The following is a 56,929-nucleotide window of genomic DNA, read 5'->3' as shown; positions in this document are numbered from 1 at the left end:
CTGATCGCGGTGGCGCCGACCAGGTCGGAGGCGGCCCGCGCGCTGGCGGGCGGGCTGGCGCGGGCCGAGCTGCACGGGGTGGCGACCAACCGCGATCTGCTGGTTCGGGTGCTGCGCAGCCCGGAGTTCGCGGCCGGCGAGATCGACACCGGATTCCTGGACCGGCACCCGGAGGTCTTCGCGCCGCTGCTCCCCGCCGACCGACTCCCGGTCGCCGCGCTCGCGGCGGCGCTGGCCGGTGCCGCGCAGCGTCGGACGGACGCGCCCGTCCTCGCCGGACTTCCCTCGGGCTGGCGCAACGTGCCCGCGGTCCCCCAGACCACCCGCTTCGTCGGGTCGAACGGCGACAAGATCGAGATCCGCTACCGCCTGGACCGGACCGGCGCGCTCGCCGACTGGTCCAGCACATTGCCAGCCGATGACTCCGCCGAGCGGCCGAAGGTCAGCGACGCCTCCGGATCGGCGAACGCGCCGACCGTGGCGCTGGTCGAGGCGACCCCCGACCGGGTGGTGCTCGACGTCGACGGGGTTCGGCAGGCGTACCGCGTACACCGGGTGGGGTCGGAGGTCTTCGTGGACGGCCCGGACGGGGCGGCGAGCCTCGTCGAGCTGCCGCGTCTCCCGCTGCCCACGGCGGCGGTGGCGGCCGGGTCGCTGCTCGCGCCGCTGCCCGGCGCGGTGACCCGGGTGCACGTCCAGGTCGGCCAGCGGGTCACGGCCGGCGATCCACTGCTCACGCTGGAAGCGATGAAGCTGGAACATCCCGTGCTGGCCCCGACCGACGGCGTGGTCACCGAGCTGCCGGTGCCGGCCGGCGGTCAGGTGCGCACCGGCACCGTCCTGGCCGTCATCGACGGCTCCCCCGCAAGCGGCGACCTGGAGCCGTCGAACCCCGAGGAGGACCCCCGATGACCTTCGACCTCACCCCCGAGCAGGACCAGCTGCGCGACGCCGTGCGGGCGCTGGGCCGCCGGTACGGCCACGGCTACTTCGTCGAGAAGGCGAAGGCCGGTGAGCACACCACCGAGTTGTGGGCCGAGGCCGGACGGCTCGGCTATCTGGGAGTCAACATCCCCACCGAGTACGGCGGCGGGGGCGGCGGCATCACCGAGCTGGCCATCGTCTGCGAGGAGCTGGCGGCGGCCGGCTGCCCGCTGCTGCTGCTCGTGGTCTCCCCCGCCATCGCGGCCACCGTCATCAACCGGCACGGCACCGAGGAGCAGCGCAAGCGGCACCTACCCGGCCTCGCCGACGGCTCGCAGAAGATCGTCTTCGCGATCACCGAGCCGGAGGCCGGCTCCAACTTCCACCGGCTCGGCACGGTGGCCCGCCGCGACGGCGACGACTGGCTGCTCAACGGCCGCAAGTGCTACATCTCCGGGGTCGACGAGGCCGGGCACGTCCTGGTGGTGGCCCGGACCGAGGATTCCTCCACCGGCAAGTTGAAGCCCGCGCTGTTCCTGGTGCCGACCGACGCGGCCGGGCTGACCCGGTCCAAGCTGGACATGGAGATCGTCTCTCCGGAGAACCAGTTCCTGCTCTACCTCGACGACGTGCGGGTGCCCGCCGACGCGCTGGTCGGCGAATCCCTGGACGCCGGCCTGCCCGCGCTCTTCGCCGGGCTCAACCCGGAGCGGATCACGGTCGCCGCGATGGGCGCCGGCACCGGCCGGTACGCCATCGAGCGGGCCAGCGAGTACACCGCCACCCGCAAGGTGTGGGGTGGCCGGAGCATCGGCTCGCACCAGGGGGTGTCGCATCCGCTCGCCCACGCGGCGGTGCAGGTGGAGCTGGCCCGGCTGATGATCCAGAAGGCCGCCACCCTGTACGACGCCGGCCGTGACCTGGAGGCCGGGGTGTCCGGCAACATGGCCAAGTACGCGGCCGGGGAGGCCGCCGCGCTCGCCGTGGACACCGCCGTGCAGGCCCTCGGCGGGGCGGGCATGACCACCGAGTACGGGGTGGCCACCCTGCTCGGCGCGGTCCGGGCCGGCCGGATCGCCCCGGTCAGCCGGGAGATGATCCTGAACTTCGTCGCCCAACACGTCCTCGGTCAGGAGAAGTCCTACTGAGCAGCGGTCAGCCGGGGGCGCGGCAGGCGGCGTCGATGCGGTGCACCGGGCGGACGCGGCGGCCCATCCCCTCCAGCAGCGAATCCTCGATGTGGAAGTCGTGGATCCGCAGCCGGTGCCGGGGCAGCTCCTCCTCGCTCGGGCAGAGCACCTGCGCGCGGACGAGGCCCACCGGCACGTACCGGACTCCACCCCGTTCCTGCAGGATCACCATGTTGACGTCGTCGGTGGTCACCACGTGCCCCCGTACGTCTTCGGTCGGGCCGTTCTCGGCGCCCACAGTGGTGACGGTGAGCGGGAGCACCGGTGTGCTGATCACCGGCAGCGCGGCCCAGACCAGCATGGCCAGCACTGCCACCTCGGTCAGCGACGCCAGCGGTCGGATCACCACGCCGGGTAGCGGCCCGGCGATGAAGAGCGCCAACACCGGCGGCACCACGAGAAGTGCCAGCACCAGCAGCTCACCCTGCCCGCCCGCGTCCCGCAGCGTCGGCAGCAGCAGCCAGCCGTACCCGGCGAAGAGCGCGACGATCGCCGACAACCGGGGTACGACCCAGTCGTGCAGCCGGTCCGGACGGAGCTGGAACGCGGCGGCGAACGCCGGCAGCAGCAGCGGCAGGTAGAGCAGCGGCCAGGTGAGCAGGGCGAGCAGGAAGCTCGCCAGCACCACCCAGGCCGGGGTGAGGTCCGCCCAGCGCGCGAAGAGCGGGCGGCGACGGGTGCCGGGCGGCAGTCGTTCCACGCTCACGGCCAGCACCGCGCCGAGCGCGAAGACGGCGACCAGCCCGGTGGAGAGCAGCCGGGCCGCGGTGGTCAGGAACCCGGCGAGCAGGTTGACCGGACCGACGTTGGCGACCAGCAGCAGCGTGGTCTGCAGTTCCCCACCCGCCTCCACACCGAGCCGGAGCACCGAGAAGATCGCCGGCACGCCCACGACCGCCGTCCAGAACGACTGGCTGGCCCGCGCCCGCCGCTCCGCCGGTTCCCACCGCACCGGCACCTGCTCGACGTCGGCGACCGGCACGGCGGGTTCGGCCCGCGGCACCCCGGTCGGCCACCCAACGGCGTCCACCTCGACGTGGTCGGTCGGCACGGAAGGCCGGGGCGGCGGCACCCCGCCGCCGGCGCTCGCGTCACCGGTGGCGGTCGGCACCGTGCTCACCGCCGGGGCGCCTTGTCGTCGAAGTCGACCAGCTTCGGAACCTCAAGTGGTTGCGGCTGAGTCTTCTCGACGCGCAGCCACGGGCCCAGGGTCCGGTTGTACGCCGTCAGCCACGGGCTGGCCTGCCCGTTGCGGCCCTGCTGGTAGCTCTTCTGCAGGAAGAAGGCGACCAGGTCACGCAGCGCCGGATCGCCGATCGGCACGCCGATGCCCAACAGCTCGCTCGTGCCGAAGGGCAGGTCGACGATCTCGAACTCCTTCGGGTACGTGGCCAGGAAGCCCGCGAGGATCGTCTCGTCCGAGCTGACCACGTCGTACCGGCCGGCGCGGATGCCTGTCACGCAATCCCAGACGTCCTTCACCACCAGCGCCTTGACCTGGCGCTTCTCCAGCTCGCCCTCCGTGGTGGAACCGCCGGTGGTGCAGACCTTGTAGGCCGGGTCGCGCAGGTCCTCAATGGTGCGGATCTTGTCCTTCAGCCGGACCGGCACCAGCACCTCCTGGGTGGTGACGAAGTACGGCCCGGCGAAGCTGACCAGCTTCTTGCGCTCCTCGGTCATCGAGAAGCTGGACACCACCAGGTCGACGGTGCCGCCCTGCAGATACGGGATCCGGTCCTCGGTGGCCGCCGACACGAACTCCAACTGCTGGTCGCCCTCGTAACCGAGGGAGGCGGCGATGTACCTACCGATCTCGACGTCGAAGCCGACGTGCTGGCCGTTGCGGAGGTCGCCCATCAACGGCTCGTTGGTGGCGACACCGATGCGCAGCTTCGACTGCCCGTAGATGTGCGACTCGCGCAGCTTCTCCTGCACCGATGGCAGGTCCGGCTCCTTGCGGCTGTCGCAGCCGGCGGCGGCGGAGAGGGTGAGGGTCAGGGCAACCGCCAGCGTCGTCGCGACCGAGCGGAGCCGGGACTGGGAACTGTGGACGTTCATGGGCGACCTCGCTGACGGAGCAGCCTGCGGAACACCGAGAGTAGCGAGCTGGGTCCACTGCGTGTGCACGCCGACCGGTCGGGTCGGCTGGTCCGTTCGATCAACGCCGATCGGCGCGGCGGATCGCGTCTCCGGTTGACAGCGGGCCCGGTCAGGACATGCTGGAGGGGTGAATCGACTGTCCAGGATCGATGCGCGGATGGTGGCGGCGGTCGCGGCGCCCGGTGCCGTCGCGCTGCTGGCCCTGCTGGTCGTTCTGCGCCGGCAGGACCTTCTCGGTGTCGTTCTCGCACTGCTCTGCGTGCTGCTGGCCATGGTCACCGCGGTCGCCGTGTCCGCCGCCCGCCAGCGCGCCGAACCAGAGCCGGCGGACCAACCGCACGCCACCGCGCCGCCGGAGTTGATGCCGTACGGGATCGACGCGGACACGCTCGACGCCCTGGACAGCCGGGACGCGTTGCGTGCGGTGCGTGACCGGGGACGGGCGCGCGGCGGGTTCAGCGACCGGTGAGCGTGGGCGCGGTGAGCGCGTCGACGCCCCGCCCCGCCAGGCACCGGTAGATCCGGTCGACGTTGCCGTCCACCGGCGGCAACACCTCCAGGTGCCAGCCGACCGGCTCGGCGATCTTCGTGGTCAGTCGGAACGTCGTGGCGCTGCACACCTGCCGTACCGGCTCGGCGGCGATCACCTCGTCGTAGGCCGCGCCGACGAGCGGCACCGGCAGGATGCCCTCGGCGTACGTCTCCCAGGTGTGCCGGCCGTCGCAGGGGACCCGGGCCGCCTCGGCGCGGGCGCCGCGGATGCGCACCGGGCCGAAGCACTCCAGCTCGGGGAGGCAGCGGGCACCGCTGGGCAGCGCGGTCGGTGCCCCGGCGCCGGACGCGCAGCCGGGCAGCGGCCCGGTCGCCGGTGCCGCGACCTGGGTCACCGACGGTGACGGGTCGGGCGGCGAACCACTGCTCGCCAGCCAGGCCCCGGTGGTGGCCGAGGCGGCGAGCGCCAGCACTCCGGCGCCGCCGAGGAACCAGCGCCGCCGCCAGCGCCGGCCGCCGGGGACGCTGGGGCGGGAGTCCTCGACCGGGGGGCGCGGCACTGGCTGACCGGTGCCGTACAGGCCGGACCGGCTCGGGCCACCACTGACCGGAGAGCCACTGACCGGGGCACCGCTGACCGGGGAGCCGCTGGTCGGGACGCCGCTCACCGGGGCGGCCGGCGAGCCGAACGGCAGGTTGGCGAGCAGGTCGTGCAGTTCGAGGGCGGACGGTCGCTCGGCCGGGTCGTTGGCCATGCCGAGGCGCAGCACGTCGATGAGCTCGTCCGGTACGCCCGGGAGGCCGGGTAGTGGCTGGTTGAACATCTCCAGCACGGTCACCAGGCTGGGGTTGTGCTCGGACTGCCAGCGGGGCGGCCGGCCGTGCATCACCGCGTAGAGGGTGGCGCAGAGCGCGTACACGTCGACGGCCGGCGACGGCGGGCTGTGGCTGAACATCTCCGGCGGCGCGTACGCCGGGGTGAGCACCTCCAGGGTGACCGAGGCGTCGCGCGCCTCGGCCAGCACGGCCAGCCCGAAGTCGGCCAGCACCGCCGAGTTGAAGTGCGAGTAGAGGATGTTCGCGGGCTTCACGTCCCGGTGCAGCACCCCGGCCCCGTGCGAGTGCGCCAACGCATCCGCGATCTTGATGCCGAGATCGCGGGCCTCCACCGGGCCGAGCGGCGAGCTGCGCATCCGCTCGGCGTACGACCCGTCACAGAGTTCCATGATCAGGTATGGGTGCTGGTCGACGGTGACGCCGACGTCGAAGAGGTCCACCACGTGCGGGTGCGACGACATCCGCCCGGCGGCCCGCGCCTCGCGCAGGAAACGGGCCTGGTCGCGCTCGCTGTCCAGCGTGCGGTTCTCGACCTTGACGGCGACCTCTCGGCCGACCGAGATCTGGGTGGCCTGGTAGACAGTGGCGTAGCCGCCTCGGGCAAAGACCCGCAAATCAGTCAGACCGGGCACGATCGGCACCGGCAAGCCACCGGTCGGGGTGTCGGTCACCGCTCGAAAATACCCAACCCGGCCGGCGGCTCAGCGCGCCGCGTCCGCCGGAGCGGCACCGGCCGCGCCCGGCGCCTCTCCGGCGCCTCCCGGCACGTCGACATCGGCCGACGTGGAGGCGGCGGGAGCGGCAGGGGCGGGAGACACGGCAGCGGTGTCGGCAGCGGTGTCGGCGGCGGCCGGCGTGCCCCGGCGAGCGTCCATCCGCAATCCGACCGCGGTGGCCGCCGCGCCCAACCCCTCCCAGGCGGCCACGCCGAAGAACCGGTCCGGGGCGATGTCGGCCAGCACGGCGATGCTGAACACGGTGAAGGTGACCAGCCGGAAGACCACCGTGAACCGGTAGAACGCCCGCCACTCGGTGACCGTCGCGAGCAGGTAGTAGACGCCCATGTTGAACGACGCCATCGAGGACGCCAGCAGGAACGTGCCGGTGTAGTCGCCGGCGCCACGCGTCGCCGGCACCTCGAACCCGAGCAGGCGCAGCTGCGCCTCCGGCCAGAGCAACCCGACCGCGCCCATCACCAGCGCCAGTACGCCGAAGACCGCGATGGTCCACCCCGCGACGGAACGCGGCAGCTTCATGAGGGCCTCCCCAGGCACGGCGACGGTCGCCACTGTGGACCACCGCACGGTGGTGACACGCTAGCCCCTCACCCCGACCACCACATCCCCAGAACCGCCAAAACCGCCCCACCCCACCCCCACCCCACCCGCCACCCACCGCGGCGATCATGAAGTTATTGCCACCGATATCGGCGTGTCGGCGCAATAACTTCGTGATCAACGGGCGGGAGACCCCGGGCGGGGGAGGGGTTAGGGGAGGGTCAGGCGGGTTTGGAGGGCTTTGGCTGCTGCTCGTTCGCTGCGTTGTTCGGTGGTGTACGCGAGGCGGACCGCCTCGTCGGCGCAGGACCGCGCCTCCGCCGCGTGGCCGCAGGCCGCCAGCGCCTCGGCGAGCACGCTCGCCGCGATCACCTGACTGCGCACGTCCTCGGCGGGCGCGGTGACCGCCCGTCGGGCCCAGTCCAGCGCCTGCTCCCGCTGACCGTGGGCGAGCAGCGCCGACGCGTACCGGGCCATGGTCTGGCGGCGGGAGAAGAGCAGGGAGGGCGCGTTGGCGGCAGCCGTCGCCACCGGGGCGAGCAGCCCGACCGCCGTCGCCGGGTCACCGGCGGCCAGTCGGGCGGTGGCCAGCAGCACCCGGGGCGCGACCTGCGCCGGCGCCTGCGGGTTGTGCGGTTCGACGGCCGTCAGCACCGCTCGGGCGGCCTGCTCGGCGGTCTCGTGGTCGCCCATGTCCAGCGCCACGAAGCCGCGCAGCGTGCCGGCCATTCCGGTGAGCAGCGGGTGTGAGGTCTGGTCGGCGTACGCCAGGGCGTCGGTGAGCAGGTCGGCCGCGTGCTCCGGCTCGCCCAGCCCACGGGCCACGACGGCCCGGACGACCAGCGCGAACCCGCGCCCCCAGTCGTCGGACGCGGCGGCGAACTCGCGGTACGCCCGGCGGGCCTCCCGGTCCGCCTCGGCCAGCTCGCCCAACTCGGCGGTGGCGAACGCCGCGACCGCGCGCAGCGTGCCCACCGCCCACGCCTCGCCGACCCGCTCGCCGAAGGGCAGGAAGACCTGCGCCATCCGGCACGCCTCCCGCAGCCGACCGGCGAGCAGCCGGGCGAACGCGGTGGTGCCCCGCAGCCAGGCCCGCCCGTACGGGTCCTTCAGTTCGGCGAAGAGCCGGGCGGCCCGGCCGAGGACGGCATCGGTGCCGGCGAAGTCACCCCGGGTCGTGGTCACCCAGGCCAGGTTCTGCAGCGACCAGGCCTGCCCACGCCGATCCTGTGCGCTGAGGCTGACCTGGTAGGCGGCAGCCAACCGGCTGCTCGCCTGGCTGAGCCGACCGGCCACGAAGTCGCCCATGCCGAGCCGACGCATGGCGGACGCGCGCAGCGTGGGCAGCCCGCCGGCCGTGGCCACCTGCAACGCCTCCTGCCAGGCGGCCTCCGCCCGACCCTGGTCGCCGAGGGTCTGCTGGGCCTGCCCGGCGAGCAGCAGGGCGCTGGCACGGGTGGCTTCGTCCCCCGCGTTGGCGGCGATCTTCTCGGCGAAGGCGAGCGCGTCGGCGACCCGGCCGATCTGCAGCAGCGCACGGGCGTGCACCACCCGGTCGGTCGCCGGTATCCCGTCGCGGGCCAGCTCGCTGGCGCGTTCGGCGTACTCGACGGCGAGCGCGGGCTCCCCGGCGGACAGCGACCGGCGGGCGGCCCGGCCGAGCGCGGCGACCCCGAGCGGGACCACGGCGCGGGCCGGCGCGTCCGGTCGCAGTTTCACCGCGTCGGCGAGCGTGGCGGCCCGCTGGACGTGCATGGCGACGAAGTCGTCGCGTGCCTCCTCGGTGAAGCCGCCCACCCCGCCGGTCGTGACCCCGTCGACGGGCGCCGCCCAGCGGGCCAGCGCGGCGTGCCGCTCGGCCAGTTCCGCCTTGCTCACCCCGGCGTACGCGGCCTCTCGCATGAGCGGGGTGGCGAACGCGTAGCCGGCGCGGGTGCGGTGCAGCATGCGGCGTTGCAGCAGCTCCTCGACGGCCCGGTCGAACTCCACGGCGACCACCGCCGAGGGCCTCCCGTCGCGGCCGGCTCGCTGCTCGCGCAGCGCCTCCAGCGCGCCGGTCGGCACGGTGTCACCGACCACCGCCGCGTCCCGCAGGACGGAACGGGCGTCCGGTGGCAGCGCGTCGATCCGGGCGGCCAGGACGGCCGCGAGGTCCCGGGAGAGCAGCCGGCTGCCCAGGGAACCGGGTACGAGGCGCCAGCCGGCCGGCGTGCTCGGGTCACGGTCACCGGACGCGGGCCGCTCGGCGGTCAGCGCGCCGCGTTCGATCAGCAGGGTGACCAGCTCCGCGAGGTAGAACGGGTTGCCCTGGGCGGTGGCGAGCAGTCGGTCCGCGTCGGCCGGTGGCAGCTTCCCGCCGCCGAGGTAGCTGGTGAGCAGCCGGGCGGCGTCGGCGCCCCGCAGCGGCGGCAGGGAGTGCACCTCGGCGTCCGCGACGCGGGTCAGCGCACCGGCGGTGCGGACCAGCTCGGGGCGGCCGAGCAGCAGCACGAGCACCGGGCCGGTGAGTCGGGAGAGGGTCCCCCCGAGAGCGCGGATGGTCTCGGGGGTGGCGTCGTGCAGGTCGTCCACCACGATCACCAGGGGCGCCTCCGAGGCGAGCCCGCTGAGCAGGTCGGCGACGGCGTTCGGCACCGCCTCGGCATCGGCGGGCGAGGCGGTCGTGCTGCCCCACTCGCCGTTGTCGGTGCCGCCGTGCACGGGCAGTTCGGCGTACCCGAGCAGGGTGAGCAGTTGGTCGGTGGCGATCGCGGGCGTCTCGCCGGCGGAGCGGGCGAGCCGCTGACCGAGCCGCCGCAGCCGCTCCTCCACGGCCGGCCGGGTCAGCGCGGTTGCCGCGTCACCGGGCAGACCGACCGCGGCACGGACCAGGTCGGCCAACGGCGCGAGCCTGCGCCGCTCACCGAAGGCGGCGCACCGCACCGAGAGCACCCGGGCGCCGGTGTGCGCGGCGTACCGGCCGGCGCCCACGTCGTACCCGGCGGCGAGGCGCTCGACCTCGGCGGCGAACCGGGACTTGCCGATGCCCGCCTCGGCGGTCATCAGCAGCACCCGCGGGTCACCCTGGTCGATCACCTCGGCGAGTCGGCCGGCGACCCGGCCGATCTCGGTCTCCCGGCCCACGTAGGGCGCCTCGTCGCCGAGACCCGACCGGGTGCCCGGCGCGTCCAGCAGGCCCAGCAGCTCGTACGCCTCGACCGGCTCGCGCTTGCCCTTGAGCCGCAGCGGGCGCAGCGCCCGCCAGGAGGCGACGTGCCGGGTCGCGGCGGCGGTCCGTCCGCCGGCGTAGACCGCGCCGACCGCGGCGGCGTCGGCCAGCCGGGCTGCGGTGTTCACCGTGTCGCCGATGACCGTGTATTCGATGGCCGCCTGGATGCCGGCGATGACGTCGCCGGTGTTCAGGCCGACCCGGAGGCCGAGCGGCGCACCGCCGCCGCGCTCGTCGTCGAGCACCCGGCGCACGGCCCGCTGCATGGACAGGGCGGCCCGGACGGCCCGTTCGGCGTCGTCCTCGTGTGCCACCGGCGCTCCGAAGACCGCCATGATCCCGTCGCCGGTCAGCTTGTCGACGTGCCCGCCGAACGTCTTCACCGCCCCGGCGAGGGAGGCGAGCACCCGGTCGGTGACCGCTCCGACCCGCTCCGGGTCGAGGTCCTCCGACCAGGAGGTGAATTCGGAGAGGTCACCGAAGAGCACTGTGACGACCCGACGCTCGGCCGCCGGCAACGTGGCGGCGGCCGGCAGCGCGGCACCGCAGTTGTGGCAGAACCGTGCGCCGGGGACAGCGACAGTTCCGCACACCGGGCAGGTCACATGTGCTCCAACCCACTGACCCCCGGCGTGGATTCCCCGGTGTCGACGCCCAGATACTCCAACTGGGCACGGACCGACCATTCCGCGGCCCACCAGAGCGAGCGGTCCACGTCGGCGTAGACCGCCGCGACCACGTCCGCCGGTGTCCGCGCGCCGGCGGCGACCGCCGCCCGGACCTGGTCGAGGCGGGCCCGGCGGTGGGCAAGGTAGAAGGTGGCGGCGGCGGCGCAGTCGGCCAGCGCCGGGCCGTGCCCGGGCAGCGCCGGAATTCCGGTGTACGCGGACAGCAGCTCCAGGCTGCTCAGGTAGTCGCCGAGGTGCCCGTCGGGGTGGGCCACCACGGTGGTGCCGCGGCCGAGGATGGTGTCACCGGTGAGCACCGCCCGCTCGTCGCCGTGCTCGACGACGAAGCAGACCGAGTCGGCGGTGTGCCCCGGGGTGTCCAGCAGTCGGATGCCCAGGCCGAAGCCGCCCAGGTGCGCATCGGTCAGGGGCGTACCGCCGATGGTGTGCGCCGGGTCGACGGCGAGGACGTGCACCCCGCCGAGCAGTTCGCTGAGCCGGGCGGCGCCCTCGGTGTGGTCGGGGTGGCCATGCGTGATCAGGATCAGCGCGATCGGGCCGTGCGCGGCGATCGCCGCCAGGTGCCCCTCGTCGGCCGGCCCGGGGTCGACGACCACCGCCGGTTCACCCGGTGCCGCGCGCAGCAGCCAGGTGTTGGTGCCGTCGAGGGTCATCGGGCCGGGGTTCGGCGCGCGCAGCAGTGTCACCCAGCTCGGCAGCCTGTCGGCCAGCGCCGCAGTCGCCCCCGTCACGTGCCCGCTCATGGCTGCGATCGTACGACCCCGCCCGCCACGGCCCGCGATCATGCAGGTCCAGCCCCTGATTCATCCCTGTTCAGGGCTTTCCTCCGGGCGCGACGGCGCACGATCGCGGGACGGTGGCGGTGCGGTCAGGCGACCTCGACGATCAGTTCGATCTCCACCGGGGCGTCCAGGGGCAGCTCGGCGACCCCGACGGCGCTGCGGGCGTGGCGGCCGGCCTCGCCGAAGACGGTGCCGAACAGGTCGGAGGCGCCGTTGATCACGGCGGGCTGGCCGATGAAGCCGGGGGCCGAAGCCACGAACCCGGTCAGCTTGACCACCTTGACCACGTTCTCCAGGCCGACCAGCGAGTCGACGGCCGCCAGCGCGTTGAGCGCACACCGCTGGGCCAGGTCCTTGGCCTGCTCGGCGGAGATGCCGGCGCCGACCTTGCCGGTCGCCAGCAGCTTGCCCTCGGCGATCGGCAGCTGGCCGGAGACGTAGACGTGCTGCCCGGACTGCACGGCCGGCACGTAGCTGGCCACCGGCGGCACCACGTCGGGCAGTTCGAGGCCCAGCTCGGCGAGCTTCGCGTGGGGGCCGTTGCTCATGCCTTGGGCCGCTTCAGGTACGCCACCAGCTGGTCGGGGTTGGGGCCGGGGACCACGGCGACGAGTTCCCACCCGTCCTCACCCCAGTTGTCGAGGATCTGCTTGGTCGCGTGGACCAGCAGAGGGACCGTGGAGTATTCCCACTTCTGCATCGCTGGAGGGCTCCCTCGTGGTGCGGACTTCGTCGGGCACAGCCTACGGTCCGCTGGCCGGACGAGGCGCGGGACGCTGCTCCGGCGTGGCCGGCAGCTCTCCACAGGGCCCCTGGTGCTCGTACCCCTGGGGGCAGCGCGACCGGTCGGGCAGCAGCAGGTCGCAGAAGACCCGGTGGCGGTTGTTCTGGTCGTCGGCGTTGGACACGGTGGTCTCGCCGGCGTCCAGCTCCGGTAGGAAGCCCAGCGACTCGGCGACTCGACCGGCCAGCAGGGTCGCCGAGGCCAGGTCGGGCACCCGGATCGGCAGGTGGATGACGAACCCGGGCTCGTCGTCGTCCCGCAGCCGCTCGCCGGGCCGGCTCGACCCCCGGATCACCTCCGGGGGCTCCGGAACCCGACGGTACGACCGCTCGTTGATGGGCAGGCTGCCGAACGGCCCGCCGGCCACCTCTCCCACGGACCCGGGCCGGCGTTGCCGCTCGTTCGTCGGGAACTGGGTGCGAGGGATGTTGTCCGCATCGCGCATGAACTGCCTCCGGTCGTACCTCTCGGACCACGCTTCCGGCCCGGACCATTCATCCGTTCCGGCCCCCGCACCGGACGAAGGTAGGTCCACGGCGACAGTCCCGCCAACAGGACGCGCACGATCAGTCACCGGCAGTCACATATGCGACAGATGTCGGGCAGGAATCCCGACTGCGAGTGATCTCACGGTCTGGACGTGCGCGCGATGCCAAGCACCGCGCGGTAGGGGCGACACCGAACCGGCGGCTGGCCGCTACCCTTCCGGTCGGACGGTCGCACAGCGCCCGGCCGCCCGCTCGATCTCGCTCGGCGCCAGGGGTGGCGGCCGGGCGCCGCACCCCCGGGGGAACGAGATGACCCAACCGCCCAGCGGCGACCAGGCCGGCCCGCGCGCTCTTCCGTCGGCGCCCCCGGATTCCGCCGGTCAGCCCGAGACGCCGACCATCCCCGGACAGCCCGGCCCGACGGCCTCCGGCCAGTCCGATCCGGCGCCCTCCGGCCAGCCGATCTCCGGGCAACCCGACCCGACCGCCCCCTTGAGGGAGTCCGACGGGGCGACCGTCCAGGAGCGTCCCGGCTCGCCGACCGCCACCCAACCCGGCCCGGCCGCCCAGCCCGCACTTCCCGGCCCGGCCGCACCTGCGGGCCCGTTCGCCGCTGCGGGCCCGTCCGCCCAGCCAGGCCAGCTCGCCCTTCCCGGGCAGCCCGCTCATCCCGGACAGCCCGCGCCGGGGGCGCTCCCCGCGCAGCCGGGCGTGCCGACCCAGCCCGGCCCGCCCGCTGGCGTCCCGCAGACCGACGACCCGGCCGGCACGCCGCAGTCCCCCGGGGCCCCGGGTGCGATCCCACCACCCCCGCCCGGCTACCCGCCGTACCAGGGCACCGTCGAGCCGAAGAAGAAGCGCGGCCTGCTGATCGCCGCCATCGCGCTGGTCGTGATCATGGTGCTCTGCGTGGGCGGCGGCGTCGTGGCGTTCCTGACCCTGCGCAACGCCGAATCCGGCGAGGGCGCGAAGGAGCCGGCGGTCGCCGTCGACGAGTTCCTCACCGCCGTCTACAAGGACCGGGACGCGACCAAGGCCGCCAGTCACGTCTGCGCCGCCTCTCGGGACGACAAGAAGATCGCGGCGAAGGTGGCCGAGGTGCAGAAGTACGCGTCCGAGTACCAGAACCCCCGGTTCAAGTGGACCACCCCGAAGGTCGACAACCAGACCGGCGACCGGGCCACCGTCTCCACGCGCATCACCATGACCACCGCCGACGAGAAGGTGGCCGACCAGGACCTGCGCTTCACTGTGGTGCAGAAGACGGGTTGGTGGGTCTGCGAGGTCGCCTGACCGGCAAGCCTGGATAGGCTCGACGGGTGCGTGCAGCTGAGCGGCCGTCCGACCCGGCCGGTACCGGATGGTCGGCCCGCCTTCACGTGGTGACCGGCAAGGGCGGCACCGGCAAGACCAGCGTGGCGGCGGCGCTGGCCCTGGCGCTGGCCGCCGGTGGCCGGCGCACCCTGCTGGTGGAGGTGGAGGGCCGGCAGGGCATCGCCCAGCTCTTCGGCATCGAACCGCTGCCGTACGAGGAGCGGCACCTCGCCGACACGCCGGACGGCGGTGAGGTGCGCGCGCTCGCGGTGGACGCCGAGGAGGCGTTGCTCGAGTACCTCGACATGTTCTACAAGCTGGGCGCGGCGGGCCGGGCCCTGCGCAAGCTCGGCGCCATCGACTTCGCCACGACCATCGCCCCGGGTCTGCGTGACGTGCTGCTCACCGGCAAGGTGAAGGAGGCCACCACCCGGACGTCGGGGCAGCGGCGCGCGTACGACGCGGTGGTGCTGGACGCGCCGCCCACCGGTCGGATCGGCCGCTTCCTCAACGTCACGGCCGAGACGGCGCGGCTCGCCAAGGTCGGCCCGATCAAGACCCAGAGCGAGGGGGTGTCCGCGCTGTTGCGCTCCCCGATGACCGCCGTCCACGTGGTCACGCTGCTGGAGGAGATGCCGGTGCAGGAGACGGTGGACGCCATCGCCGACCTGACCTCGCTCGGCTTCGGCATCGGGAAGGTGATCGTCAACGGCGCCCGACCTCCGCTGCCGGCCGGTCCGGCGGTCACCGCCGCGGAACTCCGGCGCGGCCTGGTCGCCGCCGGGCTGCCGGCCGATCAGGACATCGTGGCCGGGTTGCACGACGAGGCGCGAGACCAGCTCATCCGGCGCGAACTGGAGGATTCGCTCCGCGCCGACCTGGTGGAGTTGGGGCTGCCGATGATCGAGCTGCCGTTGCTGCCCGACGGGGTGGACCGGGCGGCCCTCACGGCACTGGCCCGCGCCCTCGTCAGCGCCGATTGACTCACACCTGAGCTCGGCACGGGCGCATGGACCGACGCGGCCCGATACGCTCGATTGGTGCCTTCCGAAGACGCGGCGCCGCAGCTGGACGTCGACCAGATCCTCGCCGACCCGGGCGTGCGGATCGTCGTGTGCTGCGGTGCCGGCGGGGTGGGTAAGACGACCACGGCCGCGGCGCTGGCGCTGCGGGCCGCCGAGCACCATGGCCGGCGCACGGTGGTGCTCACCATCGACCCGGCCCGCCGGCTGGCTCAGTCACTGGGCCTGACCGAGCTGGACAACACACCCCGTCAGGTCAAGGGCATCGACGTCGAGGCCAGCGGCGGTGAGCTGCACGCCATGATGCTGGACATGAAGCGCACCTTCGACGACGTGGTGCTCCAGCACACCGACCCGGCGAAGGCCGCGGAGATCTTCGCGAACCCGTTCTACCAGGCGATGAGCTCGACGTTCGCCGGCACGCAGGAATACATGGCGATGGAGAAGCTGGGCCAGCTGCATGCCCGGGGCGAGTGGGACCTGATCGTGGTGGACACTCCGCCGTCCCGCTCGGCGCTGGATTTCCTGGACGCGCCGGCCCGGCTGTCCCGCTTCCTCGACGGCCGGATGCTGCGTCTGCTGCTGGCACCGGCGCGCAGCGGCGGACGGAGCATGTTCAGCCTGGTCACGGCCTCGTTCGGGATGTTCTCGAAGGTGGTGCAGAAGGTGCTCGGCGCGCAGTTGCTCACCGATCTGTCCGGCTTCGTGGCCGCGCTCGACTCGATGTTCGGGGGCTTTCGGCAGCGGGCCGAGCAGACGTACCGCATCCTGCAGGCGCGGGAGACGGCCTTCGTGCTGGTCGCGGCGCCGGAGCCGGACGCGGTCCGGGAGGCCGCCTACTTCGCGGGCCGGCTGCGGGAGGAGAAGATGCCGCTGGCCGGCCTGGTGCTCAACCGGGTGCACCGACCGGTGGTCCCGGAGCTGGACGCCGAGCAGAGTGGGGCCGCCGCGGAGCGGCTGGCCGAGCTGGGTGGGCACGAGGCCACCGCCGACGTGCTGCGGGCGCACGCCGCGCTGGCCCGTCAGGCGGTACGCGAGCAGCAGGTGGCCGCGCGGTTCACCGAGGCGTTCCCGGCGGTGCCGGCGGTGTCGGTGACGGCGCAGCCCGCCGACGTGCACGACGTCGACGGGCTGCGGACGATCGGCGCGGCGATCGGCCGGTCGTGACCGGCGTCAGGTGGCCGCGCTGACGAGGATCTTGTCCTTGCCAGCCTTGTCCTTGCTGTTCTTCTTCATCGCTGCCTCGAACATCTTGCGCCAGCTCGTCACCTGTGGGTGCCGACGCAGCAACGCCCGGCGTTCGCGTTCGGTCATACCGCCCCACACACCGAACTCGATCCGGTTGTCCAGCGCGTCGGCCAGGCACTCGTACCGAACTGGGCAGCTCCGGCAGATCCGCTTCGCCACGTTCTGTTCGGCGCCCTGTACGAACAACGCGTCCGGGTCCCCGTTCTGACACGCCGCCAGCGACGGCCAGTCAGTGATCATGCCCATGTGTACACGTCCCCCCTTGCAGTACCTACCGACCTCGTTGCACGGCAGCCGGCAATTTCCCCCCGGTCGCCCGGCCGCCTTCCCCAAGGCGGTGCGGACGACATGTGGCGCTGTCGCCGCCATCATCATGCTCTGTAGTCGGCTGATTACGCAACGTTGTCGGCGAAATCCATCATTCCGGACACTCCCGGCTTCCCGGGCTCTCGACCGCCGGTTACCCCGCCGAGGTCGGCGAAAACGCTGCGGAGCCTCCGCCGAACGGTGGAGACTCGCGCCAGGTCACACGCAACCTCGTACGGGGGGTCATGCGTTTAGCACAACGAGGGCAGCGCACGCAGGAAATGGGGAAACAACGCCCCAGCGCCCCTCGTTCCCTACTCGCGTACCATGCCGAGGTGACCTGGATGCGGAAACGTGACCACAATGTGCTGACCAACGCCGCATCGCTGCTCATATGTGGCCTGTTGGCTGGCGTGGTGGTCGCTGCGGCGGCCTTCCCCGCGGTGGCGATGTCCGGCCTGGCCGCCAAGGCCGGCGCAGAGACATTCGGCAACCTGCCGACGGAGCTGACGGTGGCCCGCGCGCCACAGATCAGCTACCTGCTCGCGTCGGACGGCAAGACGCCGCTGGCGACGATGTACGACGAGAACCGCCGCGACGTGAAGCTCGCCGACATCTCGCCGTACATGGTCAAGGCCATCATCGCGGCCGAGGACCACGACTTCTACAAGCACAACGGCGTCGACATCAACGGTGTCGCCCGCGCGTTCGTCAACAACCAGAGCGACGGCGCCGGGCGTCAGGGCGCGTCGACGCTGACCATGCAGTACGTCCGGCTGGCCATCGCCTACTCGGCCACGCATCCGGCCGACGTGGTCGCCGCGACCGAGGACACCAGCGCCCGCAAGCTCCGCGAGATGCGGCTGGCCCTGCAGGTCGACAAGGAGTTCTCCAAGGACGAGATCCTGACCCGCTACCTCAACCTCGCCTCGTTCGGCAACGGCGCGTACGGCATCTACGCCGCCAGCCAGGTCTACTTCGGCAAGCCGCCGAGCAAGCTGAAGATCGAGGAAGCCGCGCTGCTGGCCGGCATGGTGAAGGCCCCGACGACCAACGACCCGACCACCAAGAGCGGCTACCCCCTCGCGCTGGACCGGCGTAACTACGTCATCCAGAACATGGTCGACACCAAGGCCATCACCCAGCAGGAGGCCGACGCCGCCAAGGCGGTCAAGCTGAAGGTGCAGGACAAGCGCACCCCGAACGGCTGCGTCGCCACAAACGTCAACAGCTGGGGCTTCTTCTGCGACTACTTCTACCGCTGGTGGATGCAGCAGGAGACGTTCGGTTCGACCTCGTACGACCGTGAGCGGCGCCTGAAGAGCGGCGGCTACACCGTCGTGACCTCGATCGACGTCCAGGCACAGAAGGGCGCGGACGCGGCGGTTCGCCGGGCCAAGAAGGAGACCAGCAAGGAAGCCGCCATGGTCGCCGTGGTGGAGCCGGGCACCGGGCGGGTGCGGGCGCTCGCGGTCAACCGGCAGTTCAAGCTGGACGATCCGAAGAACCCGAAGAACAAGATCTCCAGCGACCCGGCGAAGAGCAGGCGCGGCATCAAGGGCAACTACCCGGCGACGGTCAACCCGCTGCTCACCGGCGGCGACGGCATCGCCGGCTACCAGGCCGGCTCGACGTTCAAGATCTTCACCATCGTCGCCGCGCTGGAGAAGGGCATCCCGCTCAGTTATTCGTTCAACGCGCCGCAGCAGTTCAAGTCGGAATACATCATCGACAGCAGCAGCCCGGCGGCCTGCCCCGGCACCCACTTCTACTGCCCGACCAACTCCGGCAAGAAGGCCGGCGGCGTGCAGAACATGTGGAGCGCCTTCGCCCAGTCGATCAACACCTACTTCGTGCCGCTGCAGCAGCAGGTCGGCGCCGAGAACGTGGTCGACGTCGCCAAGCGGGCCGGCATCCAGTTCCGGGCCAGCAACGACGCCAAGTTCGCCGCCACCAAGGACTCGGCCCACCAGTGGGGCGCCTTCACCCTGGGCGTCTCCTCCACCACGCCGCTGGACCTGGCCAACGCCTACGCGACCCTCGCGGCGGACGGCAAGTACTGCGAGCCGATCCCGGTGCAGGAGATCCGCGACCCGGAGGGCAAGAAGCTCGACATCGCCAACCCGCGCTGCGAGAAGCGGTTCAGCACCGACGTGGCCCGCGCCGCCGTGGACGCCGCCCGCTGCCCGGTCGGCGACAACTCCAAGACCAGCAAGTGCGGCAGCAGCCGCACCGCCGCGGTCGTGAAGGGCATCGTCGACGCGCCGGTGGCCGGCAAGTCCGGCACCACCGACTCCGAGAAGACCGCCGCGCTGGTCGCGATGACCAAGCAGTACGCGGTGGCCGGCATCATGGCCGACCCGGACTGGCCGCAGACCAACGTCAAGATGAAGCACGCCGAGAAGGACGGCATCAACCCGCCGGTGTACGAGACGCTGCGGGACGCCATGAAGGGCAAGCCGCGGATCAACTTCGAGCCCCCGGGCCAGAAGATCTCCGAGGGTGACCAGCGCAGCATCCCGGACGTGAAGTGCCAGCCGGTGGAGACCGCCAAGTCCCGGATCAAGGGCGCGGGCTTCGAGCCGATCGTCTCCGAGGCGAAGGTCGCGTCCCCCTGCCCGGCGGGCACCGCCGCCGGCACCAACCCGGACGGGCGCACCATCAAGGGCGGCCCCGTCACCATCCAGATCAGCAGCGGTGGCGGCACCCCGCCGGACGGCAACAAGCCGGCACCTCCCGGTGGCACGCCCGGTCGACCCGGCGGCCGCCCGAACGGCTGAGCCGACGAGCAGGACACACGAACGGGCGGGCACCCACTGCGGGTGCCCGCCCGTTTTCGTCGGTCCGAACCGGCAGATCAGAGGCCGAGCTGTCGGCGTACCTCGGCGGCGACCCGACCGCCCTCGGCCTGGCCGGCCACCGCGGCCTGGGCCGCCTTCATGGCCGGGCCCATCTGGGCCTTGCCGGTGAAGCCGCCCGCGGCGAGCGCCCCCGCGACCAACTCCGTCAGCTCGGCGTCGGAGAGCTGCCTGGGCAGGTAGCGGTCCAGCACCTCACCCTCGGCGGTCTCCTTCGCGGCCTGCTCGGTGCGGCCCGCGTCGGCGAAGGCGGTGGCCGCCTCCCGGCGCTTCTTGGCCTCCTTGGTCAACACCGCGAGCACCTCGTCGTCGGTGAGCTCGCGCTTGGCCTTGCCGGCCACCTCGGCGGTGCCGACGGCGGCCAGGGCCATCCGCAGCGTGGAGGTGGTCAACTCGTCGCGCGCCTTGAGGGCGGAACGCATGTCGGCGGTGAGGCGGTCCTTCAGCGTGCTCATGGACGGTCAAACTACCCTGAACGCCATGCGAAAGCGCACACTATTCCGCCTCGCCGCCGGAACCGCCGCGGTCGGCGCGACCACACTCGCGTACGCGTCGCTCGTCGAGCGCAACATGTTCACCCTCCGGCGGTACGACGTGCCGGTGCTGCCGTCCGACGCGGAGCCGCTGCGCGTGCTGCACCTGTCGGACCTGCACATGATGCCCGACCAGGCGCGCAAGCAGCGCTGGGTGGCGTCGCTGGCCGCCCTCGACCCGGACCTGGTCGTGGTGACCGGCGACAACATGGCGCACCCGGGCGCGGTGCCGGGCGTGCTGCGGGCGCTGCAACCGCTGCTCGACTACCCGGGCGCGTTCGTGTTCGGCTCCAACGACTACACCGGGCCGGTGCTGAAGAACCCGTTCACCTACTTCCTGCCCGACCGGGAGTACACCGAGGGCGTCGACCTGCCCTACGAGGAGTTGCGTCAGGTGTTCACCGGCGCCGGCTGGGCGGACCTCAACAACGCCCGGACCACCCTCAAGGCCGGTGGCCGGCAGCTCGACCTGGTCGGCGTGGACGACCCCCACATCGACCGGGACGACTACCCGGCGGTGGCCGGCGCCGTCTCGTCCTCGGCCGACCTGTCCATCGCGCTGACACACTCCCCCGAGCCGCGGGTGCTCGACCAGATGGCCGCCGACGGCTTCGGCCTGCTGCTGGCCGGCCACACCCACGGCGGGCAGGTCTGCGTCCCGGGGTACGGCGCGCTGGTGACCAACTGCGGCCTGCCCCGCTCGATGGCACGTGGGCTGCACCGGTGGCCGGGGTCGGACTCCTGGCTGCACGTCTCCGCCGGCCTCGGCACCCACCCGACCGCACCGATCCGCTTCGCCTGCCCTCCGGAGGCGAGCATCCTGACCCTCATCCCCCGCTGACCTGTCGTGCCCCGCCCTCCCGGCCGCCCTTCCCGCCCGCCCTGCCGTCGCCCCCGCCTCGCCCCAAGATCCGCGCAGTATCGGGGATGTTGCTGCCTCGCCGTGCCGGGAGGCAGCAACATCGGGGAAGTTGTGCGGATCTTGGCGGCTCCGAGCGCGATTCGGCCGGGTCGGGCGGCGGGGGTACCGAGTTTGACCATCGGAGCGGGTGGGCTACTATTTGTCGGCACGCCTCGGGGTGTGGCGCAGCTTGGTAGCGCGCTTCGTTCGGGACGAAGAGGTCGTCGGTTCGAATCCGGCCACCCCGACCAGAGGTAAGAGGGCACATCCGCTCGACGGATGTGCCCTCTGCACATTCCGCGGCGTACGCCATTGAAAGATCATCAATCCGTTCGGGCGGCTCCCCGGCCGCCCGAACGGGGGTTGCCGCCCGTCAACCTCCCAGGGTTTGATGCGCTTGATCATCCGTTCAGCGGAGCGGATGGCACACGGGGAGGAACATTCCACTGTGATCAGATCAAGGCCGCGCCGTGCCGTCGTCGGCACACTCGCGCTGGCGATGGGCGTCAGCGGGCTCAGTCTCATCTCCACCGCGAGCGCCGCCGTCGCGGCACCGCACTACGACGGCCCGCCGGCCGTGCAGGTCGGCTGGACCGACTCGGCGACGCCGAAGAAGGCATACCCCATCGACAGCGAGACCAACATTCCGCTCGGCACCTGGCAGGACGACGCGGGCAAGAGCCACACCTCCCGGGTGTACGCCACGTACGACCTCTCCGCCTACGAGGGCAAGAAGATCTACGGCGCGAATGTGTTCCTCGACGAGCGCAGCGCCGCCGACTGCAGCAAACGGGCCGTCGAAATCTGGCGGACGAAGCCGGTCACCGCGACGCCGACCTGGAACCGGGCACCCGAACCGCTCACCAAGCTCGGCGAGGTCCTCACCCCGGTACAGTTCTGCCCTGGGGCCTCCATCACCTTCGACGTCGGCGCGGCGGTGCAGGATGCGGTGGCGCACCGGCAGCGTCACATCACCTTCGAGATCCGGGTGCCGGAGCAGTTCGAGAGTGACGCCTCCTACGGCCGAGGGCTGCACCCGTACCGCGGCGTCAAGTTGACCACCCAGTTCAACTCCGTGCCACAGATCGACAGCGCCCACCTCTACAACGGTGGTCTTGCCTGCACGCAACTGAAGCCGTATCCGCGCATCAGCGGGTTCGCCACGGTGCTACAGGCCGTCGGTTCCGACGCCGACGGGGACGACGAGCGCGCCGTCAAGACCGAGGTCGCCATCTGGCCCAAGGCCACGCCGGACGCTCGCCAGACGTTCATCGGCGAGCACGGCATCTCCGGTCGGGCCAACACGGTCAACCTGCCCGAGGGCACCCTCACCGACGGCGAGTCGTACGCTTGGCAGGCCCGGGTGACCGACGGCGCCGACACCTCGGCGTGGTCGAAGAAGTGCTTCTTCACCTACGACCGCACCGCGCCCGGCGTGCCGACCGTCACCTCGTCCAACTACCCAGCGGACGGCACCGGAGAGCATGCGCCGGCCGGCGTGCCGGCCGTCTTCACCTTCTCCGGCAACGGCAACAAGGACGTGGCCGGCTTCCGGTACTCCTGGCGCGGCCTGGGTGTCAACACCTGCTCGGCCAGCGGTGAATACGGTCAACTGGTCTGCTTCGATCCGTTCAGCAGCTCGGGGGCGGTCAAGGCGAACACCGCCGGTGGGTCCGCGACCGTGACGGTCAACCCGATCGGCTTCGGGCCACAGACATTGACCGTCCGTTCCATCGACCTCGCCGGCAACGTCTCGCAGACCGTCGAGTACCGCACCTTCGTGCCGTGGACCGCACCTGAGATCCAGGTGGAGAGTGGTCAGCCCGAGTGGGGGCAGGAGGTGGTGCTGAAGTTCGTACCGGCACCCGGTGTCACCGGCGTCCGTGAGTACGAGATCACCCTGGACGGCGGGGACCCGGAGAAGCGGCCGGCCCAAGAGGACGGCACGGGCTACTTCAGCTTCGTCGCCAACAGGGTGGACGGGCACAACATCACGGTCCGCAGCCTCAGCGACAACGGGTTCGTCTCACCGGAGAGCAACTGGTCCACGTACTTCGACCCCGGCCCCGGGGTGAAGTCCGACGTCTACTACTCGCCGGACGGTTCGCCGGTCGGCGGGGTGGGGGTCGAGGGCACCTTCACCTTCTCCCCGCCGCCGGGCTGGACGGACACCGCGGCCTACCGGTACAGCTTCAACAATGCCGAGGCGATCGAGGTGGCGGCCGACGCGAACGGCCGGGCCACGATCACCTGGACGCCGACCGCCAGCGGGTTCATGGACCTGACCGTCTACGCCGTCCGCGCCGACGGCACGCTCAGTGACTACCCGAACTGGTACTACTTCGACGTGGCGGCCTCCGCCTCCTGACGTACCCCGCGGGGGTGGCCACCGGTGTGGCCGCCCCCGCGGATCAGTCCTGCCGTTCGGTGCGCTCGATCTCGGTGAACGCGGCGGCCAGGTAGTCGTCCAACGGCACGCCCGTCACCGCCAACAGGTCGGCCACGAGTAGCGGGGCATGCCGGGCCAGGGCGGACGCGTCCGGCGGCGACTCGTCGCCGTCGGGGTCGTACACCCCGAGCGCTCCGGCGAGCAGGACGAGCACCACGTGCGGATCGACGTCCGACCGCCACCGCATCGCGTTCTGCACGCAGCGGGTCAGCACCTGGCGGATGTCGTCGCCGGCCAGCCCTTCCGGGTGGCTCTCCTCCAGCAGGAGCCGAACCACCGTTCCGAGCACCAGACCGGACCGGTCGTCGGCCGCGAGATCGGCGACCGCCTCGTCGTACGCCTGGTTGTCGCGCGCCTGGGCGGCGGCGACGGCCGCTGTGGCGGTCACCGCGATGGCGCGGGCGGTAGCGGGCAGGTGTCGCCAGGTGCCGGTCATCGGGCCAGCATCGCAGACCCGGCGGACACCGACGATCACCGTGGGGTTGGTCACCCGGCGGCCCGGGAACAGCGTCGCCGCTGCAAAACGGTTCGCGGGGCGTCACACCCACCGAACAGAATGCCGGACATGCTGCGTCGATCCCTGCCCCGTCGTCCGGAAGCCCGCCGGATGCTCCTCGGCACCCTGCTGTCGGCGATCGGGCGGGGCCTGACCCTGCCGTTCCTGTTCATCTACCTCACCGACGTGCGCGGGCTCACCGACACCCGCGCCGGTCTGGTGATCGGCTGGTACGGCGTCGTCACCCTGGCGTTGTCGCCGCTGGGCGGGACGCTTATCGACCGATTCGGCGCGCGCCGGGTGGTGGTGCCGTGCTTCGTGATCGAGGCGATCGGCACCGGTTCGCTGGCGCTGGTCCACTCGACCGGCTCGGCCCTGCTCGTGATGACCGTGATCGCTGTCGGCAGCTCGGCGATCTGGTCCGGGCAGAACACCATCCTCGCCTCGCTCACCGACGACGGTGAGCGGCAACGGGTCTTCGGACTGAACTTCGCGCTGCTCAACCTCGGCATCGGCATCGGCGGCATGACGTCCGGCGCGATCGTCGACACGGCGCGGCCCGGCACCTTCCAGACGATCTACCTGCTGGATGCGGTCAGCTACCTGATGCCGGCCCTGATCCTGTTGACCCTGCCCGGCGTCGGCCACCGACTCGGCCACCGCTCCGCTGGCGACGGGCCGTCGAGCGGCGGCTACCTGACCGTGCTCCGGGACCGCCCGTTCCGCCGGCTCGTGATCTTCGGTCTGGTCCTCACCACCTGCGGGTACGCCCAGGTCGAGGTCGGCTTCGCCGCGTACGCCGTGCGCGTCGCCGAGGTGAACCCCCGGGTGGTGGCTTGGGCGCTCGCGGCCAACACCGTGATGATCGTGCTCGCCCAACTGCTGGTGATCCGCCGGATCGAGGGGCGCAGCCGCACCGGCGCGCTCGCCGTGGTCGGGGCGGTGTTCGCCGTCGCCTGGCTGGTCCTCGGCGTCGCCGGTGTGATCAGCACCGGCAACGCCCTGGTGGCTGCCCTGTGCGTGGTGGCCTGCTCGGCGATCTTCGGCCTCGGCGAGACGCTGCTGTCGCCGGTGATGCCGGCGCTGACCAACGCGCTCGCCACCGACGAGCTGCGCGGCCGGTACAACGCCATGAGTTCGATGATCTTCGGGATCAGCGGTGTGATCGGCCCGGTGACCGCCGGCCCACTCATCGGCGCGGCCAACGGCATGGTCTGGGTCGCGGTGGTGGTCGGCGGCTGCCTGATCGCCTCGCTCATCGCGCTCTCGCTGCGCCGACTGCTCACCGTCGACCAGGACGGCCGCCCGACGATCACCACTCCCGCCCCGGCACCCACCCCCGTCTGACGACCCGTCCCGCGTCCCGCGTCCCTTGCAGCAGCGGCCGGTGCCCGGGGACGGGTCGGGCCCCGGAGCGGGTGCTCCGGGGCCCGATCGTTGCGGGGTACGCCGTCAGGCGGCGGGGACCTCGGCGGTGGTGCGGATGCGGTCGAGCGTCGGGGCGGAGACCGGCGACTTCGCGGTCAGGTACGCCACGAACGCGTCCAGGTCGATCTGGCCGGTGACCTGGTTGGTTCCGGCGGTGAGGGCGCTGAAGCCGTCGCCCCCGCCGGCCAGGAAGTTGTTCACCGTCACCCGGTAGGTGGCGGCGGTGTCGACGGCGGTGCCGCCGATGGTGAGGCTGCCCCGGACCACGCGGGTGCCGGCGCACGGGTCGGCGACGGTGCCGGTGGTGCCGGCCGGGTCGACCACATAGCCGACGGTCGACGACGGGTACAGCGTCCGGCCGGTGACGAACTGCTGTTCCAGTACGCAGTAGAGCTGCGCACCGGTCAGGTCGAGCGTCACCAGGTTGTTGGCGAACGGCTGTACCGTGAACGCCTCCTCGTAGGTGACCGGGCCGGCGTTGAGGTCGGCCCGGACCCCACCCGGGTTCATGAAGGCGGCGACCGCATTCTGCTCGTCATCGGTGGCGGCGAGCTGCGCGTCGGCGATCAGGTTGCCCAGTGGCGACTCGCCCAGGGTCGTACCGAAGAGGGTTTCCTGGGTCTTGGTGATCGCGGTGGTGGTCTCGCCGACCTGGCGGCCGGCGACCGGGCCGAGCACCGTCTTGTACTTGTCGATCAGGGCGGTCTGCTTCGGATCCTTGGCGACGTCGCGGGTGACCACGACGTTGTTCGCGGAGGCCGAGAGCACGTCCCCGGAGCGGCGGTCGATCTTCAGGTCGATGTCGGTGACCAGGCGGCCGAACGAGCTGGCGCTGGTGACCAGCTTGCCGTTGATGTTGCAGTTGTACGCCTGGTGGGTGTGGCCGCTGACGACCACGTCGATCGACGGGTCCATCCGGTTGGCGATGTCCACGATGGGCCCGGTCATGCCGACGCAGTCGTTGATGCCACCGGTCGCCGCCTGGGCGCCACCCTCGTGCAGCAGCACGACGATCGTCTCCACGCCCTTGCGGCGCAGCTCGCGGGCGTACCGGTTGGCGGTCTCCGCCTCGTCGGCGAAGGTGAGGCCCGCGACGCCCTGCTGGCTGACGATCTGCGGGGTGCCCTCCAGGGTCATCCCGATGAAGCCGACCTTGACGCCCTGCACCTTGTGGATCGCGTACGGCGCCATGAGCGGCTTGCCGGTGGCGGTCTTGAAGGCGTTGGCGGACAGGTACTGGAAGCCGGCGCCCCGGTACGGGGTGCCGTCGGCGCAGCCGTCGACCGGGTGGCAGCCGCCGTTCTGGATCCGCAGCAGCTCGGCGGCGCCCTCGTCGAACTCGTGGTTGCCGACGCTGGCGTAGTCCAGCCCGGCCATGCTCAGCGCCTCGATGGTCGGTTCGTCGTGGAACGCGGCGGAGAGCAGGGGGGACGCGCCGATCAGGTCACCGGCGGCGACGGTGATGGTGTTCTTCTTCTTGGCGGCGGCGCGCAGCTCGGCCAGGTGGGTCGCGAGGTATTCGACGCCTCCGGCGGTCTGCCCGGCGATGGTGCCGCTGGAGCCGCTCGGGGGTTCGAGGTTGCCGTGGAAGTCGTTGAGCGCCAGCAGGGTGACGTCGACCGGCTTCGGTCGCGCGTCGGCCTGCTCGGGGGTGGTGGCGACCGCGCCGAGCGCTGCCACCGCGAGCGCGGTCAGGCCGACAGCGGCCCGACGCATCCCGGGTATGGACATGGAACTCCTCGTGAGAATCGGCGCGTGCGGTGGCCGGCCTGTGGGTCGAGCGGCCGCCGTCGACGCCGTCGGAAGGATCGATCACGCTTGCGGGCGGTTGGGGCGTCGCCCGCCCGGCCAGCCTCTCATCCGGACGCTCACAGGTCGAGCCGAGCAGCACAGCAGAGCTGCGAATACACCGATTGGTTTACCATCGGTCACCGACCACATCTCGTCGATCGACGTCCGCGGCGAACGCCGCCGGCGGTCGACCGGCGGCGTCCGCTTGCTCAGCAGGAGGTGTAACTGCCCTTGCTGCCCCAGGAGCAGGAGTCGATCTGCTTCCCGGCCGAGTCGCGCAGGTACGCGCTGTCGCCGGTGTTGTTCCAGATGTACGCGCCGGACCCCCAGTAGCGGTGGGTCGACGTGTTCTTGCCCTTTCCAGTGTGGATGTAGACACTCGCTCCGGCGGCGAGGCGGACGTCGCCACTGAAGGTGTAGACATGGCGCGCCTTGTCCCGCAGCGTCCAGGACTTCAGGTTGATGGTGCTCGACCGCCGGTTGGTGAGGCGGACGTACTCCGCGTTCAGGCTGGAATTCGAGCGGTTGTCGCTGCCGGGCGAGTTGTAGTAGACCTTGGTGATCTGCACCGACGGAGTCGCGGCCTGCGCCGGTCCGGCGGTGGCCAGCGTGGCAGCGAGCGTCCCGGCGAGCGCGAGCGCGAGACCGATCATCTTCTTCGTCATTCCGTCTCCTCACTCCGTGCGCCGGCCGACGAACGCCGACGCGGTCGTTCCACGTGTGACGTGGAGCGCTGACGCTAGCGGCGGGACGGGGCGGGCGTGGCCAGCGAGGAGGACGCGTCGCCAACTCGATCCGGGCGGTGGAGCGTGGTGCGCCGGTCGGTGCGCGGCGACGCTGCCCGGCAGTTCGGACCGGTCGACCTTCGGACGCGTCCGGACTCTCACCGGCCCGTCCATCCGGTCCGATGATCTCGTCGGTCGATCCGGCCGGTGGATCATCGCCGCCGATCCGGGCGGAAGCCGGGCTTGGCCGGTCAGCCGGTGGTGAGCGCGTCGCGGACCAGAGTCGTCACCGCGTCGAGGGGCCAGCCGTCCGCGACTCCGGGGCGCTGTGCCAGGTAGTCGGCGATCCGCTCGGCGGCCCAGCCGTGTGACTCGTGCAGCCCTCGGGCGATCATGCGCAGGTAGGCCGGTGCCGGTGGCCGGCACCGCACGGCCGACGCCGGCTCGGGGGCGGTGAAGGTGAGCAGCGGGACGCCGGCGCGCAGGCCGGGGCAGATCAGGGTCTCGTAGCGGCCGGGGCCGAGCGTCGCCCGCCCCTCGGCGACGGCGGTGTCGACTGCCGCGCCGGCCGCCGGGACGAGGTCGGCGGTGTCGCCGGTCGGGCGGTACATCTCCTGAGCGGCGATGTCGGTGAACTGCTCGATGGTGACCAGGTAGGCCCGTGCGGCGGCCTCGCCCGGCAGCTGCGGGTCATAGAACGCCATCCCGCCGGTCCACGCGCCGGACTCGCCGGCGAAGTAGATCCCGCCGGGCAGCCACACCGGCGCCGACCGGCTCGGTGGGCGAGGGTCGCGGCAACCCGGGTACGTCCGCCGGCCGCCGGGCGGGCAGCCGCCGACGATGTACCAGGCCAGCCGGGCGGCGTGCATGTTCGAGCCGTACGCGACGTACCAGACGGTGCCGGGCATGGGCGCTGCGATCAGAAGCCGCAGGTCTGGCCGGCCGAGTGGCTGACCTGCACGACATGGGTCACGCAGCCGTCGGGCTCGATGCGGTGCAGCAGGAAGGCGGTCGGTTCGGCGACCCAGCCGATCACCTCGTCCGTGGCCATCGTGAGGGTGCTCTGCTTCCAGGTGCTGGGCGCCACGGTGAGCACCGTGCCCGCGTACCCCACGGTGACCGTGCGGTGCAGGTGCCCGGCGGCGACCCGCACGACGTGCCGGTGCCGGCCGACCACCTCGGCCAGCGCGGGCCCGTCGGCGAGCCGGATGGTGTCCGCCGCCGGGATGCCGACCGCGACCGGCGGGTGGTGCAGGAAGATCGCGGCGGGCACGTCGGGCCTACCGGAGAGCACGCCGTCGAGCCAGCCGAGCTGCTCCTCGCCCAGGTTGCCGCCGCCGCTGCCGGGGGTGAGCGAGTCGAGCACGACGACTGTCGCCGCCTCGTGGTCGACGTGGTAGTAGGCGGAGAACCCGCCGCCGAGCCAGGGCGTGCCGCCGAACGCGTCGAGCAGCGACTCCCGGTCGTCGTGGTTGCCGGCGGCCAGGTACACCGGAAGCGGGAACCGGCCGATCAGGTCGCGCAGCGCGGCGTACTCGTCGGGTCGGCCGTGGTCGACCAGGTCGCCGGTGATGACCACGCAGTCGGGTCGCGGGCGCAGGGCCAGCACCCGGCCGAGCGCCCGGTGCAGCCCGGCGGCGGGCTCGGCGGCGAGCAGGCCGGTGGTCACGTGCGGATCACTGAGCTGGGCGATGAGCATGAGTGCTCGCCTCCTCGGCGACGGGAGTTCCACGCTATCGCCCGCCGCCTCTTCCCACAGGCTGCGTCCACAGCCTGTGGATAGCACATGTGTACGAAGCCCGGGGGGTTCCCTCAGCGTGGGTACGCTTGATCGCGCAGACCCTCCCCTACCTGGAACGACGTGCGAGTGGATCATCAGCGAGTCATCCGTGACGTCACCGTCCGCCTGTCGATGGCGTCGACCGCGCCGGAGGCCTGTCGGCGGACGGTCGCCGCGCTGTCGCGCCACACCCCGGCCACCATCTCGGTGCTGCTCGAGGCCCACGACCGGCTGCGCTGCGTGGCGGCGACCGGCGCGTGGCAGGTCTTCGCGACCGTCCCGGCGCGCACCGGGATCGTCGGCCGGGTGTACGCCACAGACGTCGCGGCGGTGGTCCCGGACGTCACCGCCGACCCGGACTACCTTCCGGTACGCCCGGACGTGACAGCTGAGCTGTGCGTGCCGGTGCGCGACCCGGCGGGCCGGGTGATCGGCGTACTGGACCTGCAGTGGAGTGGGCCTGTCGACCTGGAGCCGTGGCGGGAGACCGCGCAGCGGCTGGCGGCCCGACTCGGCGCCCGCATCGCCGCAGTGGGCGGCCCTCCGTCAGAGAGCCGGAGCGAGAAGCTGCTCCGGCACGCCGCCGCGCTCTCCGCCGCGCCGACCGAGGAGGCCGTGATCGGCGCGGCGACCTCCGCCGCCCGGGAGGTGTCCACCCTCTCCACAGCGGTGCTGCTGACCGGCGGCCCGGAGGGCGCCCAGCTCGGGCCGCCGCCGCTGGCCGGGTGCGAGTTGGAGACCCGCATCCGGGCGGAGTTGGCCGAGGCGGGGCCGGAGGCTCTCGGCCGGATGATCGAGCGGGCGCACCGGTACGGCGCCGGGTACACGCTGGGCGAGGCGGGGCACCCGCCGACCGAGGACTACCGGCCGCTGACCCGGGCCGGGGTACGCACGCTGATCGCCGTTCCGATGGGTCCGCCGGACGCGGGTGGGGCGCTGCTCGTCGCCGACGAGCGGGCGCTGCGGCCGGACCCGACCACGGTCAGCCTCATGGAGCTGCTCGCCGGGCAGGTGTGGACCAGCCTGGACCGGCTGCGCACGCTCGTCCGGCTGCGGGAGCAGGCCAGCTCGGACCCGCTGACGGGGCTGCGGCACACCGGCCCGTTCGGGCAGCGGATCGCGGCGGCCACCCCGGGGCGTACGGCGCTGCTGGCGATCGACGTGGACGGCTTCAAGACGGTCAACGACACGTACGGCCATCAGGCCGGCGACCAGGTGCTAATCGGGTTGGCCCGCGCGCTGGAGGGGGCGTTGCGGCACGGCGACGAGCTGTACCGGATCGGCGGCGACGAGTTCGTGGCGGTGATCGAGGTGAGCCGTCCGGAGGAGGCGGTCCGGATCGCCGAGCGGTTGACCGAGGCGGCTCGACGGACCGGTCGCACGATCAGCGTCGGCGTCGCGCTGCCCCGCACCGGCGAATCCCCCGATGGCACCCTGCGAAGAGCCGACCAGGCCCTCTACGCGGTGAAGCGCCAGGGCCGGGACGGAGTCCACCTGGCCGCGGCGTGAAACCTCCCGCCGATCCTGCGCTTCCGGTCGTCGTCTTGTCGCTCTGATCCCTCGTGCCGGCGCAGAAACCGCGAGATCGCCGCAGCGCGGGGTCAGGCGGTGCGGAGTTCCTTGGCGAGGAGTTCGGCGATCTGGGCGGTGTTGAGGGCCGCGCCTTTGCGGAGGTTGTCGCCGGTGACGAAGAAGTCGAGGGCGCGCGGGTCGTCCAGGGCGCGGCGGATCCGGCCGACCCACGACGGGTCGGTGCCGACCGCGTCGATCGGCATCGGGAACTCACCGGCGGCGGGGTCGTCGACCAGGATCACGCCGGGGGCGTTGCGCAGCGCCTCGCGGGCGCCCTCGGCGTCGACCTCGGTGGCGAAGACCGCGTGCACGGCCACCGAGTGGCCGGTCACCACCGGCACGCGCACGCAGGTGGCGCTGACCTTGAGGTCGGGCAGGCCGAGGATCTTCCGCGACTCGTTGCGGATCTTCATCTCCTCCGACGACCAGCCGCCGTCGGCCGACGAGCCCGCCCAGGGCACCACGTTGAGCGCCAGCGGCGCCGGGAACGGGCCCAGGTCGTCGCCGACCGCCTGGCGGACGTCGCCGGTACGCGAGCCGAGCGCGCGATCCCCGGCGACCTTGGCGAGCTGGTCGTGCAGGATGTCCACGCCGGCCTGACCGGCGCCGGAGACCGCCTGGTAGGAGGCGAGCACCAGCTCCCGCAGACCGTACTCGCGGTGCAGGGGCGCGACCGCGACGATCATCGCGAGGGTGGTGCAGTTGGCGTTCGCGATGATGCCCCGAGGCCGGTTGCGGACCTGCTCGGGATTGATCTCCGGAACGACCAGCGGGACGTCCCGGTCCATCCGGAACGCGCCGGAGTTGTCCACCGCGATCGCGCCACGGGCGACGGCGATGGGCGCCCACTCGGCGGAGACCTCGTCGGGCACGTCGAACATCGCCACGTCGACCCCGTCGAACGCCTCCGGGGTCAGCGCCTGGACGACGAGCTCCTCGCCCCGGCAGCGCACCCGCTTCCCGACCGAACGCTCGGAGGCGAGAAGCCGGATCTCACCCCAGACGTTGCGACGTCCGCTGAGCAGCTCACACATCACGGTGCCGACGGCACCTGTCGCTCCGACCACGGCGAGGGTGGGCAGCGCCGTCATCGGCGCTACCTACCCGTCCCGGCGTAGACCACGGCTTCGGTGTCGCCGCCCAGCTCGAACTGATCGTGGATGGCGCGGACCGCGGCGTCGAGGTCGGTGTCCCGGCAGACGACGGAGACGCGAATCTCGGAGGTGGAGATCATCTCGATGTTGACCCCGGCAGCGCCCAGCGCGGCGAAGAAGCCGGCGGCCACGCCGGGGTGCGAGCGCATGCCGGCGCCGATCAGGGAGACCTTGCCGACGTGGTCGTCGTAGAGCAGGCCCTTGAACTTGACCGGCTCCTGGATCTTGCTGAGCGCGGCCATCGCGGTCGGGCCGTCGGCCTTGGGCAGCGTGAACGAGATGTCCGTACGGCCGGTGCCCTCGGTGGAGACGTTCTGCACGATCATGTCGATGTTGATCTCGGCGCCCGCGACGGTGTCGAAGATCCGCGCGGCGGCACCCGGCTCGTCGGGCACCCCGACGATCGTGATCTTGGCCTCGCTGCGGTCGTGCGCGACCCCGGTGATCAGTGCCTGCTCCACGGAAAGGTCCTCCATCGATCCGGTGACCATCGTGCCGGTGTTGGTCGAGTATGACGAACGGACGTGGATCGGCAACCCCGCCCGGCGGGCGTACTCCACGCTACGCAGGTGCAGCACCTTCGCGCCGCACGCGGCCAGCTCCAGCATCTCCTCGTAGGTGATGTCCTTGATGTGCCGGGCGTTGGGAACGATCCGCGGGTCGGCGGTGAAGATGCCGTCCACGTCGGTGTAGATCTCGCAGACATCGGCGTGCAGCGCGGCGGCGAGCGCGACGGCCGTGGTGTCCGAGCCGCCGCGGCCCAGCGTGGTGACGTCCTTGGTGTCCTGCGAGACGCCCTGGAAACCGGCCACGATGACCACCGAGCCCTCGTCGAGCGCGCCCTTGAGCCGCCCCGGGGTGACATCGATGATCCGCGCCCGGCCGTGCACCGAGGTGGTGATCACACCGGCCTGCGAGCCGGTGAACGAGCGGGCTTCGTACCCCAGGTTGTGGATGGCCATGGCCAGCAGGGCCATGGAGATCCGCTCCCCGGCGGTGAGCAGCATGTCCAGCTCGCGGCCCGGCGGCAGCGGGCTGACCTGGTTGGCCAGGTCGAGCAGCTCGTCGGTGGTGTCCCCCATCGCGGAGACCACCACCACCACGTCGTCGCCGGCCTTGCGGGCGGCGACGATGCGCTCGGCCACCCGCTTGATCCGCTCGGCGTTGGCGACGGAGGACCCGCCGTACTTCTGCACCACGAGTGCCACGACGGTGCACTCCCTCCCAGTGACCCTGAGCGTGCCGACGCCGCCGGAACCGGGGCCGGCGGCGCGTGTCAGACCCCATGAGGGTATCGGGCGGGCCACGGCGGCGGGTCGGGTGATCCCACGATCCGGCCCGCGCGGCCGTGCGGGCAACGCGGGCGGCCAGGTCCGCGAGTTCGGGCGGTACGCCGAAAGGCCGCGCCCGACACGCCGGGGCGGACGGCTGCCCGCCGCTGCCCGCGCCTGGCCCGCACCCACCAGAATGGGCCGGTGCCCGTCCTCTTTCGCTCGGCCGGCCGCGTGCTCGGGCCGCTCGTGTTCGCCCTGCCGGCAGTCCTGGTCTCCTGCACCAGCGAGCGGCCTCCGCCTCCGCCGCCAGCCGACCCCGGCCCGGTCGAGGTGGACGCCACCCGGGACGAGCTGGCCGCCCTGGCCGCCGCCGCACAGGATCGCCACCTGGTGGCGCGCTACGTGTTCACCCGGACCGGCCAACCGGACCGCAGCATCGTGTTCACCAGCGCGAACGACGGCAGTTGGCGGGTCGACGTGCCGGGCGGGGCGCTGGGTGGCACCGCCGACGTCTCGCTGGCCGCGACCGGCGACGGGCTGTTCCAGTGCGCGCTGCCCTCGACCGGTCACCCGGAGCCGGCGCGCTGCGTACGCCTCGGCGAACGTGACGACGCCCTCCCGCGCCGGCTGGACCCCCGGATCCAGCATCCGCTCACCGACTGGCTGGACGTGCTGACCGACCGGCGCGCGCCGCTCGCGGTGGCCCTGGCCGCCACGCCCAAGGGGCTGACCGGCACCTGCTACTCGGTCGACTCCACCTCCGCCTCGCTGAACGCGCCGTTGGACGTCGGCATCTACTGCTACGACACCGACGGCACGCCGACCGGCGTCCGGACCGACGCCGGCACGCTGCGGCTGGCGGCCCCGCCCGGCCCGGCGCCCGCCACCGTGCAGCTCGCCGGGCCGGTGGTGGTGGACGCGGAACCCCTCGACACCGCGGCCCCTCCGACGCCCGATCCGACACTCAGTCCGAGCGCGGGAACGTCCTGATCTTCATCCCGTTACGGGTGCTTTTGCCCACATCCCGCAGGCCCACGTTGAGTAGCGAATCACCCATACAGGACGATTCTCGGCATGGCTGACCTGACCCCGCTGCTCGCCTTCCGCTGGAGCCCTCGGGCCTTCGACCCGAGCGCCACCCTGACCTCGGACGAGGCGGCGTCGCTGCTGGAGGCCGCACGGTGGGCGCCGTCGGCGGACAACGGGCAGCCCTGGCGGTTCGCCCTCGGCCACCGGGACGACCAGAACTGGAAACGGATCCTGATCAACCTTCCCGCCGACGACCAGGGCTGGGCCCGGCACGCCGCGACCCTGGTGGTCGGCGCGCACACCGGCGGCGACGCCGAGCGGGCCGCGTACGACCTCGGTCAGGCGATCGCCCACCTGACCCTGCAGGCCACCGCGCTCGGTCTGCACGTCCGCCAGCTCGTCCGCTTCGACCGGGCCGGCCTCGCCACCGAACTCGACCTGCCCGGCGGCGTCCGACCGCTTGTGGTCGCCGCCGTCGGTCGGCTCGGAGATCCGTTCGCCCTCCCGGCCGAGCTGCGCGCCCGGGAGACCGGCCTGCGGCACCGCCGGCCGGTCGCCGACCTGCTGCTCGCCTGATCACCTGATCGGGTCAGCCGCACCGCTGGCCCGCAGCAGAACCCCCGCGGCGTCGGTGTTGCGGTAGAGCACATGCCGACCCTGTCGGGACCGGCCGACCAGGCCGGCGGCGTGCAACGCGGCCAGGTGCTGCGAGACGTTTCCGGCCGACATCCCGGTGAGCCGGGCCAGGTCGGTGGTGGTGGTGGCCGTGTCGAGCAGGTGCAGCAGCGCGGCGCGGCCGGGGCCGATCACCCGTGCCAGCGGGTCGCCAGGCGGTGGCGCGGTCGCCTCCCAGAGCGTCCCGACCGCCCGGACCGGGTACGCGGCGGCCGGCAACGAGTCCTCCAGCAGGTTCCACAGCACCCGACGTTCGCTGAACACCGTCGGGTTCAGCGCCAACCCACGGTCCCGCAGGTCGAAGTCCCGCGCGAACGGGTCGTCGCTGACCACCCGGTCGCCGAGCCAGCGCAGGCTCGGGTGGAGCTGCTCGAAGAACCGTCCGGCGCCGTTCTCGGCGAGCTGTGCGGCCCGGTACGCCACATCGGCGTCGAGCAGCGCCCGCATCCGCGACCAGTCCGGGGCGATCGCCTCGTCGTACCAGACCCGCACCGCGTCGACGAGCTGTGGCAACAGCCCACGGGGGTCGGCGAGCAGCGCCCGCCCGAACGGACTGAGCGGCCGGCGCCCGGTCGTCGACAGCAGATCCTGGACCACCACGGCCGACGGCGTCGCCGCGATCTGGTCGAGCTGCTCGGTCACCTCCACGTTCGGGCGGGCCGCCGGGGTGAGGAAGTCGGGCAACGGGCAACCCCGCCAGGTCAGCTCCTTCAGCGGTCGGACCCGGGCGGCGACCTCGGGACGGCGCAGGGTCACCCGGGCCCGGTCGATCCAGGGCAGGTGCACCGGGTAGCGGATCGGGCTGGCCAGCGCCCACATGCTCATGACCGTCTCGTTGACCGGCGACACGGCGAGCCGCACTCTCGCGACGTCGGCCAGGCTGAACCGCAACTCGGACACGCGCCCTCCCCCGGGAGCAGGATTCGGTCCAGCCTAAAAGGCTCGACCGATCTATTCGGTCCCGGTTCACTTCTCGGCCATGGGGGCCAGAGAAACCATCCGCACCGCTGTCCACAACGTCGTACCGCCGGCCGGGCTGACCCGCGCGCTGGCCGTGCAGGCCATGGTCTACGCCGTCGGCAGCGGCCTGTTCCACGCCGGCAGCGCCGTCTTCTTCACCCGGGCACTCGGGCTCAGCGCCGCGCAGGTCGGGCTGGGCCTGTCCATCGCGGCGGGGGTGTCACTGCTGGGCACGGTGCCGCTGGGCGGGCTCACCGACCGGTACGGACCGCAGCGGGTCTGGATCGTCGGGCTCGTGCTGGACGCGGCGCTCTTCGCGTCGTACCCGTTCGTGGGCGGCTTCGCGAGCTTCCTCGCCGTCGTGGTGGCGCTGGCGGCGGTGGACGCGTCGACAGGCGTGGCCCGCCAGGTCTACTCGATCAACGCGCTCCCGCCCGCCGAACGGGTCACCGCGATGGCGTACCAGCGCTCGTCGCTGAACGTCGGATTCGGGCTGGGCGCGGTGATCAGCGGCCTGGTGCTGGCGGTGGACACGATCGAGGCGTACCGCGCGATGGTCTGGTTCATCGCGGCGGTGATCCTGGTGACGGCCCTGTTCGTACGACGACTGCCCCGCCTGCCGCAGGTGGCCCGGCCGGTGGAGCCGATGGGTCGGCTCGCCGTGCTGCGGGACCGCCCGTTCATTACGGTGTCCCTGCTGTCCGGGCTGCTCACCGCGCACCAGACGCTCTACCTGACGGTGCTGCCGCTCTGGATCCTCACCCACACCGACGCCCCGAAGACGGTGATCGCCGCTCTGGTGCTGCTCAACACGGTCCTGATCGTGCTGCTCCAGGTACGCGTCAGCCGGGGCGCCGACACCGCCGCCGGCGCGGCCCGGGCCTCTCGACGGGGTGCCCTGCTCATCGCCCTGGCCTGCCTGGTCCTGCCGATCTCCGGGGTCACCCGGGGCCCGCTCACCGTCGTGGTGCTGGTGGCCGCCGCGACGCTGCTGATCCTGGCCGAGCTGATCCAGTCGGCGGGCGCCTGGGGGCTCACCGCCACCCTTCCGCCGGACGACCAGCGCGGCGCGTACGTGGGGGCGCTGCGGCTCGGCGAGCAGGTGCAGTACCTGATCGCCCCCGCGGGGCTGACCGCGCTCGGCGTGACCACCGGCGGCTGGGGTTGGTTACCGACGGCAGCGATCTTCGTGCTGGTCGGAGCGGCGATCGTGCCCGCCGTGGCCTGGGCCGAACGGACGCCGAGGCTGGGTGCCGAGGTCCAGGAGCAGACCATGACGCCGGTCCCATAGTCCGGACCGGCCTTTCCACCCCCGGTTCCATCACGTAGGGTGACTTGGTCATGTGGCGGGCGCTTCTTCTCCTTAGCCGCCGCGACGGGGCCTGACCGGCCGGCACCTCGTCGCGGAGTCGCATCGCGCCGTCCAGCACATCTGAGTTTCCTCTCGGCACCGCCGCGCACCGTCGCCCGGCACCTCGCCGACACCTTCCGATCTGCTGACGCCACATGTTCCAGGGAGCACTCTGAGATGGCTCAACCTGTCACCGACGCCGAGACCGATCCGATCGCCCGGCAGCGCCCCAGCCGGATGCCGTACCACCGCTACCAGCCCTACCGGGAGCAGTTCCGGATCGACCTGCCGGATCGCACCTGGCCCACCCGCACCGTCGAGGCCGCCCCGCGCTGGTGCGCGGTGGATCTCCGGGACGGCAACCAGGCGCTGATCGACCCGATGTCGCCCGAGCGCAAGCGGCGGATGTTCCAGCTGCTGGTCCAGATGGGCTACAAGGAGATCGAGGTCGGCTTCCCGTCGGCCAGCCAGACCGACTTCGACTTCGTCCGGCAGCTCATCGAGCAGGACATGATCCCGGACGACGTCACCATCCAGGTGCTCACCCAGTGCCGGGAGCACCTGATCGACCGGACGTTCGAGTCGCTGCGCGGCGCGAAGCGGGCCATCGTGCACTTCTACAACTCGACCTCCACCCTCCAGCGGCGGGTGGTCTTCGGTCTGGACAAGGACGGCATCGCCGACATCGCCACCACCGGTGCGCGGCTCTGCCAGAAGTACGCGGAGATCCACACCCCGGACACGGAGATCTTCTACGAGTACTCGCCGGAGTCGTACACGGGCACCGAACTGGAGTACGCGCTGGAGGTCTGCTCCCGGGTGATCGACGTGATCGACCCGACGCCGGACCGGCCGCTGATCATCAACCTGCCGGCCACCGTCGAGATGGCCACCCCGAACGTGTACGCCGACTCGATCGAGTGGATGCACCGGCGCCTGCCGCGCCGCGACAGCGTCGTGCTGAGCCTGCACCCGCACAACGACCGGGGCACCGGGGTGGCCGCCGCCGAGCTGGGCCTGCTGGCCGGCGCGGACCGGATCGAGGGCTGCCTGTTCGGCAACGGCGAGCGCACCGGCAACGTCGACCTGGTGACGCTGGGGCTCAACCTCTTCTCCCAGGGCATCGACCCGATGATCGACTTCTCGAACATCGACGAGATCCGGCGGGCCGTCGAGTACTGCAACCAGCTCCCGGTGCACGAGCGCCACCCGTACGCGGGCGACCTGGTCTACACCGCCTTCTCCGGCTCCCACCAGGACGCCATCAAGAAGGGCTTCGACGCCCTCGCCGCCGACGCGAAGGCGGCCGGCGTGCCGATGGACGAGCACACCTGGGCGGTCCCGTACCTGCCGATCGACCCGAAGGACCTGGGCCGCACCTACGAGGCAGTCATCCGGGTCAACTCGCAGTCCGGCAAGGGCGGCGTCGCGTACATCATGAAGAGCGAGCACCAACTGGACCTGCCCCGCCGGCTCCAGATCGAGTTCTCCGGGGTCGTGCAGCAGGTCACCGACCACGACGGCGGCGAGGTCGACCCGCGCGCCATGTGGGAGATCTTCGCGACGCACTACCTGCTCGACCACCAGCCCGACCCGGCGGTCCGGTTCGCCGGCTACACGATCGGCACCACCGACGGCAAGGTCGAGATCGAGGCACAGGTCGGCGTGGGCGACGAGCAACGGTCGCTCACCGCGGTCGGCAACGGCCCGATCGACGCGTACGTCAACGCGCTCGGTTCGGTCGGGGTGGGCGTCCGGGTGCTCGACTACCACGAGCACGCGCTGTCCTCCGGTGGGGACGCGCAGGCCGCCGCCTATGTGGAGTGCGAGGTGGACGGTCGGACGGTCTGGGGTGTCGGCACCGACGCCAACATCGTCACCGCGTCGATCAAGGCGGTCACCAGCGCCGTCAACCGCGCGCGCGGCTGATCGCACGCGCCGCGCCCCCGAGGTGGTTCGCTACCTCGGGGGTGTGGCGGCGGGCATCGAGTGGCAGGGCTGCGACGGCGGGGCCGCCCGGGGCGGTCGGTGCACCAGCACGAGGGCCAGCACCGCTCCGGCCAGCAGCAGCCCCGCACACCAGGCCAGCGCTCCCCGGAACGCGTCGGTCAGCTCGGTCTTCTGCTCGTACCCGCCGCCGGAGAGGCCGACCAGCAGCGGCAGCGCGGCCACCGCGAGCAGACCGCCCGCTCGGGACGCGGCGTTGTTGAAGCCGCTGGCCACCCCGGAGAACCGGTCCTGCACCGCGGCGAGCACCGACGCGGTCAGCGGCGCCACCACCAGGGTCAGCCCGAGGCCGAAGAGCAGCACCCCGGGCAGCACGTCGGTCCAGTACGACGCGCCCGGGCCGACGCCGCGCAGCAGCAGCAGACCGGCGGCGGCCACCACCGGCCCGACGGTCAGCGGCAGCCGGGGGCCGATCCGCGCCGACAGCGCGCCCGCCCGGGCCGACCCGATGAGCAGCAGCACCGTCATCGGCAGCAGCGAGATCCCGGTGCGGAAGGCCGACCACTCGACCACGTTCTGCAGGTAGACGGCGAAGAAGAAGGTGAAGCCGTTGAGCGCCGCGTAGACCACCACGGTGAAGATGTTCAGGACGGAGAAGAGCCGGCTGCCGAACAGCCCGGTGGGCAGCATCGCCGTGTCGCCGCGCCGCCGTTCCAGCAGGACGAAGGCCACCGCGGCCACCACCCCGACCAGCGCGGAGATCAGCACCGACGCCGAGGTGAAGCCCCGCGCGGGCGCGTCGATCAGGGCGTACGTGACGCCGGCGAGCGCCAGCGCACCGAGCAGCGCCCCGGCCACGTCGAACCGGCGTCGGGTCCGGCCCGGCCCCTGCGTCCGGGAGGCGTTCTCGTCGCGACTCTCCGGCACCCAGCGGGCGGTGGCCAGCACCACCAGCACGGCGATCGGCAGGTTCAGGAAGAAGATCCACCGCCACGACAGCGCGTCGATCAGCCAGCCACCGAGGAACGGGCCCAGCGCGGTGGACACACCGGACAACCCGGCCCAGGCGCCGATCGCCTTCCCCCGGTCGTCCGGGTGGAAGCTGGCCTGGAGCACCGACAGGGAGCCGGGGGTGAGCAGCGCCCCGCCAGCGCCCTGGAGGAACCGGGCCCCGATCAGCCAACCGGTGCCCTGGGACAGCCCGCACAGCACCGAGGCCAGGGTGAACCACGCCACGCCGATCAGGAAGACCCGTCGTCGGCCGAAGCGGTCCCCGAGCGCCCCACCGAGCAGCACGAACGCCGCCAGCATCAGCAGGTACCCGTTCACGGTCCACTGGAGATCGGCCACGTTGGCCCCGAGATCCTGGCCGAGTTTCGGCAGCGCCACGTTGACGACGGTGCTGTCGAGGAAGACCATGCCGGAGGCGAGCACCGCGGCGAGCAGCGTCCCCCGGCCGGCGGCGGTGCCCATCCGCAGAGCGGGCGACGGTACGGCTGTGGTCATCTCACCAATCTGCCTTGCACGATGTGGGAGACGCCGCGAAACGCCGAAACCATGCCCGGGTACTGTGCGCAATCGCCGGGAGCCCGCAAGCTGGAGAGGTGTCGTCTGTGCGTACCAGATCAGGACCGCGCGCGGCGGTGACCGCGCTCGTCGCGGCGCTGGCGCTCGGCGTAGCCGGTTGCGTCCCTCCGGACGAGACCGGAACGCCGCCACCACCGACGGACGGCGGCAACGCGGCGCAGCAGCTGGGCCAGCTGACCGTCGCCAACGCCGGCTCGATGAAGGGCTACAGCCGCGACCGCTTTCCGCACTGGCGGAACACGGGTAAGAACTGCGACGTGCGGGACAGCATCCTGCAACGCGACGGCAAGGACGTGAAGCTGTCCGGCTGCAACGTCGTCGGCGGTCGCTGGGAGAGCGCGTACGACGGTCGCAGCGCCACCGATCCCTCCGACGTGGACATCGACCACATGGTGCCGTTGGCCAACGCGTGGCGCTCGGGCGCCGACGAGTGGGACGACGCGAAGCGCGGCGACTTCGCCAACGACACGACCCGGCCGCAGCTCCTCGCGGTTTCCGCGTCCTCCAATCGGGCAAAGGGTGACCAGGACCCGTCCCAGTGGAAACCGGCGAACCGGTCGTACTGGTGCCAATACGCCAAAGACTGGGTGGCGGTCAAGCACCACTGGCGGCTGACGGTGACCAGTGCCGAGAAGGCCGCCCTGAGCGACATGCTGGAGGGCTGCTGATGAGCGAGGGAGCCGTGACAGGCGGCGAGGCGAAGGGTGACACAGGCCCGGCCGCGGCGGGCATGACCGCGGATGGCAGCGCCGAACCCTCGGCCGCCGTGCCGGGGGCCGGCATGGTCGCCGATTCCGACGGCGCCGGTGGCCCGCAGAGCCGCACGGCCGACATCGTGCCCGGTCCGGGCGGGGTGATGACCGACGAGGTCGGGGTGGTCACCGGCGAGCTGACCCTGCGCACCGAGTACGCCGACGGCAAGGTCACGCTGCGGGTGCAGTACAAGGACGCGGACGAGTGGTACGCGGTGACCGGCGGCTCGGTGCCGCTCGCCGACCCGGCGGGGCTGGACGCGGTGCACGCCGTGGCGGTGGGCCTGCTGCACCGCCCGGAGGGCTGACGCCACACCCGGGCACCGTCGACCCGTGAGACCGGGGGCCGTCCTGTGGCAGGACGGCCCCCGGTGTCGTCACGGCGTCGGGATCACCTCACTGCGGCATCACGGCGCCGGATCACCTCACTGTGTCGTCACGGCGTCGGGATCAACTCACCCGGCGGGTCGAGCGGGCCGGTGCCCTCGGCCGGGCGCACCAGCTCCACCTCGACCTCGTGTGGCCGGATCCGGCCGGCGGCGATGTCCTCGGCGAAGTGGCAGGCCACCCGGTGCCCGCCGACCACGTCGCGCAGCGCCGGCCGCTCGCTGGCGCAGCGGGTCGGCTGCGCCCACGGGCACCGGGTGTGGAACCGGCAGCCCGACGGCGGGTTGGTGGGCGAGGGTAGGTCGCCGGCGAGCAGGATGCGCTCCCGACGGTCCTCGACGACCGGGTCGGGCACCGGCACCGCGGACATCAGCGCCCGGGTGTACGGGTGCATCGGCTCGCGGTAGAGGTCGTCGCTGGACGCCTCCTCCACCAGACCACCCAGGTACATGACGCCCACCGTGTCGGCGATGTGCCGGACCACCGCCAGGTCGTGCGCGATGATCAGGTACGTCAGGCCGCGCTCGTTCTGCAGGTCCTCGAGCAGGTTGAGCACCTGCGCCTGGATCGACACGTCCAGTGCGGAGACCGGCTCGTCGGCGACGATCAGGTCCGGGTTGAGCACCAGGGCCCGGGCGATGCCGATTCGCTGGCGCTGGCCACCGGAGAACTCGTGCGGGTACTTGCTGAGAGCCGACGCGGGCAGGCCCACCGCCTCCAGCGTCTCGCGCAACCGCCGGTTCGTCTCGGCCTTGTCGCCGGCCAGCCCGTGCGCCTTCAGGCCCTCCACGAGCAGCGACTCCACCGACTGTCGAGGGTCGAGGCTGGAGAGCGGATCCTGGAAGATCATCTGCATGCGGCGGCGGGCGTGCCGCATCGCCTCGCCCTTGAGGGAGCGGACGTCGGTGCCGTCGAAGACGATCTCGCCGTCGGTGGGCTCGACGAGCCGGAGCAGGCCACGGCCCAGCGTCGACTTGCCGCAGCCCGACTCGCCGACCAGGCCGTACGTCTCGCCCTTGCGGATGCTCAGCGACACGCCGTCGACGGCGTAGACGTAGCCGATGGTCCGGTCGAAGAGCAGACCGCTCTTGATCGGAAAGTGGACCTTGACGTCGCGCAGCTCGATCAGCGGGGTGGTCTCTTCGGTCATCGGGCCGCCACCTCCTCGGAGACGGGGTTGTTGCAGCGCAGGTCGCCGCCGGTGGCGGTGGGTTCGAGCGGCGGAGGCCCCTCCAGGCAGGCGTCCACGACGTTGTCGCACCGGGGGGCGAACGCGCACCCCTCGGTCCACGGGATGTTGTCGGAGACCGACCCGCGGATGGCGTGCAGCCGCTCACCGCGCGGTGAGTCCAGCCGCGGCACCGAGTTGAGCAACCCGTGGGTGTACGGGTGCCGGGCGTGCGCGAACAGCTCGTGCCGTCGGGCCCGCTCCACGACCTTGCCGCCGTAGAGCACGTTGACTGTGTCACAGAGCCCGGCCACCACGCCCAGGTCGTGCGTGATCATCACGAGCGCGGTGCCGGTGTCGTCGACCAACTGCTTGAGCAGGGTGAGGATCTGCGCCTGGATGGTCACGTCGAGCGCGGTGGTCGGCTCGTCGGCGATCAGCAGCCGAGGCTTGCAGGCCAGTGCGATGGCGATCAGCGCGCGCTGGCGCATGCCGCCGGAGATCTGGTGCGGGTACTCGCTGAGTCGCCGTTGCGGGTCGGGAATCCCGACGGCGTCGAGCAGGTCGCGTGCTTCCCGCAGTGCCTGCTTGCGGTCCCGGCCCTGGTGGCGTTCCAGCACCTCGGCCACCTGGACGCCGATCGGGATGACCGGGTTCAGCGACGACAACGGGTCCTGGAAGATCATGCTGATCTCCCGGCCGCGCCGGTCCCGCATGTCGTCCGGTCGCAGCTTCAGCAGGTCGGCGCCCTCGAAGAGCACCTCCCCGGTGACCTTGTTGCCCCGCTTGGGCAGCAGGCCCATGATGGCCAGGCTGGTCACGCTCTTGCCGCAGCCGGACTCGCCGACCAGGCCGACGGTCTGCCCCGGCTCCACGGTGAAGCTGACCTTGTCGACGGCGGTGAAGGGCCGCTCGCCCCGCCGCTGGAACACGACGCTCAGGTCACGGACGTCGAGCAGGCTCATCGGGTCACTTCCTCTCGCCGGCTCACGCCGGCCGTGCTGATTGCGCGCACCGCGGTCACCGCCGGTTCTTCGGGTCGATCGCCTCGCGCATCGCCTCACCCAGCAGGGTGAAGCCGAGCGCGACCACGATGATCGCGAGCGCCGGGTAGTACGCCAGCTCAGGACGGACCTCGAAGTAGCGCTGACCGTCCACGCCGAGCATCAGGCCCCACTCGGCCCGGTTGATGTCCGGGTCGCCGAGGCCCAGGAACGAGAGCGCCGCGGCGTCCAGGATGGCCACCGCGAAGGTCAGGGTGGCCTGCACGATCACGGCGGTCAGTGAGTTGGGCAGCATGTGCCGCAGCACGATGTTGCGCTCCTTGACGCCGAGCGCGCGGGCGGCGAGCACGTGGTCGCTCTCCCGCTGGGCAAGCATCGAGCCGCGCAGCAGTCGGGCGAAGATCGGCACGTTGACGATGGCCACCGCGAAGATGACCGTCCACTGGCTCGATCGGCTGGCCATCGCGACCAGGGTGATCGCGAGCAGCAGGCTCGGCAGGGCCAGCATCACGTCGGTGAGTCGCATCAGGACGACGTCGACCCAACCGCCGAAGGCGCCGGCGACCGCGCCGATCAGCACACCGAGAGCCAGACCGATGAGGGTGGCGAGCACGCCCACGAACAGCGTCTGCCGCGCCCCGTAGATCATCCGGGTCAGGAAGTCCCGGCCGAGCGGGTCGGAGCCGAGCGGGAAGTCACCGCTGGCACCCGGGATGCTGTCCACGGTGAGGTTCTTCGTGAGCTCCTCGAAGCGCTGCACCGGGTCGTGCGGCGCGATGAGCGGGGCGAAGATCGCTACCAGGACGAACAGTCCGACGATGCTGGCGCCGACGATGGCGACCGGGTTGCGCCGCAGCCGGCGCACGGCGTCGCGGACGAGGCTGATGCCGCCCCGGTCGGACGCGCTGGCGCGGGCCAACTCGTCCAGTCGTGCCTTCTTGCGGTCGCCGAGCACGCCGATGCTGCGTTCGCTCATGCCGGGGCGGGGCTTGTCGTCCCCGCTGCGGGGCGTCGGCGCTCCGGCCTGGGTGATGGGGTCACTCATCGCACACGCACCCTGGGGTCGATGAAGGCGTAGGAGAGGTCGACCAGCAGGTTGACCACCACGAAGACCAGCGCCGCGAGCAGGATGATCGCCTGGAGCACCGGGTAGTCCCGGCCGCCGCTGATCGAGTCAGTGATCAGCGTGCCGATGCCACCCCAGTTGTAGACCTTCTCGGTGAGCACCGCGCCGGAGAGGAGCGCGCCGGTCTGCAGGCCGATGGTGGTGACCACCGGGAGCAGCGCGTTGCGCAGGATGTGCCGGCCGCGGATGGTGCGGTGCCGCAGGCCCTTGGCCTCGGCGGTCCGCACGTAGTCCTCGTTGAGGACGTCGAGCACGCTGGCCCGGGTGATCCGCACGATCACCGCCAGCGGGATGGTGGCGAGCGTGATCGCCGGCAGGATCAGGTGCCACAGCGCGTCCGCGCTGGCGTCGAACTCCCGGGTGAGCAGGCCGTCGAGCACGAAGAAGCCGGTGACGTGGGTGTTGTCCAGACCCGTGGTGAGCCGTCCGGACGGCGGGAACCAGTGGATGTTCTGGGTGAAGACGTCCTTGAGCAGATAGCCCAGGAAGAAGATCGGGATGGAGATGCCGAGCAGGGTGCCGGCGATGGTGAGGTTGTCCAGCGATCGTCCGCGCCAGCGAGCGGCGAGGTAGCCGAGCGGCACCCCGAGTCCGACCGCGATGATCATCGCGGCGAGGGCCAGTTCGATGGTGGCCGGGAAGGCGCGGCTGATGACCTCGGTGACCGGGTCACCGGTCCGGATCGAGTTGCCGAAGTCGCCGGTGACGACTCGCTGCATAAACTTGCCGTACTGCACCAGGATCGGCTGGTCGTAGCCGAGCGCCTTGGTCAGCAGCACGCGGCGCTCGGGCGTGGCCCGCTCGCCGAGCAGCGCCTCGACCGGGCCACCGGGCAGGTTCCGCAGCCAGATGAAGATCAGCGCCGACAGCGCTATGAGGGTCACCACCAGCTGCAACAGGCGGCGGACTATGACTCGCAACATCTCTCACACACCAGACTCTCGATGAATCGCGGATCGGCCCGGGCCGGGAGGAACCCCGGACCCGGGCCGATCACGCCTACGGCCTCAGCCGAGGGACGTCACTTGCTGACGCTGACCGTGTTGAATCGCTCGTCGGTCAACGGGCTGGCCACCATGCCCTTGACGTCCTTGGTGACGACGATGGCCGGCGGGGCGTGCCAGAGCGGCACGGCCGGCAGCCACTTGGCGGCGATGTCCCGGTTGACCTGCTCCCAGGCCGCCTTCTTGCCGGCGTCGTCGACAGTGCCGTCGGCCTTGGTGATCGCGTCGAACATCTCGGTCATCGACTGGTCGCCGAACTCGACCTTGGCCCGGCCGAAGAACGTGCCGACGAAGTTGCCCGGGTCGTTGTAGTCACCGGTCCAGCCGAGGATGTGCAGGTCCTGCTTGCCGAACTGCTGCACGTCGTCCTTGAAGCCACCGTTCCACGGGCGAGGCACACCGTTGACCTTGATGCCCACGGCCTGGAGGTCGTTGGCGAGGACGGTGAAGATCTCCTGCGGGTTCGGCATGTACGGCCGGGAGACGTCCGGCGGGTAGTAGAAGTTCAGCGTCAGACCCTCGGCGCCGGCCTCCTTGAGGAGCTGCTTGGCCTTGTCCGGGTTGTACTCGTACTTCTGCACGTCCGGGGCGTAGCCGAGCACGGTGTCCGGCATGAACTCGTCGGCGACCTTGGCGCCACCCGGGCCCTTGGTCTGCACCAGCTGCTGGCGGTTGAGCGCGTAGGCGATCGCCTGGCGCACCCGCAGGTCCTTGAGCTTCGGGTTCTTCTGGTTGAGGCCCAGGTAGAGGACGTTGAACGCCGGGCGGTTGATGACCTGGAAGCCCTCACCCTCCAGCGCCTTGCGGTCGGCCGGGGCCGGGAAGTCGATGCCCTGGACGGTGCCGGCGCGGAGCTCCTGCTTGCGGGTGCTCTCGTCCTTGATGACCTTGATGATCACCTTGTCGACCTTGGCCTTGTCACCCCAGTAGTCCGCGTTGCGGTTCAGGGTGATCTCGTTCTTGGCCTTGTCCCAGCCACCGAAGGTGAACGGGCCGGTGCCGACCGGGTTGGTGGTGGCGAACGCGCTGTACTCGAACGAGTCGCCGTTCTGCTTCACCGTGTTGGCGTCGTACTTCTTCAGCGCCTCGGGGCTGGCGATCGAGAGCGAGGTCAGCGCGAACGCACCCGGGAAGGCGCCCTTGTACTGGTTGAGGGTGACGACTGCGGTGCCGCCGTCCTTCGCCTCGCACTTGTTGTAGATCGGCTTGCCGGCGTCCGGGCTCTCGTTGTTGGCGAAGCCCCCGAAGACGTCCATGTAGTAGATCATCTGGGACTGGGCGGCAGCGCCCTTCATGTTGTACCAACGGTCGAAGTTGAAGCAGACCGCCGCGGCGTCGAACGGGGTGCCGTCGTGGAACTTCACACCCTGGCGGAGCTTGAACGTCCAGACCTTGCCGTCGGGGTCGTGCTCCCAGCTCTCGGCCAGGCCGCCCTGCAGCTCCGCGGTGCCCGGCTTGTGGCTCACCAGGGTGTCGAACATCTGCCGGACCGGCCGGAACGACTCACCGTCATCGTTGAAGATCGGATCGAAGTTCTTCGGGTCACCGGCACCCGCGAAGATGAAGGTGCCGCCAGTCTTGGCCTCGCCACTGTCGCCGTCGCGCTCGCTCTTCGCGCAGCCGGCCGCGCCGACCGCCAGAGCGGCAACGGCCGCGATGGCCACAGCCGATTTAAGCCTTCTCGCCTGCATCTCTCACCTCTGTCATGCGCATGACCACGCCGAGCTGTGGCTCGGTCCGTGTGCGGGAGGCTATGACATGTAACACCGGAAGCGGAACGGCCGTCAGGCAATCGCTACCAAGCCGACACCTTGCGCGGACGTCTGACAGTCGACGGCACGGCGAATACATAGAGCGACACATAACCCGACGCCACGAAGCCGGCCGTCGACGCCGGGTGTCGACGACTCGGGCGCGTCAGGAGGGCGACGGCCAGGCCACGGGTGGTGGGCAGTCGGCCAGCCGCTCGACGGCCGAACCCGCCGCAGCGGTACCCAGGTCGTGGAAGGTCACGCGGTGGCAGGCGGTCACGTTGCTCGCTCCGAACAACGTGCCGACAGGGGCGGAACCGTACACGACCACCACCAGGCCGGAAGTCCGGCGAACCTCCCGAACCTCGACCCGGGCACCCTCCGCGACCACCGCCAACCGTTCGTCGGTCGGCGCCGGGTCGCCGGTGGCGACCACCGCGGCGGCGTACGCCTGGGCGTCACGGGTCACGGCGGCTTCGGCCCCGGCCTCCTCCGCGCGGGTGTCCGCGGCCAGTCGCCGGCTCCCCACCTCGATCGCCACGATGACGCCAGCGATCACCAGGGCCAGCACGGCCACCAGCACCGCCGGAGCCCAGGACCGCTGGGCCGGCCGCCGCGTCGCCACACGCCACCTCCCCGAGGTACGCCGGTGGGCCCGCGCTCGTCGCACGGACCCACCGGATCACCTCAGTTGTATCGGCCGCCGACAACCCTGACGGTGTACGGGATCAGACGGCCCGACGCCCCTCGAACGCCCGGCCCAGGGTGATCTCGTCGGCGTACTCCAGATCGCCGCCGACGGGCAGCCCACTGGCCAGCCGGGTCACCGCGATCCCCATCGGCTTCACCATCAGCGCCAGATAGGTGGCGGTCGCCTCGCCCTCCGTGTTCGGATCGGTGGCCAGGATCAACTCCCGGACCGCGCCGCCGCTCAACCGGGTCATCAGCTCCCGGATGCGCAGATTGTCCGGGCCGATCCCCTCTAGCGGATTGATCGCGCCGCCGAGCACGTGGTAGCGACCGCGGAACTCACCGGTCCGCTCGATGGCCACCACGTCCTTAGGTTCCTCCACCACGCAGAGCACCTCGTCGGTGCGGCGCTGATCGCGGCAGATCCGGCACTGCTCGGACTCGGCCACGTTGTAACAGGTCGTGCAGAAGCGCACCAGCTCCTTGACCTTGCGCAGCGCGCCGGCCAGCCGGTTGACGTCGGCCGGGTCGGCCGACAGGACGTGGAACGCGATCCGCTGGGCGCTCTTCGGGCCCACGCCCGGCAGTCGTCCCAGCTCGTCGATCAGATCCTGGATGGCGCCTTCGTACATCTGCCGGCTCAGAAACCGGGCAGGCCGAGGCCGCCCATGCCGCCGGCGACCGGACCCATCTTGCGCTCGGTCAACTCGCGCGCGGCCTCGGCGGCGTTGTGCACGGCCGCGACCACCAGGTCTTCGAGGGTCTCCACGTCGTCCGGGTCGACGGCCTTTGGGTCGATCTTGATGGCCTTCAGGTCACCGGAGCCGGAGACGGTCGCGGTGACCAGCCCTCCGCCGGCCGTGCCGGTCAGCTCGGCCTCGGCCAGCTCGGCCTGGGCAGCGGCGATCTGCTGCTGCATCTTCTGCGCCTGCTTCAGCATCTGCTGCATGTTCGGCTGTCCACCTGGGCGCACGGATGGCTCCTTCTCGCACTCGTCTGCTCGGCCGCCGACCAGCCTAACCGCTGGGACCGACCCCGCCCCGCCCGGTGCGTCCGCCCACGCCGGGCATGCCGGCTTCCGCACGCGGGCCGGGAACGACCGGGTTCACAACCGGCCGACGAGCCGCCCGCCCGAACGACCCGCTAGGTATGGCTGGCACCACCCCGAACCGGCCCTCTGCGGGTAGTGCGTCGGCACCCACCGCGCTGGTCTGCTCGACAGCATGAACCTCAACCCCACGGGCCGGGTCGGCACACTGTGCTGGGTGATCGCCGCACCGGTCTTCCTCGTCGCCGGCCTGGTCACCGGCCTGCGCTGGCGCGAGCCGGCCTACAGCTGGGCCAGCCACAACATCAGCGACCTCGGCAACGTCCACTGCGGCATCTGGGACACCACCCGACCCCGGTACGTCTGCTCCCCCTGGCACCCGTTGATGAACGCCGCGACACTGGCCACGGCCGTACTGCTCGCCGCCGGGCTCCTGTTGACCTGGCGGTCACTCGGTCGCGGCGCGGTGGTGCGCTCCGCGCAGACGCTGCTGTTGCTGGCGGCCGGCGGGTACGCCCTGGCGGCCCGCTACCCGGCCGACGTCGACGAGAACCTGCACGTCCTCGGCGCATTCCTGATCATGGGCCTGGGCAACATCGGGCTGCTCCTCGCCGGCTTCGCGCCGCACACCACGCTGCTCGGCCGGTGGCGAGCGCTCACCCTTGCCGCCGGGTTGACCGCGCTGGCGGGAACCGTGCTGTTCTTCGCCCAGCAGGGCCTCGGGATCGGAGTGGGCGGCATGGAACGCGTAGCGGTGCTGCCCTTTCCCGTGTGGGCCTGCTGCCTGGGCGCCCTGCTCGCCGAAACCCCGCCCGGCCCCGTCGCTCAGGAGGCCGCGGTGTCGGCCGAGAGCCACACCACTTCATGATCGACGGGGCAGGGTGTCAGCGGGCGTCCACCTCGTCGATCTTCTCGGCGCCGAAGGTCTCCCGGAGCAGCCGTACCGCCTGCTCCTCGCTCGACTCCCGGGCGGTCTTCTCGTCGATGACCTCGTCCAACGGTTCGTCGCCCGGGTCGAACCCCTCGTAGGTCGGTACCGCCGCCGGTGCCGCGCCACCCGGGCGCCTACCGCGCTGCGGGCCGTCGAAGTCCGGGTCGTAAGGCGGTTCGCCCGCCCATTCGGCGTCCGCGACGGGCCGGGCCGCCGATGCGGTACGCGCGCCGCGCCCCGCCGCCGCCGCTCGTGCGGCGGCGATGGCGCTGCTCACCGGTGCGCCACCGGCTGCCGCCGGCTGCCGGGCCGCCGGCGTCGGGTTGGCCGCCCGTGCGTCCGGCTGACCGGTCACGGCGCCGGAGCCGCCGGAGCCGCCACCGTTCGCCCCCGGGCCGGCACCGTTCGATCTGGTGTGGGCCGCGTCGGCGCCGTTCACGCCTGTCGACACGGGTGCGGAGGAGCCGCCCGAGGCGGAGTCGGGGTCGTCCACGGCGGTACCGCCCGGCCGGGCGGCCTCCGGCCAGTCGTCGTCATCCGTCGCCTGGGCGGCGGCGGGAGCATTGCCACCGGGGCGCGCGGCCTCCGGCCAGTCGTCCTCGTCGTCGGGTGTCGCAGCCGCCGGGGTGTTCGTCGAGCCAGCCGCGGCGGCCGTGTTCGTCGAGGCCGGAGACACGTTGGGCGATGTGTTCGTGGGGGCAGGTCGGACATCCGCCGAAGCAGGCGACGCGGCGGCAGCGGCCGGCGCGGCAACCGGGGCCGACGTCGGCGCAACCGCGGTCGGCCCGGCCTGGGTCGGCGCGGTCGGCTGCGCGGCAGAGGTCGGAGCGGTCGGGGTCGGCGCGAACGGCTGGGCGGCAGCGGCCGGCACGGCAGCGGCCGGCGCGGACGGCTGCGCGGCAGCGGTCGGAGCGGCCGAGGTCGGCGCGGTCGGTGCCGGCGCGGCAGCGGTCGGGCGGGGCGGCGCGGCCGGCTGGGAGCGCGGTGGGCCGGACAGCGACACGCCACCCCGCTCGCCGGCCACCTCGCAGCGGATCTGCCAGCGTCCGCCCAGCTCCTCGTAGAGCGCGTCGGTGAGCACCGCCGAGTGGTCGGCCATCATCTTGGCCAGCACGGTGGACTTCACCGTCAGCACCAGCATGTCGCCGTCGAGTTCCCGCACCACCGCGTCGCGCATGAGGGCGGCGATCCGCTTGTTGGTCCGGTTGACCTTGCCGACCACGTCGGGCCAGGCCCGGCGGACGGCCACCGCGTCCAGTGCGGCGGCCGGCGCACCGGGGCGAGGCGGCACGGGTGTCGCCGGGTCGGGCAGCACGGCCGACGGCGGCACCACGCGACGCGGGGCCGGCGAGACGGGTGCAGCGGCCGGATCAGTGGAGGTCGACGCGGCGACGGCCGACGCACCGGGCGAGGCCGGAATCGGTGAGTCGGCCCTCGAGGGCGCGTGCGCGGCCGGTACGCCGGGAACGCGAGCGCCCGAGCCCGCAGCACCCGAACCCACAACGCCCGAACCCACAACGCCCGAGCCCGCAGTGTCTGCGGCCCGCGCGCCGGGGGTCGGGGACGCGGTCGGGTCGACGTCCCACGGCGGTGCGGAGGTCGGGGCATTGGCGGGTGCCGGGGTGGCGGCAGCCGGGACCGGAGGGGCGTGCTGTGGGCGTACCCCTTGCTGGGCTGCTGACGCGGAGCCGGCGGCGGCCGACGGCGCGTCGGTGCCGCCCAGGGTGAGCCGGCGTTCCATCCGTTCGAGGCGCTGGAGGAGGCCGCCGGCGGAGTCGTCCACGCCGGGCAGCAGCATCCGGGCGCAGATCAGCTCCAGCAGCAGGCGGGGCGCGGTGGTGCCGCGCATCTCCACCAGGCCGTCGTGCACGATGTCGGCGCAGCGGGAGAGCGTGGCCGGGCCGAGTTGGGACGCCTGGGCGGCCATCCGCTCGATCTGGTCGGCGGGGCCGTCGATGAGGCCCTTCGCGGCGGCGTCCGGCACCTGCTGGATCACGATCAGGTCGCGCAGCCGTTCCAGCAGGTCGGAGGCGAACCGGCGCGGGTCGTGCCCGGCCTCGGCGACCCGGTCGACGGTGGCGTACGCGGCGGCGCCGTCACCGGCGGCCAGCGCGTCGCACATCTCGTCGATCAACGCGGCGTCGGTGACCCCGAGCAGCGCGGCGGCGCGGGCGTAGCTGACGCCCTCCGGGCCGGCGCCGGCGATGAGCTGGTCGAGCACGGAGAGGCTGTCCCGGGCGCTGCCGCCACCGGCGCGAACCACCAGCGGGAAGACCGCCGGCTCGACGGCGACGCCCTCGGCCTGGGTGAGCTGCTCCAGGTACGGGCGGAGGATCTTCGGCGGGATCAGCCGGAACGGGTAGTGGTGGGTCCGCGACCGGATCGTGCCGAGGACCTTCTCCGGCTCGGTGGTGGCGAAGATGAACTTGACGTACTCCGGGGGCTCCTCGACGAGCTTGAGCAGGGCGTTGAAGCCCTGGGTCGAGACCATGTGCGCCTCGTCGATCACGTAGATCTTGAAGCGGCTGCTGGCTGGCGCGAAGAACGCGCGCTCGCGCAGCTCCCGGGCGTCGTCGACACCACCGTGGCTGGCCGCGTCGATCTCGATCACGTCGATGGAGCCGGCGCCGTCGATGGCGAGCGAGCGGCACGACTCACACTTGCCGCACGGCTCGGGGGTGGGGCCCTGCTCGCAGTTGAGCGAGCGGGCCAGGATCCGGGCGCTGGACGTCTTGCCGCAGCCACGGGGGCCGGAGAAGAGGTAGGCGTGGTTGAGCCGGCCGCTGCGCAGCGCCTGCGACAACGGCTCGGTGACGTGCTCCTGCCCGATGACCTCGGCGAAGGTACGTGGCCGGTACTTGCGGTAGAGCGCCAGCGTCACTCGTCCCGCCTCCTCTCGACCGAGCCATTCTGCGCCGGTCGGGCGCGGGTGACCACCCACCCCGCCGGGCAGCTTGGGTTACCCCGGGTTGCCGCGCTTGATCGACTCCATCTCGGCGACGTGGCGGTATCCACGGCCCAGAACAGCCCCACATCGGCGACCTGGAGTGGATCAAGGCCCCGGAGACAAAAAGGCCTCCCGTGCACCCGGCAGAGCTCGCTTATCCTTGCTGCCTTCCGGCCCTGGGGAGGTTCACGAGATACCGCCGCACGGGAGGTGACGCCAACCCTACCCGACGGCCCGTCGATCTTCAGGGGGTGGTGGGGTGGCCCGGCCGGCAAGGGCCTGTATCCTGGCTCGCGGAGGATTCGCCTAGAGGCCTAGGGCGCACGCTTGGAAAGCGTGTTGGGTTTACACCCTCACGAGTTCGAATCTCGTATCCTCCGCTCGCCTGAGCAGCAGAAACGCCCAGCAGACCGATAACAGGTCGGCTGGGCGTTCTTGCTGTGGTGTCATCGACGCCATGGCCGAGACCGCGTGGGAGTGGGACGAGACGTTGTACGCGGGCAGCGCGCACCACTACAGCGTGGGCCGGCTGCCCTATCCGCCCGAACTCGTCGACGCCATCCGTACGGCGCTCGACCTGGATGGCACCGGTCGCCTCCTGGACGTCGGTTGTGGCCCCGGGTCGTTGACGCTGCTGCTGGCGCCGCTGTTCGAGGCGGCGGTGGGGGTCGACCCCGACCGGGACATGCTCGCCGAGGCGCAGCGCAGAGCCGCCGAGTCGGGGGCCACCGCCGTCGAGTGGCGGCACCTGCGCGCCGAGGCTCTGCCGGCCGACCTGGGTACGTTCCGGGTGGCCACGTTCGCCCAGTCGTTCCACTGGATGGACCGGCCGTTGGTGGCTCGGCGGGTCCGCGACATGCTCGCGCCCGACGGGGCCTGGGTCCACGTCAGCGCCACCACCCACCAGGGCGTGACCGGGGACGACCCGCTGCCGTACCCCCGCCCGCCCTGGTCGCAGATCAACGACCTGGTCGCGCGCTACCTGGGGCCGGTGCGCCGGGCCGGTCAGGGGTCGCTGCCCGCCGGCACCCCCAGCGGCGAGGGCGAGATCATGCTCGCGGCGGGCTTCACCGGCCCCACCCGGGTCACTGTCGAACAGGGGATGGTCGTGGAACGCCCGGTGGACGAGATCGTCTCGGCGGTGTTCTCGCTGTCCAGTTCGGCACCGCACCTGTTCGGCGATCGGCGGCCCGCGTTCGAGGCCGACCTGCGCGAGCTGTTGACGGCGACGGCGCGGGACGGCCGCTTCGCCGAGCGACGACGCGACATCGACATCGTGATCTGGCGACCCTGACCGGCGGAGCGAGCTTTGCGGCCGCGTCTTCGAGGGCTGGCGCGGCTGGCCCGCGCGCCGAAACGACGAGATCTTGGACAGTTTCCGTTCGGAGCTAACGGAAATTGTCCAAGATCTGGAGCCAGACCGCCCGCCGGACCTCCCGTCGGCGGGCCGGCAGAGGTCCACGGCGGCGCGTACCGTGCCCAGACTCTCACCCCCGGGCGCGAGTCCAGGAGAAGAAGCGCTCGGTGAGCCGGGCCGGGTCGACGTCCCGGAGGTGTTCACCGGCCTCGGCCTGGAGCGTCGCCAGGTAGATGGTCAACGCCAGCCGGTCCTGCCGGTACTCCCCGAGCAGTCGCAGTTTCGCTGGCGAGCAGGGCCAGGCGATGCCGCACGCCTGACATCGCCAGGTGGGTCGGATCGGCAGGTGGTTCCGGTGGCGACGGCGGGGCAAGAGTCAGCCTCCTTCGCTGGTGGAGGGAGTCACCCCGCCTCCGCATCGGGGCGACCCCGGACTGACGCCGACCGCCGGGTTGCTGCGCCTCCACCGGCCACGCCGTCTTCTGCAACCACCCTCGGGCGCGTCACCGGGCAGATACAGGGCGTAGCTATATGGTTCTCAGATATTCGAGACATCCGATGGAGGGGCCGTGAACGACGCGCTGCGGGTGGCACTGAACGACACCGGGCACACCACCGAATCGCTCGCCGAGACCGTCGGCGTCGACCCGAAGACCGTGGCGCGCTGGCTGACCGAGGGCCGCATCCCGCATCCTCGGCACCGGTTCGCGGCAGCGGAAGCCCTCCACAAGGACGTGTCGGACATCTGGCCGGACACTTCAAGACGTCGTGACCCCATCTGGTTTCGTCCGTGGCAGGAGATCGAGCGCGAGGCGGTGTCGCTGCGCTCATTCGAGTCAACCGTCCTGCCGGGCCTGCTCCAGACCGAGGCGTACGCCCGCGCGGTCCTCGGCGGCGCGGGTCTGATCCCGCCGAGCGAAATCGAGCGGCACCTCACCGTGCGGCTCAACCGGCAGGGCGTGCTGAAGCGGGACGACCCGCCGCAGTTCACGGCCGTCATCGACGAGGCGATCCTCCGCCGGCCGGTGGGCGGCCGGGCGACCATGCGCGAGCAGCTGCTGGCCGTGGTCGCCGCCTGCGCGGAGCCGCACATCCGGGTGCACGTGGTGCCCAGCGCGGTCGGCGCGTACGCCGGCCTCAACGGGCCGTTCGTGATCGCCCACAGCCACGACCATCGGGTCGCCGGCTACCTGGACAACCAGCTTCAGGGACAAGTCGCTAGCGACCCCGACGACATCGCGGCCATGATGGCGGCATGGGAGAACGTGCGCGGCGAGGCGCTGTCGCACTGGCAGTCGGTCGATCTGATGACGGAAGTGGCGGAGACATGGAGCTGAACGGCGCCCGGTGGCGCAAGAGCAGCCGCAGCAGCGGCAACGGTGGCAACTGTGTCGAGGTCGCCGACAACCTGCCCGGCGTGATCGGCGTACGCGATTCCAAGGACCCGACCGGCCCGGCGCTCGCCTTCGCGCCGACGGCCTGGCGCGCGTTCGTCACCCAGGTCGCCCGCCGCGCCTGACACCCGCGAGGGCTCACCGCCGCAGATCTTGGACAGTTTCCGTTCCGCGCGAACGGAAACTGTCCAAGAACTTA

At 71.9% G+C, this 56,929-nt stretch carries 50 protein-coding genes, 2 tRNA genes, 1 other RNA gene and 1 pseudogene (1 of these 54 cut by a window edge); 23 read left to right on the top strand and 31 right to left on the bottom strand.

What is annotated here, in order from left to right:
• Positions 1-912 carry the final stretch of a biotin carboxylase N-terminal domain-containing protein gene (locus ABZU46_RS11745; RefSeq protein ID WP_354856539.1) on the top strand. Its footprint begins 1,164 nt before the window's first position, so 912 of the gene's 2,076 nt are visible here — the last part of the coding sequence; the start codon falls outside the window, past its left edge; its stop codon occupies positions 910-912.
• Positions 909-2,072, top strand: a complete 1,164-nt coding sequence (locus ABZU46_RS11740; RefSeq protein WP_354856537.1) for an acyl-CoA dehydrogenase — start codon at positions 909-911, stop codon at positions 2,070-2,072. The genes ABZU46_RS11745 and ABZU46_RS11740 overlap by 4 nt, the downstream gene beginning before the upstream one ends.
• 7 nt (positions 2,073-2,079) lie before the next feature.
• Here the strand turns inward: ABZU46_RS11740 and ABZU46_RS11735 are convergent, their stop codons facing one another.
• The gene (locus tag ABZU46_RS11735) at positions 2,080-3,234 is read right to left on the bottom strand and encodes a hypothetical protein (protein ID WP_354856535.1); all 1,155 of its coding nucleotides are present in this window, start codon (positions 3,232-3,234) and stop codon (positions 2,080-2,082) included.
• Positions 3,231-4,172 (bottom strand): transporter substrate-binding domain-containing protein, encoded by a 942-nt coding sequence (locus ABZU46_RS11730; RefSeq protein WP_354856532.1) that lies wholly within the window; start codon positions 4,170-4,172, stop codon positions 3,231-3,233. The genes ABZU46_RS11735 and ABZU46_RS11730 overlap by 4 nt, the downstream gene beginning before the upstream one ends.
• Positions 4,173-4,341: 169 nt before the next feature.
• On the opposite strand from ABZU46_RS11730, the gene ABZU46_RS11725 reads away from it, so the two are divergent.
• Positions 4,342-4,683 carry a hypothetical protein gene (locus ABZU46_RS11725; RefSeq protein ID WP_354856530.1) on the top strand — a complete coding sequence of 114 codons (342 nt, stop codon included), beginning with the start codon at positions 4,342-4,344 and terminating at the stop codon, positions 4,681-4,683.
• Here the strand turns inward: ABZU46_RS11725 and ABZU46_RS11720 are convergent.
• From ABZU46_RS11720 to ABZU46_RS11690, 7 genes and pseudogenes are all read right to left on the bottom strand, one after another.
• Complete coding sequence (locus ABZU46_RS11720; protein ID WP_354856528.1) at positions 4,670-6,214, bottom strand: serine/threonine-protein kinase; 1,545 nt, start codon at positions 6,212-6,214, stop codon at positions 4,670-4,672. The two genes, ABZU46_RS11725 and ABZU46_RS11720, sit on opposite strands and share 14 nt — an antisense overlap.
• A gap of 207 nt (positions 6,215-6,421) precedes the next feature.
• A pseudogene (locus ABZU46_RS11715) lies at positions 6,422-6,799 on the bottom strand (hypothetical protein); the annotation flags it as partial.
• A gap of 231 nt (positions 6,800-7,030) precedes the next feature.
• Positions 7,031-10,633, bottom strand: a complete 3,603-nt coding sequence (locus tag ABZU46_RS11710) for an adenylate/guanylate cyclase domain-containing protein (RefSeq protein WP_354856526.1) — start codon at positions 10,631-10,633, stop codon at positions 7,031-7,033.
• A complete protein-coding gene (locus ABZU46_RS11705) occupies positions 10,630-11,460 on the bottom strand; it encodes an MBL fold metallo-hydrolase (protein ID WP_354856524.1) in 831 nt (276 codons plus the stop codon). Before ABZU46_RS11705 ends, ABZU46_RS11710 begins: the two co-directional genes overlap by 4 nt.
• Before the next feature lie 125 nt (positions 11,461-11,585).
• Positions 11,586-12,047: a RidA family protein gene (locus tag ABZU46_RS11700; protein WP_007466196.1), complete on the bottom strand. Its 462-nt coding sequence runs from the start codon at positions 12,045-12,047 to the stop codon at positions 11,586-11,588.
• Positions 12,044-12,199, bottom strand: coding sequence for a DUF4177 domain-containing protein (locus ABZU46_RS11695; protein WP_007466198.1), 156 nt, complete (start codon positions 12,197-12,199; stop codon positions 12,044-12,046). The genes ABZU46_RS11700 and ABZU46_RS11695 overlap by 4 nt, the downstream gene beginning before the upstream one ends.
• Before the next feature lie 43 nt (positions 12,200-12,242).
• A complete protein-coding gene (locus ABZU46_RS11690) occupies positions 12,243-12,728 on the bottom strand; it encodes a hypothetical protein (protein ID WP_354856521.1) in 486 nt (161 codons plus the stop codon).
• 754 nt (positions 12,729-13,482) lie between these two features.
• Here ABZU46_RS11690 and ABZU46_RS11685 point away from each other — a divergent pair.
• The 3 genes from ABZU46_RS11685 to ABZU46_RS11675 are packed head-to-tail and all read left to right on the top strand — an operon-like array spanning position 13,483 to position 16,274.
• On the top strand, positions 13,483-14,064 hold the full coding sequence (locus ABZU46_RS11685; RefSeq protein WP_354856551.1) for a hypothetical protein: 582 nt from the start codon (positions 13,483-13,485) through the stop codon (positions 14,062-14,064).
• A gap of 26 nt (positions 14,065-14,090) precedes the next feature.
• Positions 14,091-15,068: an ArsA-related P-loop ATPase gene (locus ABZU46_RS11680; RefSeq protein ID WP_354856518.1), complete on the top strand. Its 978-nt coding sequence runs from the start codon at positions 14,091-14,093 to the stop codon at positions 15,066-15,068.
• A 54-nt stretch (positions 15,069-15,122) separates the two neighbouring features.
• Positions 15,123-16,274 (top strand): ArsA-related P-loop ATPase, encoded by a 1,152-nt coding sequence (locus tag ABZU46_RS11675; protein WP_354856516.1) that lies wholly within the window; start codon positions 15,123-15,125, stop codon positions 16,272-16,274.
• 6 nt (positions 16,275-16,280) lie between these two features.
• On the opposite strand, the gene ABZU46_RS11670 is transcribed toward ABZU46_RS11675, so the two are convergent.
• A complete protein-coding gene (locus tag ABZU46_RS11670; protein ID WP_007466209.1) occupies positions 16,281-16,601 on the bottom strand; it encodes a WhiB family transcriptional regulator in 321 nt (106 codons plus the stop codon).
• Positions 16,602-17,005: 404 nt separating this feature from the next.
• Here ABZU46_RS11670 and ABZU46_RS11665 point away from each other — a divergent pair, with 404 nt between their 5' ends.
• Complete coding sequence (locus tag ABZU46_RS11665) at positions 17,006-19,441, top strand: transglycosylase domain-containing protein (RefSeq protein ID WP_354856514.1); 2,436 nt, start codon at positions 17,006-17,008, stop codon at positions 19,439-19,441.
• A gap of 77 nt (positions 19,442-19,518) precedes the next feature.
• Here ABZU46_RS11665 and ABZU46_RS11660 read toward each other — a convergent pair whose 3' ends face one another.
• The gene (locus ABZU46_RS11660) at positions 19,519-19,974 is read right to left on the bottom strand and encodes a GatB/YqeY domain-containing protein (protein WP_354856511.1); all 456 of its coding nucleotides are present in this window, start codon (positions 19,972-19,974) and stop codon (positions 19,519-19,521) included.
• Between the two features lie 25 nt (positions 19,975-19,999).
• Between ABZU46_RS11660 and ABZU46_RS11655 the strand changes: the two genes are divergently transcribed.
• The 3 genes from ABZU46_RS11655 (at position 20,000) to ABZU46_RS11645 (ending at position 23,321) form a co-directional block, all read left to right on the top strand.
• Positions 20,000-20,893, top strand: coding sequence for a metallophosphoesterase (locus tag ABZU46_RS11655; RefSeq protein ID WP_354856508.1), 894 nt, complete (start codon positions 20,000-20,002; stop codon positions 20,891-20,893).
• Positions 20,894-21,127: 234 nt separating this feature from the next.
• A tRNA-Pro gene (locus ABZU46_RS11650) sits at positions 21,128-21,204 on the top strand.
• A 197-nt stretch (positions 21,205-21,401) separates the two neighbouring features.
• Entirely contained in the window at positions 21,402-23,321 is a 1,920-nt protein-coding gene (locus ABZU46_RS11645; RefSeq protein WP_354856505.1) for a hypothetical protein, read from the top strand.
• Positions 23,322-23,364: 43 nt separating this feature from the next.
• On the opposite strand, the gene ABZU46_RS11640 is transcribed toward ABZU46_RS11645, so the two are convergent.
• Positions 23,365-23,838, bottom strand: coding sequence for a hypothetical protein (locus ABZU46_RS11640; RefSeq protein WP_354856503.1), 474 nt, complete (start codon positions 23,836-23,838; stop codon positions 23,365-23,367).
• Between the two features lie 129 nt (positions 23,839-23,967).
• Here ABZU46_RS11640 and ABZU46_RS11635 point away from each other — a divergent pair, with 129 nt between their 5' ends.
• A complete protein-coding gene (locus tag ABZU46_RS11635) occupies positions 23,968-25,245 on the top strand; it encodes an MFS transporter (protein WP_354856500.1) in 1,278 nt (425 codons plus the stop codon).
• Between the two features lie 105 nt (positions 25,246-25,350).
• On the opposite strand, the gene ABZU46_RS11630 is transcribed toward ABZU46_RS11635, so the two are convergent.
• The 4 genes from ABZU46_RS11630 to ABZU46_RS11615 form a co-directional block, all read right to left on the bottom strand.
• Positions 25,351-27,057, bottom strand: coding sequence for a bifunctional metallophosphatase/5'-nucleotidase (locus tag ABZU46_RS11630; RefSeq protein WP_354856497.1), 1,707 nt, complete (start codon positions 27,055-27,057; stop codon positions 25,351-25,353).
• A gap of 269 nt (positions 27,058-27,326) precedes the next feature.
• Entirely contained in the window at positions 27,327-27,782 is a 456-nt protein-coding gene (locus ABZU46_RS11625) for a lamin tail domain-containing protein (RefSeq protein ID WP_354856495.1), read from the bottom strand.
• Positions 27,783-28,093: 311 nt separating this feature from the next.
• Positions 28,094-28,750, bottom strand: coding sequence for a histone deacetylase (locus tag ABZU46_RS11620; protein WP_354856493.1), 657 nt, complete (start codon positions 28,748-28,750; stop codon positions 28,094-28,096).
• Positions 28,751-28,761: 11 nt separating this feature from the next.
• Positions 28,762-29,541: a phosphodiesterase gene (locus tag ABZU46_RS11615; protein ID WP_354856490.1), complete on the bottom strand. Its 780-nt coding sequence runs from the start codon at positions 29,539-29,541 to the stop codon at positions 28,762-28,764.
• A gap of 168 nt (positions 29,542-29,709) precedes the next feature.
• Between ABZU46_RS11615 and ABZU46_RS11610 the strand changes: the two genes are divergently transcribed.
• The gene (locus tag ABZU46_RS11610; protein WP_354856487.1) at positions 29,710-31,131 is read left to right on the top strand and encodes a sensor domain-containing diguanylate cyclase; all 1,422 of its coding nucleotides are present in this window, start codon (positions 29,710-29,712) and stop codon (positions 31,129-31,131) included.
• A 92-nt stretch (positions 31,132-31,223) separates the two neighbouring features.
• Here the strand turns inward: ABZU46_RS11610 and ABZU46_RS11605 are convergent, their stop codons facing one another.
• The gene (locus tag ABZU46_RS11605; RefSeq protein WP_354856484.1) at positions 31,224-32,285 is read right to left on the bottom strand and encodes an aspartate-semialdehyde dehydrogenase; all 1,062 of its coding nucleotides are present in this window, start codon (positions 32,283-32,285) and stop codon (positions 31,224-31,226) included.
• A gap of 5 nt (positions 32,286-32,290) precedes the next feature.
• Positions 32,291-33,556, bottom strand: a complete 1,266-nt coding sequence (locus ABZU46_RS11600) for an aspartate kinase (protein ID WP_354856481.1) — start codon at positions 33,554-33,556, stop codon at positions 32,291-32,293.
• A gap of 267 nt (positions 33,557-33,823) precedes the next feature.
• On the opposite strand from ABZU46_RS11600, the gene ABZU46_RS11595 reads away from it, so the two are divergent.
• Complete coding sequence (locus tag ABZU46_RS11595) at positions 33,824-34,612, top strand: hypothetical protein (RefSeq protein ID WP_354856478.1); 789 nt, start codon at positions 33,824-33,826, stop codon at positions 34,610-34,612.
• An 84-nt stretch (positions 34,613-34,696) separates the two neighbouring features.
• The gene (locus ABZU46_RS11590) at positions 34,697-35,227 is read left to right on the top strand and encodes a nitroreductase family protein (protein ID WP_354856475.1); all 531 of its coding nucleotides are present in this window, start codon (positions 34,697-34,699) and stop codon (positions 35,225-35,227) included.
• Here the strand turns inward: ABZU46_RS11590 and ABZU46_RS11585 are convergent, their stop codons facing one another.
• Positions 35,228-36,226, bottom strand: a complete 999-nt coding sequence (locus ABZU46_RS11585) for an ArsR family transcriptional regulator (RefSeq protein ID WP_354856472.1) — start codon at positions 36,224-36,226, stop codon at positions 35,228-35,230.
• 79 nt (positions 36,227-36,305) lie between these two features.
• Between ABZU46_RS11585 and ABZU46_RS11580 the strand changes: the two genes are divergently transcribed.
• Positions 36,306-37,577 carry an MFS transporter gene (locus ABZU46_RS11580; RefSeq protein ID WP_354856469.1) on the top strand — a complete coding sequence of 424 codons (1,272 nt, stop codon included), beginning with the start codon at positions 36,306-36,308 and terminating at the stop codon, positions 37,575-37,577.
• A gap of 237 nt (positions 37,578-37,814) precedes the next feature.
• On the top strand, positions 37,815-39,566 hold the full coding sequence (gene leuA / locus ABZU46_RS11575; RefSeq protein WP_354856467.1) for a 2-isopropylmalate synthase: 1,752 nt from the start codon (positions 37,815-37,817) through the stop codon (positions 39,564-39,566).
• Positions 39,567-39,596: 30 nt separating this feature from the next.
• On the opposite strand, the gene ABZU46_RS11570 is transcribed toward leuA, so the two are convergent.
• Complete coding sequence (locus ABZU46_RS11570) at positions 39,597-41,090, bottom strand: MFS transporter (RefSeq protein WP_354856464.1); 1,494 nt, start codon at positions 41,088-41,090, stop codon at positions 39,597-39,599.
• A gap of 107 nt (positions 41,091-41,197) precedes the next feature.
• On the opposite strand from ABZU46_RS11570, the gene ABZU46_RS11565 reads away from it, so the two are divergent.
• Both ABZU46_RS11565 and ABZU46_RS11560 read left to right on the top strand, forming a co-directional pair.
• Positions 41,198-41,839, top strand: a complete 642-nt coding sequence (locus tag ABZU46_RS11565; protein WP_354856461.1) for an HNH endonuclease family protein — start codon at positions 41,198-41,200, stop codon at positions 41,837-41,839.
• On the top strand, positions 41,839-42,231 hold the full coding sequence (locus ABZU46_RS11560) for a hypothetical protein (RefSeq protein WP_354856458.1): 393 nt from the start codon (positions 41,839-41,841) through the stop codon (positions 42,229-42,231). Before ABZU46_RS11565 ends, ABZU46_RS11560 begins: the two co-directional genes overlap by 1 nt.
• A gap of 128 nt (positions 42,232-42,359) precedes the next feature.
• On the opposite strand, the gene ABZU46_RS11555 is transcribed toward ABZU46_RS11560, so the two are convergent.
• From ABZU46_RS11555 to ABZU46_RS11520, 8 genes are all read right to left on the bottom strand, one after another.
• Positions 42,360-43,460 (bottom strand): oligopeptide/dipeptide ABC transporter ATP-binding protein, encoded by a 1,101-nt coding sequence (locus tag ABZU46_RS11555; RefSeq protein ID WP_354856455.1) that lies wholly within the window; start codon positions 43,458-43,460, stop codon positions 42,360-42,362.
• A complete protein-coding gene (locus ABZU46_RS11550) occupies positions 43,457-44,443 on the bottom strand; it encodes an ABC transporter ATP-binding protein (RefSeq protein WP_354856452.1) in 987 nt (328 codons plus the stop codon). The genes ABZU46_RS11555 and ABZU46_RS11550 overlap by 4 nt, the downstream gene beginning before the upstream one ends.
• Positions 44,444-44,498: 55 nt before the next feature.
• Positions 44,499-45,458 carry an ABC transporter permease gene (locus ABZU46_RS11545; RefSeq protein WP_354856549.1) on the bottom strand — a complete coding sequence of 320 codons (960 nt, stop codon included), beginning with the start codon at positions 45,456-45,458 and terminating at the stop codon, positions 44,499-44,501.
• A gap of 65 nt (positions 45,459-45,523) precedes the next feature.
• Entirely contained in the window at positions 45,524-46,531 is a 1,008-nt protein-coding gene (locus tag ABZU46_RS11540) for an ABC transporter permease (protein ID WP_354856450.1), read from the bottom strand.
• Between the two features lie 98 nt (positions 46,532-46,629).
• Positions 46,630-48,303, bottom strand: a complete 1,674-nt coding sequence (locus ABZU46_RS11535; protein WP_354856447.1) for an ABC transporter substrate-binding protein — start codon at positions 48,301-48,303, stop codon at positions 46,630-46,632.
• 226 nt (positions 48,304-48,529) lie between these two features.
• Complete coding sequence (locus tag ABZU46_RS11530) at positions 48,530-48,988, bottom strand: hypothetical protein (protein WP_354856445.1); 459 nt, start codon at positions 48,986-48,988, stop codon at positions 48,530-48,532.
• 103 nt (positions 48,989-49,091) lie between these two features.
• Positions 49,092-49,685 (bottom strand): recombination mediator RecR, encoded by a 594-nt coding sequence (gene recR, locus ABZU46_RS11525; RefSeq protein ID WP_234583245.1) that lies wholly within the window; start codon positions 49,683-49,685, stop codon positions 49,092-49,094.
• 8 nt (positions 49,686-49,693) lie between these two features.
• The gene (locus ABZU46_RS11520) at positions 49,694-50,002 is read right to left on the bottom strand and encodes a YbaB/EbfC family nucleoid-associated protein (RefSeq protein ID WP_220090758.1); all 309 of its coding nucleotides are present in this window, start codon (positions 50,000-50,002) and stop codon (positions 49,694-49,696) included.
• Between the two features lie 274 nt (positions 50,003-50,276).
• Here ABZU46_RS11520 and ABZU46_RS11515 point away from each other — a divergent pair, with 274 nt between their 5' ends.
• Positions 50,277-50,969 (top strand): DUF998 domain-containing protein, encoded by a 693-nt coding sequence (locus ABZU46_RS11515; RefSeq protein WP_354856444.1) that lies wholly within the window; start codon positions 50,277-50,279, stop codon positions 50,967-50,969.
• Positions 50,970-50,985: 16 nt separating this feature from the next.
• On the opposite strand, the gene ABZU46_RS11510 is transcribed toward ABZU46_RS11515, so the two are convergent.
• Positions 50,986-53,913 carry a DNA polymerase III subunit gamma and tau gene (locus tag ABZU46_RS11510; RefSeq protein WP_354856442.1) on the bottom strand — a complete coding sequence of 976 codons (2,928 nt, stop codon included), beginning with the start codon at positions 53,911-53,913 and terminating at the stop codon, positions 50,986-50,988.
• Positions 53,914-54,102: 189 nt separating this feature from the next.
• An RNA gene (gene ffs, locus ABZU46_RS11505) (signal recognition particle sRNA small type) lies at positions 54,103-54,192 on the bottom strand.
• 82 nt (positions 54,193-54,274) lie between these two features.
• Between ffs and ABZU46_RS11500 the strand changes: the two genes are divergently transcribed.
• Positions 54,275-54,359 (top strand) — tRNA-Ser (locus ABZU46_RS11500).
• 77 nt (positions 54,360-54,436) lie between these two features.
• Positions 54,437-55,273: a class I SAM-dependent methyltransferase gene (locus ABZU46_RS11495; protein ID WP_354856440.1), complete on the top strand. Its 837-nt coding sequence runs from the start codon at positions 54,437-54,439 to the stop codon at positions 55,271-55,273.
• Positions 55,274-55,466: 193 nt separating this feature from the next.
• Here ABZU46_RS11495 and ABZU46_RS11490 read toward each other — a convergent pair whose 3' ends face one another.
• A complete protein-coding gene (locus tag ABZU46_RS11490; protein WP_354856438.1) occupies positions 55,467-55,709 on the bottom strand; it encodes a flavin reductase in 243 nt (80 codons plus the stop codon).
• A gap of 196 nt (positions 55,710-55,905) precedes the next feature.
• On the opposite strand from ABZU46_RS11490, the gene ABZU46_RS11485 reads away from it, so the two are divergent.
• Positions 55,906-56,673 (top strand): helix-turn-helix transcriptional regulator, encoded by a 768-nt coding sequence (locus ABZU46_RS11485; RefSeq protein WP_354856436.1) that lies wholly within the window; start codon positions 55,906-55,908, stop codon positions 56,671-56,673.
• Complete coding sequence (locus ABZU46_RS11480) at positions 56,664-56,855, top strand: DUF397 domain-containing protein (protein WP_354856434.1); 192 nt, start codon at positions 56,664-56,666, stop codon at positions 56,853-56,855. The genes ABZU46_RS11485 and ABZU46_RS11480 overlap by 10 nt, the downstream gene beginning before the upstream one ends.
• Positions 56,856-56,929: the final 74 nt, after the last annotated feature.

Origin of the sequence: Micromonospora sp. NPDC005197, from assembly GCF_040608295.1 — a bacterium.
Lineage (GTDB): Bacteria > Actinomycetota > Actinomycetes > Mycobacteriales > Micromonosporaceae > Micromonospora.
Note: the sequence above shows the minus strand (reverse complement) of the source record. Positions and strands in the feature narration are given on the sequence as shown.

Coding starts and splice junctions, on each gene's coding strand:
- ABZU46_RS11740 (WP_354856537.1), top strand. CDS start 909: ATGACCTTCGACCTCACCCCCGAGCAGGACCAGCTGCGCGACGCCGTG.
- ABZU46_RS11730 (WP_354856532.1), bottom strand. CDS start 4,172: ATGAACGTCCACAGTTCCCAGTCCCGGCTCCGCTCGGTCGCGACGACG.
- ABZU46_RS11705 (WP_354856524.1), bottom strand. CDS start 11,460: ATGAGCGGGCACGTGACGGGGGCGACTGCGGCGCTGGCCGACAGGCTG.
- ABZU46_RS11700 (WP_007466196.1), bottom strand. CDS start 12,047: ATGAGCAACGGCCCCCACGCGAAGCTCGCCGAGCTGGGCCTCGAACTG.
- ABZU46_RS11695 (WP_007466198.1), bottom strand. CDS start 12,199: ATGCAGAAGTGGGAATACTCCACGGTCCCTCTGCTGGTCCACGCGACC.
- ABZU46_RS11690 (WP_354856521.1), bottom strand. CDS start 12,728: ATGCGCGATGCGGACAACATCCCTCGCACCCAGTTCCCGACGAACGAG.
- ABZU46_RS11670 (WP_007466209.1), bottom strand. CDS start 16,601: ATGGGCATGATCACTGACTGGCCGTCGCTGGCGGCGTGTCAGAACGGG.
- ABZU46_RS11665 (WP_354856514.1), top strand. CDS start 17,006: ATGCGGAAACGTGACCACAATGTGCTGACCAACGCCGCATCGCTGCTC.
- ABZU46_RS11660 (WP_354856511.1), bottom strand. CDS start 19,974: ATGAGCACGCTGAAGGACCGCCTCACCGCCGACATGCGTTCCGCCCTC.
- ABZU46_RS11655 (WP_354856508.1), top strand. CDS start 20,000: ATGCGAAAGCGCACACTATTCCGCCTCGCCGCCGGAACCGCCGCGGTC.
- ABZU46_RS11640 (WP_354856503.1), bottom strand. CDS start 23,838: ATGACCGGCACCTGGCGACACCTGCCCGCTACCGCCCGCGCCATCGCG.
- ABZU46_RS11635 (WP_354856500.1), top strand. CDS start 23,968: ATGCTGCGTCGATCCCTGCCCCGTCGTCCGGAAGCCCGCCGGATGCTC.
- ABZU46_RS11630 (WP_354856497.1), bottom strand. CDS start 27,057: ATGTCCATACCCGGGATGCGTCGGGCCGCTGTCGGCCTGACCGCGCTC.
- ABZU46_RS11625 (WP_354856495.1), bottom strand. CDS start 27,782: ATGACGAAGAAGATGATCGGTCTCGCGCTCGCGCTCGCCGGGACGCTC.
- ABZU46_RS11620 (WP_354856493.1), bottom strand. CDS start 28,750: ATGCCCGGCACCGTCTGGTACGTCGCGTACGGCTCGAACATGCACGCC.
- ABZU46_RS11615 (WP_354856490.1), bottom strand. CDS start 29,541: ATGCTCATCGCCCAGCTCAGTGATCCGCACGTGACCACCGGCCTGCTC.
- ABZU46_RS11605 (WP_354856484.1), bottom strand. CDS start 32,285: ATGACGGCGCTGCCCACCCTCGCCGTGGTCGGAGCGACAGGTGCCGTC.
- ABZU46_RS11590 (WP_354856475.1), top strand. CDS start 34,697: ATGGCTGACCTGACCCCGCTGCTCGCCTTCCGCTGGAGCCCTCGGGCC.
- ABZU46_RS11580 (WP_354856469.1), top strand. CDS start 36,306: ATGGGGGCCAGAGAAACCATCCGCACCGCTGTCCACAACGTCGTACCG.
- leuA (WP_354856467.1), top strand. CDS start 37,815: ATGGCTCAACCTGTCACCGACGCCGAGACCGATCCGATCGCCCGGCAG.
- ABZU46_RS11570 (WP_354856464.1), bottom strand. CDS start 41,090: ATGACCACAGCCGTACCGTCGCCCGCTCTGCGGATGGGCACCGCCGCC.
- ABZU46_RS11560 (WP_354856458.1), top strand. CDS start 41,839: ATGAGCGAGGGAGCCGTGACAGGCGGCGAGGCGAAGGGTGACACAGGC.
- ABZU46_RS11555 (WP_354856455.1), bottom strand. CDS start 43,460: ATGACCGAAGAGACCACCCCGCTGATCGAGCTGCGCGACGTCAAGGTC.
- ABZU46_RS11550 (WP_354856452.1), bottom strand. CDS start 44,443: ATGAGCCTGCTCGACGTCCGTGACCTGAGCGTCGTGTTCCAGCGGCGG.
- ABZU46_RS11545 (WP_354856549.1), bottom strand. CDS start 45,458: ATGAGCGAACGCAGCATCGGCGTGCTCGGCGACCGCAAGAAGGCACGA.
- ABZU46_RS11540 (WP_354856450.1), bottom strand. CDS start 46,531: ATGTTGCGAGTCATAGTCCGCCGCCTGTTGCAGCTGGTGGTGACCCTC.
- ABZU46_RS11535 (WP_354856447.1), bottom strand. CDS start 48,303: ATGCAGGCGAGAAGGCTTAAATCGGCTGTGGCCATCGCGGCCGTTGCC.
- recR (WP_234583245.1), bottom strand. CDS start 49,685: ATGTACGAAGGCGCCATCCAGGATCTGATCGACGAGCTGGGACGACTG.
- ABZU46_RS11520 (WP_220090758.1), bottom strand. CDS start 50,002: ATGCAGCAGATGCTGAAGCAGGCGCAGAAGATGCAGCAGCAGATCGCC.
- ABZU46_RS11515 (WP_354856444.1), top strand. CDS start 50,277: ATGAACCTCAACCCCACGGGCCGGGTCGGCACACTGTGCTGGGTGATC.
- ABZU46_RS11495 (WP_354856440.1), top strand. CDS start 54,437: ATGGCCGAGACCGCGTGGGAGTGGGACGAGACGTTGTACGCGGGCAGC.
- ABZU46_RS11480 (WP_354856434.1), top strand. CDS start 56,664: ATGGAGCTGAACGGCGCCCGGTGGCGCAAGAGCAGCCGCAGCAGCGGC.